This window comes from Arthrobacter globiformis, assembly GCF_003261175.1.
In the GTDB taxonomy this organism is placed as follows: Bacteria; Actinomycetota; Actinomycetes; order Actinomycetales; family Micrococcaceae; genus Arthrobacter; species Arthrobacter globiformis_A.
The window spans coordinates 1-57,671 of the sequence record NZ_QLNP01000089.1 but is presented as its reverse complement, the minus strand read 5'-3'; the positions used below and the strand labels follow the sequence as shown (position 1 = coordinate 57,671).

Genomic DNA, 57,671 nt, shown 5'->3' with positions numbered 1-57,671 from the left:
AGGCGCCGTAATCGCGACGATCGAAGACTAGAGCTCTCCAGCACATGAAAATGCCCGGTGTGATCCACACCGGGCATTTTCGTTGATGCATCGAAAGCTGGAAATCAGGCCACGTTGTTCTCGTAGTCCGTGTTCTTGGTTTCGCGGGTGATCCACAGCGCGATGAAGGTCAACACCGCAGAGGCCGCCATGTAGACACCGACGAGCCAGGTGCTGCCGCCGGTCGCCTGCCACAGGGCAATCGCAATGAACGATGCCGGGGCGGCGCCGATGACGCTCGAGAGGTTGTACGCCACGGCCGAGCCGGTGTACCGCACGTTCGCCGGGAACAGCTCGGGCAGGATGGCGGCCATCGGGCCGAAGGTGAGGCCCATCAGCGTGAAGCCGACGATGAGCCCGACGATTGCCGCTCCCGGGCCGGGGCCGAACATCGTGAACCAGAGTGCGCCGAACACAAAGATGCCTGCCGTGACGCCCATGAGGAACTTGCGGCGGCCCCACTTCTCGGCCAGCGGGCCGGACACGAGGGTGAAGATGCCGAAGAAGACGACGCCGAGGATCAGCATCCAGAGGAATTCACCGCGGGGAACACCCAGACCGGGAACGAAGCTGGCGATTTCGGCAGCGGACATCGGCTTGCCGGCCTTCTCCGCGGCGGCCTGCGCGGCCTCAACGGAGGCGGGCTTGGTGCCGTAGGTCAGGGTGAAGGAGGTCATGATGTAGAACAGCACGTAGGTGGCCAGCATGATGAAGGTACCGGCCAGCACCGGGCGCCAGTGGTGCTTGAAGGTTGCTGCGAACGGAACCTTTGCCACCTTGTCTTCTTTCAGGACCTTCTGGAACGAGACACTTTCCACGAGCTTGAGGCGCACATACAGGCCCACGATCACCAGGACGGCGCTGAGCAGGAACGGAACCCGCCAGCCCCAGGCCATAAATTCCTCGGGGCTGAGGGCGGCGTTGAACCAGATGAAGAGCAGGTTGGCCAGGATGAAGCCGATGGGGGCACCGAGCTGCGGGAACGTGCCGTAGATGGCACGCTTGCCTTCGGGGGCGTTCTCCGTGGCCAGCAGTGCTGCGCCGGACCACTCTCCGCCGAGCGCAAGCCCCTGGGCAAAGCGCAGCAGCACCAGCATCAGCGGCGCGAGGACGGTCCAGCCGGCCACGGATGCGGTCGGCAGCAGCCCGATGAAGAACGTGGCCAGTCCCATGGTGAGGAGGGAGGCCACCAGGGTGCCCTTACGGCCGAACTTGTCGCCGAAGTGCCCGAACAGGACCGAGCCGATGGGCCGCGCGACGAACGCGACGCCGAAAATTGCGAAAGAGCTCAGGAGGGCGTTGATCTCCGTGGCCTGGGGGAAGAACAGCTTGGGGAAGACCAGCACCGACGCGGTTGCGTAGATGTAGAAGTCATAGAACTCGATCGTCGTTCCGATGAGGCTGGCAAAGATCACTTTGCCCTTGGAGTTCACCGGTTTGGCGGTGCCATGTTCCGTTGACGTTGCAGGCGATGACATGTGGGGACGCTTTCATGAGAACTGGACGGACCTCACTCGGAAGCCCCTCCAAACATAGGGATAAAACAGAGTTCAATCTTAGTTCCCGCTGTCCACGCGACGGACAAGCGGTCCAATATACGGACTTCCTGAGTTGTCTCAACATGAGGTCGTCCTGCAAGCCTAACGCCGCCCGAAGCGGCCTGATAGGCAAATGTCACAGCACGTTAACAAACGGCGACCGTCTGCGAAACGCGCCTTCCCTAACTTGGAAGGACAACATTCCCCAAGGAGGTATACCGTGACTGCTGACCGCACCGCAGACGCCGGAACCCACAATTCCCTCGATCTTGCTGCCGCCACCACCACCGAGGCACCCGCCCTTGAAGTGCGTCCCGGACGCTGGATCGCCAACTGGGACGCCGAGAACAAGCAGCAGTGGGAATCCCAGGGCCGCTCGATCGCGCGCCGCAACCTTAATTGGTCCATCTTCGCCGAGTTCCTTGGCTTCGTCGTCTGGCAGCTGTGGTCCATCGTGGTGGTCCAGCTCCCCACCGCAGGATTCACGTTCAGCACGTCCGAAATCTTCTGGCTGATCTCCATGCCGAGCCTCGTAGGCGCCACGCTCCGGATCCCCTACACGTTCATGGTTCCGCGCTTCGGCGGCCGGAACTGGACCATCGTCTCCGCCCTGCTGCTGCTGATCCCCTCCACCGGGCTTGCACTGTGCGTTTCCAATCCGGAAACACCGTTCGGCGTCATGCTGTTCGTGGCGGCCCTTGCAGGCTTCGGCGGCGGCAACTTCGCCAGCTCGATGGCCAACATCACCTTCTTCTACCCGGCCCGCGAAAAGGGCTGGGCCCTGGGCCTGAACGCCGCCGGCGGCAACCTCGGCGCAGCTGTGGCACAGCTTGCTGTACCGATCGCCATCACCCTGCTGGCCGCCGGCACCGTCAACCTCCCCGTAGCGGGCCTCATGTGGATTCCGCTGATCCTCCTGGCAGCCTTCGGCGCTTACAAGTACATGAACAACCTCACGAGCGCCAAGGGCGACGTGGCCGGATCCCTGGCAGCGATCAAGGAACCCCACCTGTGGGTCATGGCACTGCTCTACATCGGAACGTTCGGCTCCTTCATCGGCTTCGCCGGCGTCTTCCCCAAGCTCATCAAGGACTACTTCCCGGCCTTCTCCTCCATCTCGGTCGGCGCCGTGGCCCTTTCCCTGGCCTTCCTCGGCCCGCTGGTCGGCTCGCTGGCCCGCCCCTACGGCGGCCGTATGGCTGACCGCATGGGCGGGGCCCGGATGACAGTGACTGCCTTCGCCGCCATGGCCGTCATCACGCTGACCATGATCTGGACGCTGCCGCTGAAGAACTTCTGGCTCTTCCTGGTCCTGTTCCTGATGCTGTTCACCGCCAGCGGCTTTGGAAACGGCGCGACCTACCGCATGATCCCGGTGATCTTCGCAACGTCCAGCCGGGCGGCCCGCTCCGGAGCCAGCTCGGTGCAGACCCAGCGCCTGGCGTCCTCCGCACTCGGCCTGATCTCCGCCATCGGCGCCTACGGCGGGTTCGTCATCCCGCAGGTGCTGAACGCCTCCAACACGGCCAGTGGCTCCTACACCCCGGCCTTCTACGGCTTCGTCGGAGCATACGTCCTGATGCTGGCCGTCTGCTGGTTCTGCTACATCCGCAACGCCAACCGAAACGCGATGGGACACGTCTAACATGACCAAAAGCGCCGACACGCACTGCCCTTACTGCGCCTTGCAGTGCGCCATGACGCTCAAGTCCCCGGCGGCTCCGGCCGCTACGGGCCTGACCCCGGCTGTGCAGCCGGGGTCAGGCCCCGTGCCGGCCGCGCCGGCCCTTGAAGTGAGCGGACGTGACTTCCCCACCAACCGCGGCGGCCTTTGCCGCAAGGGGTGGACGTCCGCATCGCTCCTGCAGCACCCCGGACGCGTCACCGAGCCCATGTTCAAGGGGCCCGACGGCGTCTTCCGCCCCATCTCCTGGGACGAGGCCCTGGGCCGCGTCACCGCCGCCGTCAAGGACGCCCGTGCCAGGCACGGCGCGGACTCCGTCGGTGTGTTCGGCGGCGGCGGCCTCACCAACGAGAAGGCGTACCAGCTGGGCAAGTTCGCCCGTCTCGCGCTGGGCACCTCGCGGATCGACTACAACGGCCGGTTCTGCATGTCGTCGGCGGCTGCCGCGGGCATGCGGGCCTTCGGCCTGGACCGCGGGCTGCCCTTCCCGCTGGAGGCACTGGACACCGCCAGCACCATCCTGATGCTCGGCTCCAACGTCGCCGAGACCATGCCACCGTTCGTCCAGCACCTGCAGGGCGTCCGCGACGCCGGCGGCCTCATCGTGGTGGACCCTCGGCGCTCCGCCACAGCCAAGTTCACCTCCGACGGCGGCGGGCTGCACCTGCAGCCCCTGCCGGGCACCGACCTCACCCTGCTGCTGGGCCTCTCCCACGTGGTGATCCACGAAGGCCTCCTCGACGCCGACTACGTCCAGGCGCGCACCACCGGCTTCGACGCCGTGGTCCGGTCCGTCAACGCCTACTGGCCGGAGCGGGTCCAGTCCGTCACCGGCGTACCCGCCGACCTCATCCGCGAGACGGCCCGGCGGCTGGCCGCCGGTGCGCGCCGGGGCGGCAGCTACATCCTGACCGGACGCGGCGTGGAGCAGCACGTGGACGGCACCGACACCGCCACGGCGGCCATCAACCTCAGCCTCCTGCTGGGCCTGCCCGGCAGCGCCCGCAGCGGCTACGGCACCCTCACCGGCCAGGGCAACGGCCAGGGCGGCCGCGAGCACGGCCAGAAGGCCGACCAGCTGCCCGGCTACCGCAAGATCACCGACCCCGCCGCCCGGGCTCACATGGCCTCGGTCTGGGGCGTGGACGAGTCCCTCATCCCCGGCCCCGGCCTGCCGGCGGTGCAGCTGCTCAAGTCACTGGGACAGCCCGACGGCGTCCGCTGCCTTTTCGTCCACGCCTCCAACATCGCGGTCGCCTCGCCGGACGCCAACGCCGTCATCCGCGGGCTCCGCAGCCTGGACTTCCTGGTCGTCTGCGACTTCTTCATGTCCGAGACCGCAGCCGAGGCCGACCTGGTCCTGCCAGTGCTGCAGTGGGCCGAGGAGGAAGGGACCCTGACCAACCTCGAAGGCCGCGTCCTCCGCCGCCGCCAGGCGATCCAGCCACCCGCCGGTGCCCGCAGCGAGCTCTGGATCATGGCCCGGCTGGCCGAGGCACTCGACGCACCGTCCACCTACAGCGACGATCCGGAGACAGTCTTCGAGGAACTGCGCCTGGCCTCTGCCGGCGGCGCAGCCGACTACTCGGGCATCGACTACGCCATGCTGGACAGCGGCGCGGCCGCGTACTGGCCCTACCCCGCCGGCAGCACCGGAACTCCTCGGATGTTTGTGGACGGCTTTGCCCACCCGGACGGCAAGGCAGTCATGACCCCGGTGGCACCCCGCCGCCGTCGTACTTCCATGGCGCATCCGGACCCGGCCGCCAAGCCCATGACCCTCATCACCGGCCGGCTGCTGGAGCACTACCAGTCCGGCGCCCAGACACGGCGGGTGGCCGAGCTCCTGGCCGCCCAGCCCGAAGCCAGAATCCAGATCCATCCGGCCGCCGCGGCGGCCATGGGCATCACGGACGGAGCAGAGGTCTCGGTGGCTAACGAGCGCGGCGAGGTGGTCTGCCGGGCCGAGCTCAGCACCGCCATCCGCCCCGAAACCGTCTTCCTGCCGTTCCACTTTCCCGAACTGGAGAGCGCGAACCGGCTGACGGAAGCGGCCACGGATCCTATCTCGGGGATGCCCGAATTCAAGTTCAACAAAGTGTGGGTCCGGCTGGCAGTTGCCACCCCGATCACCAGTCTTCTTCAGACAGCGGAGGCCTCATGAGCGAGCAGATTGTAATTGTCGGATTCGGTCCGGTGGCCGCACGGCTGGTCGACGAACTGCTGCCTGCACTGCGCGCCGGGCAGGTGGGGCTGACGGTCATCGGCCAGGAAGCCGAGGCCGCGTACAACCGGGTGCTGGTGGCCGACCTCGGCGTTGGCCGCACCACCCCCGAGGCGCTGGCCCTGGCCGATGCCGCAGCGCTGGTGGCCGACGGCGTGGACGTCCGGCTGGGCGTGAAGGTCCGGCGCGTGGACCGCGCGCGGCAGTCCGTAATCCTCTCCGACGGCACTCCGGCCCACTACGACCGGCTGGTCTTCGCCACCGGCTCCCGTCCCGTGATCCCCAACCTCACGGGGCTGAACCCGGACCCTGCCGCTCCCGTGCTTCCGCCGGGAGTCACCGCGCTCCGCGACCTCCGCGACGCCGAGGTGCTGCGCCAGGCGGTGGCTGGCCGCAAGCGCGTTGTGGTGCTGGGCGGCGGCGTGCTGGGGCTTGAGACGGCCCTCGCGGCTGCAGAGGAAGGCGCCACGGTCACGGTGGTGCACAACGGCCCCCATCCGCTGGGCCGGAACATCGACCGCGGCGGCGGCACCGTGCTGTCCGCCAGCCTGCGCAACTGCGGCGTCCGGATGGCCGGCAATGCCCGGTCCACGGGCGTTGAGCACAACGCGCCCGACGGCGGGTTCTCGGCACTGCTGCTCGACGACGGATCGGCGATCGACGGCGACCTGCTGGTCCTGTCCTGCGGCGTCCGCCCGCGCATTGAGCTCGCCGAGGGTTGCGGCCTCTCCACCGGGACAGGCATCCTGGTGGACCACCGGCTGCGCGCCCACCACGAGCCGCACATCTTCGCCATCGGCGACTGCGCCGAGGTCCGCTGCCCGGATCCTGCCTGCATCGAGTGCCGTACGGCGCGCGGACCGTCCGGCCTGGTAGGTCCCGGCTGGCGGCAGGCCGAATGGCTGGCCGAATACCTCCTGCTCCTGTCCGAAGGTGCGGCGGAGGACGTCGATTCGCTGCCCCAGCTCCCCCAGGAAAAGCCCGGTGTGGTCGTGCTGAAGGCCCGCGGCATGAACATGGCCGTGGCCGGTGACAACTCCGCGGATCCCTGGGATGAGGAAGTCCTGACCGCCGGCGCCGTCAACGGCAGGCCGCGGCTGCAGATCGCCCAGTGGGCCGACCCCGAGCACGGGCGCTACGTCAAGATGACCACCCGCGGCGGTGTGCTGGAGGGCCTGGTCAGCGTGGGCATGCCGCGCACCGCGGGAGAGCTGGTGCAGCTCTTCGAACGCGGCGCCGAACTGCCCACGGACAGGTCCCTGCTCCTGCGCCTCGACGGACCCGACCAGCTGGCGTCCGCGGGTGCCTCCAACAACCCCGAGAGCACGGTATGCCGCTGCGCCGGCGTCAGCGGCGGCAAGATCGCCGAAGCCGTGACCGGCGGCTGCTCCACGGTGGCCGAGGTCTCCGCTTCCACCCGTGCCGGCACTGGCTGCGGCGGCTGCCACGAGGACATCAAGGGACTGATCGAAAAGCACTTTCAGGGGGCGGCCGCGTGAAAGCTGACTGCCGGGTGACCGGGCCTGGCCTTCTTTGAGCTGCCGCGTCACACAAATCGGGGGTGCTGTTGCTGGCCGGTAGCATCGGGAGCATGAATGCCGACGAAGACGACGACATCACCGAAGAACTGCTGGCCGACTCCGAGAAGCTCACCGGCCTGAGCCTCGAGCTCCTGGGGCTGGACCCGCATCCCGACGACATGACCGCCGAACAGCGGCTCCAGTTCGACCCCGAGGACCTGGCGGAGATGGCCTCCGCCGGCGCCGACGACCGGGAGCGGTCCGGGCGCCAGACGCGGCTGCTGGCGGGCCTGCTGTGGAATTCGTCCAGCATCCTGATCGACCAGTTGTTCCGCGATCTGGGCACCCTGAACGAGCTGGAGGCGGTCACGCCTGAGGCCATCGCCGGAACGTCCGTGCTGTCGTCGCTGCCCCCGCAGTTCGCTTCCAACTATGATGCGGCGTTCACGCAGCGGTTCATTGTGGTGGCAGCGGACATCACCGCGTCCCTTGCCCGCGGCTGGGCCGCTCCCGGCTGTCTCGCTGGCGAGCTCGCTGTCCATTGCCTGCTCGACCAGGCCAGGATCACCGAGGACATTTACGAACTGGACCTGCCCGAGGAGTGGCGGGCCATCGTTGAGGAGGTTCTGCTGGAGGACGCAGACTCAGCAATCCTGTACACGGACGGCACCAGCGAACAGGGTGCTGGCAAGCTGGATATTCGGCACTGGTTCGAGCCATTCACGCCAGGCGACGCCGTTCCTCCCTACGCCTGTTCCTGAGTCGCCGCCAGTTACCTGAGTCCGTGCCCGGCCTGGGTTGCCGTGATGTTGAAGGAACCGTCCAGCTTCACTGTGGCCCGCGAGCCGTCAGCCTTCGTGATGTGTGCTTCGTAGACTGCGCCCTCGGCGTCGGTCTCAACCCGGTGGACCGTCGCGCCGGGGTTGGCCGCCAGCAACGCGTTCTTCACCCGGGTGGCGGTGGTCCCCGTCAGCAGCTGCTCGGTAATCCCGTTGGCCTGGTGGCCACCTTTGGCGGAGTCCGTGCTGGACTGGCTTCCGGCGCTGCTGGTGGCCGAAGAAAGAATGGGATAGCCCATGGCGAGGTAGGCGCCGCCGCCCACGAGGGCCGCGACGAGGGCGGTGTTGATTGCGGCTTTCTGAACAGTGATCATGGCATGCTCCTGGCTTCCGCGGTCCGACCGTCCGGAAGTACTCTCCGCTTGGCTGACCGCTCGTGATCGGTCTGTCGTGGCCCGGTGCCGCCAACCCCGGGATCGACAGTCTGAATTTTACTCAGCTCTGCCGGTGGCGACTAGGAGCTGGCCGCCATTCACAGGATGTGCCTCCGGGGCCGGGACAGCCCGGCCAGCGGGACAGGCCCGACCAGCCGGCGCCGCTTAGATGTGCACGTGCAGCCGGCGTGCAGCCTCGGAGATGGAGCCGCTCAGCGACGGGTACACCGTGAAGGTGCTGGCGACGTCGTCGACGTGCAGTTTCTGCTTCACCGCGATGGAGATGGCGAAGATCAGCTCGGACGCGTTGGCGCCCACCACCACGCCGCCGATCACTGTCCCGGATCCCTTGCGGGCGAAGATCTTGACGAAGCCGTCCTTGACGTTGCGCATCTTGGCGCGGGCGTTGCTCTTTAGGGACAGCTTGATAATGTCGCCCTGGTACTTGCCGGACTCGATCTCCGCCTCGGACACGCCCACCGACGCGATCTCGGGCGAGGTGAAGATGTTGGACGCCACCTGGTGCAGCTTGATGGGGGTCACCTGATCGCCCAGGAAGTGCGCAATCGCGATCCGGCCCTGCATGGCCGCGACGGAGGCGAGGGCCAGGACGCCGGTGCAGTCGCCGGCGGCGTAGATGTTCGGGGCGGTGGTGCGGGATACGCCGTCGACCTTGATGTGGCCGCTTTCGGTCAGTGCGACGCCGGCCTCCTCCAGGCCGATGCCGGCCGTGTTGGGAATGGAGCCCACGCAGACCAGGCAGTGGCTGCCCGTGACCTTGGAGCCGTCACCGAGGGTGACCACCACGCCGTCGTCCGTCCGTTCCACCGTCTCGGCCCGCGAACGGGACAGCACCTTCACGCCGCGGCGTTCGAAAACCTCTTCCAGCACCTCGGCGGCGTCCGTGTCGGAACCCGGAAGCACGCGGTCGCGGCTGGAGATCAGGGTGACCTTCGAGCCCAGGCCGTTGTAGGCGGAGGCGAACTCGGCGCCGGTCACGCCGGAACCCACCACGATCAGTTCCTCCGGCAGTTCGTCCAGGTTGTAGATCTGCGCCCAGTTCAGGATCCGTTCGCCGTCCGGCCGCGCCGTGGGCAGTTCCCGCGGGTGCGCCCCGACGGTCAGCAGGATGGCGTCCGCCTCAACGGTTTCGGTTCCGTCAGCCGTCAGGACCTCGATGGTGTGGTTGTCCACCAGTTTGCCGGAGCCGTTCAGGATCCGGACGTTCTGGTGCTCCAGGCCGGTCTGGATGTCGGCGGACTGCTGGCGGGCGAGGCCGAGCAGGCGGTCGTTGATGTGCTTGAGGTCCGCCCGCATGACCGGCACGAAGTCCCCGCCGTCGACGTCGAACTTGACCCCCAGCTCGCCGGCACCGCCGACGCGGGTCATCAGGTCCGCCGTCGCGATCAGCGTCTTGGACGGCACGACGTCGGTCAGCACCGCAGAGCCGCCGAGGCCTGCCCGCTCGATGATGGTGACTTGAGCTCCCAGCGAGGCGGCCACCATGGCGGCTTCGTAGCCGCCCGGACCTCCGCCGAGAATTGCGATTCGGGGGGCGCTGAAATCAGGATGCATAGTCACAAGATGCCATTCTCCTGCATCCGGCGCCGGACCACCAATCTTCCGGGGCTGGCCGGGCAGCCTGCAAGGGCGCGTTTCTGCTGCCCGCACCAGCTCCGGCACGGTAGCTTGGACCGGGTGAGTACAACAGAATTCCCGGACACGGATCCCTTCAAGGCAGCGCGGACGGCGGCGGACTACATCGCGTCGGAGACCGGCGTCGCAACGCATGACATCGCCCTGGTCCTGGGCTCGGGCTGGGCCGAGGCCGCCGACCTCATCGGCGAAACCACCGCGACGCTGGCGGCTTCGGAGGTCCCGGGCTTTTCGGCTCCCGCCGTGGCCGGACACGTGGGCACCATCCGGTCCGTGCTGACCCGTGAAGGCAAGCGCGCACTCGTCTTGGGCGCCCGCACCCATTACTACGAGGGCAAGGGCGTCCGGGCCGTGGCCCACGGCGTGCGCACCGCGGCCGCTGCCGGCTGCGGCACCCTGGTGATCACCAACGGCTGCGGCGGGCTGAACGAAGACTGGGCACCCGGCACCCCCGTACTCATCAAAGATCACATCAACCTCACCGCGGCGTCCCCGCTCGAGGGCGCCACCTTCGTGGATCTGACCGATCTGTACTCCTCGCGGATCCGGGATTTGGCCCGCGAGGTGGACCCGACCCTGGGCGAAGGTGTCTACGCCCAGTTCACCGGCCCGCACTACGAGACGCCGGCCGAGGTGCAGTACGCCAAGCGCATCGGCGCCGACCTGGTGGGCATGTCGACGGCGCTGGAGGCCATCGCTGCGCGGCACGCCGGCATGGAGGTCTTCGGCATCTCGCTGGTCACCAACCTCGCGGCCGGCATCAGCCCGACGCCGCTGAGCCATGAGGAAGTGCTCGAAGCCGGACACGCTGCGGGGCCTCGCATCTCCAAGCTCCTCGCGGAGATTATCGGCCGGCTCTAAACCAGCCCTTCTAGTCCCGCGCGCCGTTTGCGGCAAGGAGTTGGGCGAGCGAGCTGGCCCGAGCCTCGGGGAACCGCCGCGCCAGGGACTGCGCAATGCCTGCAACAGTCTGCCGCGCGAGTTCGGTCCGCCAGGCCAGCTCCGCCTGGCGCATGGACTGGGAAATGGTGCAGCTGCGGAAGTAGTCATCGTCCGCATCACCGCCGGGACAGTTCGCCAGGATGCCGTCGCAGCGGAAGGCCAGGTCCCGCCCTTCGATGGCCAGCACCACGTCCAGCACCGAGATCCGGTCAGGCCGCCGCGCCAACTGGAACCCGCCCCTGGGGCCGGACACGGACTGCAGGACGCCTGCCCGCACCAGGCACTGAAGCTGCTTGTTCAGGTATGCCGGCGGCAGCTTATACAGCTCGGCAAGCCGGCCGCTGCTGATAGGTTCGCCGGCTGGCGCCCAAGCCATGTCTACGCAGCAGTGGAGGGCCCACTCCACCCCCTGGTTCAACTTCACAACCAAGACAGTACGTGTCCAGAATCTCCTGTCAAGAAGCGCTCCAGCCGCCACGGACCTGTGAGGTTGTGACCGGTCACTAGCCCCGTCCGGCACCGCTCCGCCGCACTTTGACGATAGTTTGGATGCCATGACGTCTTCCGAAGCCGATCTGCAGCTGCTCAACGACGCCCGTGCCTGGGCCGCCCAGGATCCGGATCCCCGTACCGCGGCAACGCTGACCGAGCTCGTGAAGCTCACCGAGGCCGGCACGCCCGCCGCCCGGCAGGACCTTGAAGACAGCTTCCGGGGAACGCTGCAGTTCGGAACGGCGGGCCTGCGTGCCGCCCTGGGCCCGGGGCCGAACCGGATGAACCGCGTCGTGGTCCGCCGCGCAGCGGCGGGCTTCGCCAATTTTCTGGTCCGGGCGGTGGCGGAGGCTGTGCCCGGAACACGGCCACGCGCCGTCGTCGGCTACGACGCCCGCTACAACTCTGACATTTTCGCGACCGAGACGGCGGCCGTGTTCACTGCGGCGGGCATCGAGACATTCCTGATGCCGGCTCCCCTGCCGACGCCGCTGCTCGCGTATGCGGTCCGGGCGCTGGAGTGCGACGGCGGCGTGATGGTCACAGCCAGCCACAACCCCCCGCAGGATAACGGCTACAAGGTGTACCTCGGCCGGCATGCGGTGGAGGAAAGCGGCCGGGGCGCGCAGATCGTGGCGCCGTACGACGCCCTGATCGCCACCGAAATCAGCAAGGCGGGCGACCTTGCCTCCATCCCCTTGGCCCAGGACGGCTGGACGGTGCTCGACGACGGGATCGTCCAGGACTACGGGGCCGCCACGGCAGGGCTGGCCGACCGCGTGCTCTTCCCGGCTCGGGACCTGAAGATTGTCCTGACACCGTTGCACGGCGTCGGCGGAGCGACGGCTGTCTCCGTTCTGGAGGCAGCCGGATTCACCGACGTGACGCTGGTCAGCGAACAGGCGGAGCCGGACCCGGACTTCCCCACCGTCAGTTTTCCCAACCCTGAGGAAACGGGCGCCCTGGATCTGGCCCTGGGTGAGGCGATGCAGGCGGACGCAGACATCGTTCTGGCCAACGACCCGGACGCAGACCGTGCCGCGGTGGCCGCGAAGGACCCGGACACGGGTGCGTGGCGGATGCTGCGGGGCGATGAGGTGGGCGCCCTTCTGGGAGCGCACGTCGTGGCGCGCCTGGCCGCCTCTAAGGCGGACGCAACCGGAGCGGACCCCACTGGAGCGGACGCTGCCGGAGTGGAGGCGGCCGGCGGTGTGTTCGCCAATTCGATTGTTTCGTCGCGGCTGCTTTCACGCATCGCCGCCGCAGCAGGGTACGCGCATGAGGAAACGCTGACCGGGTTCAAGTGGATTTCCCGGGTGCCGGGCCTCGTCTACGGCTATGAGGAGGCGCTGGGTTACTGCGTTGCTCCGGACCTGGTCCGTGACAAGGACGGACTGTCCGCCGCGGTGCTGATCGCGGAATTGGCGGCCGCAGCCAAGGCCGAGGGCAGGACGATCTTCGACACCCTGGACGAGCTGTACCTGGTGCACGGGCTCCACGCGAGTGACCAGCTGAGCATCCGCGTGGCTGACCTCGGCCTGCTGGATGCCATGATGAACCGGCTGCGCGTGAACCCGCCCGAATCGTTTGGCGGGTCGGCCGTGGAGTCATTCGTGGATCTGGCCGAAGGCAGCGAACAGCTGCCTCCGACCGACGGGCTGCTCTATGTAACCCGCGACCTCAGCCGCGTGATCATCCGGCCGAGCGGCACGGAGCCGAAACTGAAGTGCTACCTGGAGGTCATCCAGAGCGTCGGCTCGGCCGCTGAACTGCCCGAAGCCCGGCTGGCAGCGAGGGCCGCGCTGGACCAGGTGCTGACTGACGTGCGCGAGGCCCTGGGCCTGTAGGCGGCCCCGACCCTTCAAAGGGCTGCGGCTCATTACGGGCGGGCCGCCGGGAGCTTGAGTCTTAGAGCTCAACCTCGATGAAGCCGTCCACGATGCGCGTGCTGAAGGCGGGCAGGCGCAGCTCCCCGTTTCCAAAGCATTCACCCGTCTCGAGGTCGTAGACCTCCTTGTGCAGCGGCGAGGCGATGGTGGGGCGCATGCCGCGTGATCCGAGGATGCCGCGCGCCATAACGAAGGCGCCGGTGGCCGGGTCCTCCTGCGCCACGGCGAAAACCTCACCGGGGCCTGTGCGGAACAGGGCCACCTGCCGGCCGGCCACGAGTGCCGCTTCCCCCCAGGCCAGTTCCAGGTCCTCCACCGCGCAGACGCGGTGCCAGCCTGCCGCATATCCGGTGGCGAGATCCTCAAGTTCCAGTGTTGCCGTCATGTCCGGCTCCTCTCCCTTTGCGTGCTTTCCGGCGGCGGGCCGGTCCTGCGAGGCGCGTGTTTGCGCCTAGTGCTGCCGCCGCTGCGGCCGTATTCCAAAGCTAGGGTGACGGTGTTTCGACGGGGTGCGGTCAATGTGTCAAGAACGTAAAAGACACCTCACATGGCCCGAAACAAGCCCGTGATGCAGAAGTTAAGTTCACGAAACAATTGGGAAACTGAAGCGAAACTGCGGCTCCCTAGGCTGGACGCACAAGCTGCAGAGCACCGTCTGCGGCCCAGCGAAAGGCCCACAGTGACCGAACAGACTTCAACCTCATCGACTCCGCGCCGCATTGTGGTCGCCGGCGGCGGCCCTGCAGCCCACCGTTTTGCCGATGCCATGCATGCCCGTGGCCTCGAAGGCTGGCATGTCACTGTCCTCACTGAAGAAGCCCACCTCCCCTATGACCGGGTGGCGCTCTCCAAGGCCCTCACCGACATGGACTACGACCTCACCCTGGGCGAGGCTGCCATGTGGGACCACCCCTCCGTGGACCTGAAGACCGGCGAGCGCGTGGTCAAGATCAATGCCGAGGCCAAGACGGTGGAAACCGCTGCCGGCAACACCTTCGAATACGACGAACTGGTGGTGGCCACCGGTTCGAATGCCGCCCGCCTGCCGATCCCGGGCGCCGAGCTCACCCACGTGTACCGCACGCTTGAAGACGTCTGGGCCATCAACAAGGCCATCGCCGAACTGACGGAAAAGCTCGGCCGCAAGGTTAAAGCGGTCACCATCGGCGGCGGCCTCCTAGGGCTCGAATCGGCCGCCGGCACGGAGCAGCTGGGCGCCACGCCGATCGTCATCGACGGTTCGCAGTGGCTGATGGCCACGCAGCTCGACGAAGGAGCGGGCCAGGCAATGGGCCGGCTCATCAAGGCCAAGGGCTTTGAAGTCCACGGCGGTGTCTTCCCGTCGGAGGTCCTATCCGACGACGAGGGCCAGGTCACGGGTGTCCTCATGGCCGACGGCCGCACCATCGATGCCGACATGGTGATCGTTGCCATCGGCGTCCGGCCCCGCGACGAACTCTTCCGCGCAGCCGAGGGCGAGGAACAGGTGTTCAGCCTGGGCCAGCGCGGCGGCGTGGTCATCAACGATTACTGCGCCACCGAGGTGCCGGGTATCTGGGCCATTGGTGAAGTAGCCAACTTCGGCGGCATGTGCCTGGGCCTCGTTGCCCCCGCCAACACCATGGCCGAGATCGTGGCGGACCGCCTGCACGGCGGGGATGCGACCTTCCCCGGCTTCGACACCGCCACCAAGCTGAAGCTGTCCGGCGTGGATGTCGCCAGCTTCGGCGACGCCTTCGCCAAGACCGAGCACGCCCTCGAGATCGTCTACGCCGACCCCGCCCGCGGCGTCTACCAAAAGATCGTCACCACGGATGACGCCAAGACCCTGTTGGGCGGCATCTTCGTGGGTGACGCCTCACCGTACATGAGCCTGCGTCCGCTCCTGGGCCGCGAACTTCCCGCCGAGCCCGGAGCGTTCCTCAGCGCGGCGGGCGGCGGCGACGCCCCCGAAACCGAGCTGCCGGACGACGCCACCCTGTGCTCCTGCAACAACGTGACCGCCGGAACCATCCGCGACGCGATCAACGGCTGCGGCGCCTGCGACGGCAACGCCCCGGTCCAGGAACTCGGTGAGCTGAAGGGCTGCACCCGCGCCGGCACCCAGTGCGGTTCCTGCGTGCCCATGCTCAAGAAGCTGCTGGAAACCGAACTGACCAAGTCCGGCGTCGAGGTCTCCAAGGCCCTCTGCGAGCACATCGAACTGTCCCGCCAGGAACTGTTCGACGCCATCCGCGTCCTGGAACTGACCTCCTTCGAGGAGATCATGGCCAAGTACGGCACCGGCGCGGGCTGCGACATCTGCAAGCCGACCATCGGCAACATCCTCGCCAGCCAGAACAGCGCCTACGTGCTGGACGCCGGCCGCGGCACCCTGCAGGACACCAACGACCGCGCCCTGGCAAACATGCAGAAGGACGGCACCTACTCGGTGGTCCCCCGCATCGCCGGCGGCGAGATCACCCCGAAGAAGCTCGGCGTCATCGCCGCCGTCGCCGAAAAGTACAACCTGTACACCAAGATCACCGGCGGCCAGCGCATCGACATGTTCGGTGCCCGGCTGGAGGAGCTCCCGGAAATCTGGAAGGAACTTGTGGACGCCGGCTTCGAATCCGGCCAGGCCTACGGCAAGAGCCTGCGCACGGTAAAGTCCTGCGTCGGTTCCACCTGGTGCCGCTTCGGCGTCCAGGACTCGGTGGCCATGGCCATCCAGCTCGAGCTCCGCTACCGCGGCCTCCGCAGCCCGCACAAGCTCAAAATGGGCGTCTCCGGATGTGCCCGCGAATGCGCCGAGGCCCGCGGCAAGGACGTCGGCGTGATCGCCACCGCGGACGGCTGGAACCTGTACGTCGGCGGCAACGGCGGTGCCACCCCGGCCCACGCCCAGCTGCTGGCGAAGGACCTCGATGACGAAACCCTGATCAAGTACATCGACCGCTACTTCATGTACTACATCCGCACTGCCGACCGCCTGCAGCGCACCGCACGCTGGCAGGAAGAGCTCGACGGCGGCATCAAGCACGTCGAGGACGTGGTGGTCAAGGACACCCTGGGCATCGCCGAGGACCTCGAGGCAGCCATGGCCAAGCACGTCGACACCTACATCGACGAGTGGGCAGACACCCTGAAGGACCCCGAGCGCCTCCGCCGGTTCCGCTCCTTCGTCAATGCCCCTGACCAGAAGGACGATTCGATCACCTTCGTCCCGGACGAGCGCGGCCAGATGCGCCCGGCAACAGCCGAGGAGAAGGCGCTGGCCGTTCAGCAGCCAGTCCTGATCGGCGCTTCCATTCCCCTGCGGCCCCGCGATGAGAATGAGGTATAGGCATGCAGCTCAGCATTGATCTCACCGGCCGCGACATCCTGGTCACCGGCTCGGATTTCGCCGCCCGCCAGGCCGTCCGCCGCTACGAGGCAGCCGGCGCGGTCGTCTCCCGCCTCAGCACCCCGCAGGGTGCCGGGCACGACGGCCCCCTCCCCGAGCGTCCGTTCCTCGTCGCGGCGGTCGACGACGGCCAGACCGGCTGGGAGCCGCTGCTGGACCGTTGCCGCGCCGCCGGCATTCCGGTGGCGGCCGAGCCGGCCGCCGGCCGGTCCGGCCACGTCACGCTCGTTGGCGGCGGCCCGGGCACCGTCGAGTTGCTGACCGTGGCGGCCGTCAAGGCCCTGCGCGATGCCGACGTCGTGTTCTACGACCGGCTGGCCCCGTACCAGGAGCTGGCGTCCCTCACCTCCGCCGAGCTCGTCGACGTCGGAAAGCGCCCGGGACACCACAAGGTGAGCCAGGGCGACATCGAAAAGCTCATGGTCGCTTCCGCGTTGGAAGGCAACAACGTGGTGCGCCTCAAGGGCGGCGACCCCTACGTCTTCGGCCGCGGCGGGGAGGAAGTTGCCTCCTGCGTCGCCGCCGGCGTTCCCGTCCGGGTGATTTCGGGCGTGACCAGCGCCATCTCCGTGCCCGCTGCCGCCGGCATCCCCGTGACGCACCGTGAAGTCAGCCACATGTTCACCGTCGTGTCCGGCCACGCGCCGCTCACCGAGAAGGAACTGACGCACCTGGCCGGCTTGGGCGGAACCATCGTGGTGCTGATGGGCATCGGCACGCTGCACCACCTCGCCGCCGGCCTTCGCCGCGCCGGGATGCGCGCCGACATGCCCATGGCCGTGGTGGAGCGCGGCTACCGGCCGGGCCAGAAGACCACCATCGCGGAACTGGGCAATATCGCAACTGCCGCCGCCGGCTGCAGCAACCCCGCCGTCCTGGTGATCGGCGAGGTGGTGCGGGTGGCTGAGGCCAACCGCGGGCATGCCGAGGCCGAGGCGGAACTCGACCGTCTGGCGGCCTCGCTGCTGGGTTCGTGATAGGCATGAACGCAATGAATGTACTAGCCCCCACTGAAACATCACCCGCCGAGACCCCGCCCGCCGGGCCCGCGCTCACCGAAACCGCTCCGGAGGCGGCGGCCGAGGCCCCGTTGGAGGGTTTCCGGATCGGCGTGACGTCCCACCGCCGTTCGCGGGACCTCATCGAGGCCCTGGAACGCCGCGGCGCCGAGGTCCTGCACGCCCCGGCACTGAAGATCGCCCCCGTGAACGAGGACATCAGCCTCATCGAGGACACCAAGACGATCATCGCGGCCAAGCCCGACCTCTGCATCGCAACCACCGCCTACGGCATGCGCCGCTGGTGCGAGGCGGCGGACGCTTCGGGGATCGGTGAGGAGCTGCTGGAAACCCTGGCCGCCTGCCGGATGTTCGTCCGTGGGCCCAAGGCCCGCGGCGCCGTGCGCGCGGCCGGCCTGGCCGACGTCGGGATCAGCAGCGACGAAACCACCGCAACACTGGTGGACATGCTGCTGGCCGAGGGCGTGCGCGGCAAGACCGTGGCCGTGCAGCTGCACGGCTACACGGATGTCCGCCAGCTGGAACGGCTGCGGATGTCCGGTGCCACCGTCCTGACCGTGACCCCGTACCGCTGGGTCAAGCCCGACGGCGCCGACCGGCTCCCCCGCCTGATCGAGGCAGCGTGCAGCGGCAACCTGGACGTCCTCACCTTCACGAGTGCCCCCGCCGTGGACGCCATGTGGAGCACGGCCCACGAGATGGGGCTGTACAAGCAGCTCGTGGAGAGCCTGAAGACCACGGTGACAACCGCCGTCGTTGGTCCGGTGACGGCGCAGCCGCTGCTGGACGCTGGCATCACCCCGCTGGTGCCGGAACGGTTCCGGATGGGCGCGCTGATCAGGCTGGTGTGCGAGCACCTCGCGCTGAACCATGTGCGACGCCTCGACACGCGGTCCGGAAATGTGGAACTGCGCGGCCGGTCGCTGCGCATTGACGGCGAGCCTGTGGAGATTGCCCCGGCACCGCTGCTGCTGCTCCGCGCGCTCCTGGGCGCCGGCGGTGCGGTCCTTTCCCGGGAGTCCCTGTCCGAGCTGCTGGAACTGCGCGGCTCGGTGCACGCGCTGGACATGACGGTCAGCCGGCTGCGGTCTTCCCTGCCCGACGGCAAGCTCGTGGAAACAGTAGTGAAGCGCGGCTACCGCATCCGCGTCTAGCCCTATTACAGCAACGGGGGCCCACGCCCGCAGGGTTCCCTGGCCGAGCTTGCGAGGCTAGGGTGCGGGCGGGGAGGGTCACTTAGCGCCCAATAAGGCCCTCCGATTGGGCTGTAAGTGACCCCGCGTTGCCTTGTCACCGTGGAGTCACCGCGGTGTGACCCACGCCATTACCGGTCCGTAAATACTGGCGAACGGGCCGAGAAGAACAGGCAACACCAGGGAAACACCCGCGAAAAACGTTCCCCCTAGGCTGGGTCCCATCAGCACAACAGGGCCCAGATCGGCCCGCCTGGTGCAGCTTTCGAAAGGGCCAGCACATGTCCGCTCCGGCACAGTTTCCGTCCACCGCCACCCCTGCCGCCAAGATCGTTATCGCCGGGGCAGGCCCGGCAGCCCAGGCCCTCGTGGCCCAGCTGGCCGCCGCACAGTTCCCCGGAACCGTCACGGTGCTGAGCAGCCGCGACGACGCCCCCGAGGACCTGCTGGAACTGGCCGCCCTGCCGTTCGTCACAGTGCGCTTCGGCCAGCCCGCCAGCCACATCGACGCCGCCGCCAGGGTGGTCACCACCGCCGACGGCCTGGAGTTCGGCTACGACCAGCTGGTCATCGCCACCGGCTCGGCCCCGGTGGACTCCCCTGTCGACGGCGCCGGCCGCTGCCTCAGCTACTCCACCATCGATGACGCCGCGAAGATCGGCCACGCCGTCAAGGAAGTCACCCGGGTGCTCGGCCGCAGGCCGCTGGGCATTCTGGTGGGCACGGGTCCCGCCGCCGGGCAGGCCGAAGCGGTACTCCGCGCCCGCGGCGTCCGGCCGGTCCGCACCACTGCCCGGCCCGTCGCCGTCGTGCCGACGCTTGCTGGCTCTGTGCTGCCGGCTGCCGGTGTCGTGTTCGAGGACGGCAGCAGCATGAGCGGCGACCTGGTGGTCCTCGCCGAGGACCGCACACCCCAGGACGGTCTGGCTGCCGCCGCGGGCGTGATGACGGCGGCGTCCGGAGGGATCGTCGTCGGCCGCGACTTCCGCACGTCCGTGCCGGGCATCTGGGCCGTCGGGGACGCGGCAGCGTTCGACGGCGTGCGGCTGGGTCTGCTGGTGGCGTCCGGGTCAGCTGCCGGCGTCTGCGCGGCCGAGCTCATGGCGGCACTTACCGTCGGGCAACTGGCCACCGCTGCCTAGCTTTCCTGCTGTGGCAGGATGGTTCGCAAGGGCGCCGCGACACCCGGGGCGCCTCCGGCCAAAGGCCCATGGAAAGGACCAGCATGAGCAACGAAGCCAGCACGGGCACCGCGACCAGCCCCACAGGATCTGCCGGGGAAGGCCGCGGGGCGCAGGGCATCGCTTCCTTCATCGACCACACGCTGCTGAAGCCGGAGGCCAGCGAGGCGGACATCCTCAAGGTGTGCGCCGAGGCCGCCGAGTACAGGTTCAAGTCGGTGTGCGTGAACCCGGTGTGGGTCAAGACGGTGAAGACGGCGCTCAAGGGTACCGGCGTGCTCACGTGTTCCGTGGTGGGTTTCCCGCTGGGCGCCACGCCCGGCGACGTCAAGGCGTTCGAGGCCCGCGGGGCCGTGCTGGACGGCGCCGACGAAGTGGACATGGTCATCGACATCGCTGCGGCCAGGGCCTCGGACAAGGGCGCCCTGGTGGACGACATCAAGGCTGTCGCCGAAGCCGTCCACCAGGGCGAGGCCATCCTCAAGGTCATCATCGAGACTGCCCTGCTCAGCGATGACCAGAAGGTCCTGGCCTGCGAAGCGGCCGTGGAGGCCGGCGCCGACTTCGTCAAGACCTCAACGGGCTTCAACGGCGGCGGCGCCACGGTCGAGGATGTGGCCCTCATGCGGCGAACCGTGGGCCCGGACCTGGGCGTCAAGGCCTCCGGCGGCGTGCGCTCGCTCGAGGACGCACAGGCTATGATTGCTGCAGGTGCAACACGTATTGGCGCCAGCTCCGGTATTGCAATCGTCAACGGCGAACAGGGTTCGTCTGCGTACTGACCGGCGGCAGCCACAGTTTGAGCCCCGCGGGGCCGAGGAGGAATGAATGTCCAGCAAGATTGACCAGCAGGTAAAGACGCCCCAGAACGAGAACACCCTGGTTGGCAGCATCGTTCTTTTTGTGGTCTTCATGGCCCTGTTCCTGGGTTCCATCTACTCGCTGTCCTTCCTGTCCCTGGAGAACCCGTGGCCGATGGCCGTGTGCCTTGGCCTGTTCGCCCTTGCGTTCTGGATCCCGCAGACCATCACCGGCCGCTCGGATTCCGCCGGCGAATACTAAACGCCACGCAGACTTTGAAGCTGAAGCCCCGGAATGTTCCGGGGCTTCAGCTTTTTAACCTGTGAATCACGGCAGTCCTGTGTGTCAGGGCGGCCGGCCTCGGGGCAGCCCGCGGTCAGGTTAGTCCGAGCAGGCTGCTGGCCAGCCGGCTGGCCAGGGCCAGCGCCGCAGGGAAATGGGTGCCGGCCAGCGACCAGGCCGCCAAGCACATTCCCACCATCGCGTAGCCGCTCACCGGGATCAGCACCAGCCACTCCCGCCGTGACCCGGCCCGGCCCAGCAGCGGGATGGAGAAGGCGCCGTTGGGCCGCCAGAAGTTCCGCAACACCCACAAACGGCGCAGGAACCGTGGCGGCTTGACCACCAGCGGCCAGAGCAGCGGAACACCGCCGGTGGTCACCATGTCCCCCACAATGTGGACCACGACGCCGATCAGCATGGACATGGGCAGCCACGTCCACTGGTGCGGTGCAAACCACGTCACCAGGCCGGCCATGACCAGGGCGAAGATCCAGTTGCTGATCCACCCGGACTTCGGAAACAGCTTCAGCGCCTTGGCCGCGATGTTGATCATGAACATGCACAGCAGCCCGGCGCCGACGGACAGCACGCCCCACGGAGTGTCAAGCTGGATCTGCGCCGCCACCGCGGCGAGCAGCACGAACATGGCCGCCCCCAGCACCGAATGCGTGCCCTGCCGGTGGCCGCCGCTGGCATTCTCGATGCCCACGGCGATCATGTTGGACAGCGGCGGCAGCGAGTGCGCCACGGTGCTGGAGCGGTGGTCCCAGTCGCACACGAGGGCGGTGCCCGCCGTCGCCATGCCGCCGATCAGCACGCCGGTGGCGTCCAGCGGATACCAGCCCAGGGTGTACGGCCCCGTCGAGGCAATAGCCACCCACGCCGCGGCCCCTGACGCGGCGTGGTGTCCTCCCATCACGGCTAGCCCTTCGTGGCTTCGAGCGGGACCGGAGCGTCGGAGAAAATGTTGCGGATGACGCCGTCGGCCCATGCGAGGATTTCGGCGTCCTGCAGGTCGCGGCCGCCGATCCTTGCGGTTTTCGGCTTGGGGATGAGGACGGCGTCGAGGGCGGGCTTGGACTGCGCGCCCGGGTACATGCGGTTGAGCCGCATGGTCTTCGATTCGGGAAGCTGCGCCGGGGAGAACTTGATGAAGTTTCCCTGCAGGGCGACGTCGGAGAGCCCGGCTTCGCGGGCGCCCACCCGGAAGCGCGCGACGGCGACGAGGTTCTGGGCGGGCAGCGGCGGCTCGCCGTAGCGGTCCACGAGCTCGGCGAGGACCTCGTCGATGGCCTCGTTGGTGATGGCCGACGCCAGCTTCCGGTAGGCCTCCAGCCGCAGCCGCTCCCCCGGCACGTAGTCGTGCGGCAGGTGCGCGTTGACGGGCAGCTCGATCTTCATCTCGGCCGCCTTCTCCTCGGCTTCACCGCGGTACTCGGCCACGGCCTCGCCCACCAGCCTGATGTAGAGGTCGAAGCCGACGCCCTGGATGTGGCCGGACTGTTCACCGCCCAGCAGGTTGCCGGCGCCGCGGATTTCCAGGTCCTTCATGGCCAGCTGCATGCCCGCGCCGAGCTCGTTGTGGGTGGCCACGGCCTTCAGCCGTTCCAGGGCCACCTCGCCCAAAGGCTTTTCGGAGGGGTAGAGGAAGTAGGCGTAGGCGCGTTCGCGTCCGCGGCCGACGCGTCCGCGCAGCTGGTGGAGCTGCGACAGGCCGTACTTGTCCGCGCCGTCCACAATCAGGGTATTGGCGTTGGAGATGTCCAGGCCGGTTTCGATGATGGTGGTGCACACGAGGACGTCGAAACGCTTCTCCCAGAAGTCCACGATCATCTGTTCCAGGCGGCTCTCGGACATCTTGCCGTGCGCCACCTCCACCCTGGCCTCGGGGACGAGTTCGCGGATTTTGGCCGCGGTCTTTTCAATCGTGGACACGCGGTTGTGGACGAGGAACACCTGGCCCTCGCGCATCAGTTCGCGGCGGATGGCCGCGGACGTCTGCTTGTCCGTGTAAGGCCCCACGTAGGTGAGCACGGGGTGGCGCTCCTCCGGCGGGGTGGCCAGCGTGGAGGTTTCTCGGATGCCGGTCAGGGACATCTCCAAGGTGCGCGGAATCGGGGTGGCGCTCATGGCCAGGACATCGACGTTGGTGCGCATCTTCTTCAGCGCTTCCTTGTGCTCGACGCCGAAACGCTGCTCCTCGTCCACGATCACCAGGCCGAGGTCCTTGAACTCGAAGTCCTTGGACAGCAGCCGGTGCGTGCCGATCACCACGTCCACGGAGCCGTTCTTCACGCCCTCGGCGGTTTCCTTGGCTTCCTTGGACGCCTGGAACCGGGACAGCGGCTTGACGCGCAGCGGGAAGCCGGAGAACCGCTCGGTGAACGTCTCATAGTGCTGCTGCGCGAGCAGGGTGGTTGGCACCAGCACGGCCACCTGCTTGCCGTCCTGCACCGCCTTGAAGGCTGCGCGGACGGCGATCTCGGTCTTGCCGTAGCCGACGTCGCCGGACACCAGCCGGTCCATGGGGATCTCCCGCTCCATGTCGGCCTTGACCTCGTTGATGGTGGTGAGCTGGTCCGGGGTTTCCACATACGGGAAGGCCTCCTCCAGCTCGCGCTGCCACGGCGTGTCCGGCGCGAAAGCATGGCCGCGAGAGGCCATCCGGGCTGAGTAGAGCCGGATGAGCTCGCCGGCGATTTCCTTGACCGCCCGGCGCGCCTTGGACTTGGTGCTGGCCCAGTCCGCGCCGCCCATCTTGCTGAGCACGGGGGTGTCGCCGCCGACGTAGCGGGTCACCTGGTCCAGCTGGTCGGTGGGTACGAACAGCCTGTCCCCCGGCGCCCCGCGCTTGGACGGCGCGTACTCCAGCACCAGGTACTCGCGGACGCCGTCGCCGCCACCCGCCACCTTCCGCTGGATCAGCTCCACGAACCGGCCGATGCCGTGCTGTTCATGGACCACGAAGTCGCCAGCCACCAGCTGCAGCGGATCCACGGCGTTCCGCCGCTTGGACGGCATGCGGCGCATGTCTTTCGTGGAGCCTGCGGAGGTACGGCCCAGCAAATCAGCCTCGGTCAGGAGACCGAGTTTCAGTCCGTCCAGGACAAACCCGCGTCCGACGGCGGCAGTGGTCACCTCGATGATCCCCGCCTGGGGTTCGTGGTCCAGTGTGTCCACCCGCGCGCAGGGGATGTCCGCGTCGTGGAACAGTTCGGCCAGGCGCTGCGCGGGGCCCGGGCCTTCGGTGGCCACCACGATCCGCCACTGGTCCCGCACGTGCGAGCCGATAAAGTCCATCATTTCCGCCACGTCGCCCTGGTAGCCGCGCGGTTCCCGGGCGTGCAGGTTGAGCACGTCAATGTCCGGCGTCAGTTCCTCGTCCGTGGCCAGCGACGTGATGGACCACCAGGACACCTCGTTGCCAAGGGCCGCGGAGCGGGTCTCGGCCAGGGAACGGAAGCTGGCGGAGTGCAGGGCTGCCGAGGCCTGCGAGCTAAGATCCAGCGGCGCGGTCCCGCCGTCGGAGGCCGTGGACCAGGCCGCTTCCAGGAACTCCTCGTTGGTGGCCGCGAGGTCGTGGGCGCGGGTGCGGACTTTCTCCGGTTCGATGATCACCGAGATGGAACCCGCGGGCAGCTGTTCCATGAACGGGACCATGGCGTCCACGAGGACGGGCGCCAGGGATTCCATGCCTTCCACGGCAATGCCGCCGGCGATCTTCTCCAGCATGTCGGCAGCAGCGGGCAGCTGGGACTTCAGGGTGGCAGCCCGGGACATGACCGACGGCGTGATGAGGATTTCCCGGCACGGCGGGGCGTGGAGTTCGGTGGGGTGGTGCACGCCGGGGGCTGACAGCGAGCGCTGGTCGGCGACGGCGAACCAGCGCATCTGGTCCACCTCGTCGCCGAAGAACTCCACCCGGATGGGGTGGTCCTCGGTGGGCGGGAACACGTCGAGGATGCCGCCGCGGACGGCGAATTCGCCACGGTGCGTGACCATGTCCACGCGGGAGTAGGCGGCGGCCGCAAGGTTCCGGATCACGTCATTGAACGGGACCTCCTGGCCGACCTTCAGCGTCACCGGAACCAGTTCCCCCAGGCCGGCCACGATCGGCTGGACCACGGCCCGGACCGGGGCCACCACCACACGGAGCGGGCCTGCCGCGTTTTCCGGGTGGGCTGCGCCATCAGGGTGCATTGCGCTGTCACGGTGGGCTGCGTCTTCAGGATGCGCCAGGCGCCGCAGGACCGACAGGCGGCGGCCCACCGTGTCCGAACGCGGGGAGAGCCGCTCATGCGGGAGGGTTTCCCAGCTGGGGAACTCGGCCACGGCGTTGGCCGGCAGGTAGGCGCGGAGCGCGGCGGCAAGATCCTCGGCCTCGCGTCCCGTGGCGGTGACGGCCATGACCACCCCCGGCGCGGTGTGATCCGCGGCGGCGCCGTCGTTTTCTGCTGTCTTCAGCAGGCCGTCCGCCATCTCCGCCAGGAGCACGGGCCGCAAACCTGCGGGGGCGCTGATCTGGTAGTCCTCGCTGCGGCCGCTGAAGCTCCGTGCCGCCTCGGCCTGCACCCGGGCGAACGTCCTGTCCGTCTGAAGGGCGCGACGCAGGCCCTCGAGGGGCAGGCCGTTGGAGGACTGGCCGGTGGGGCGCCGGCCTTGGCGGCTCTGGCCTTTGGAGCTCATGGGCAGGATCTCCTGGAATCTCATTCGAACGCAGGCAACACGAAAAGCCGAGATTCTTGCGAATGCCGGGGCTTCCAGCCTACCCCTGCGGGCACGCGCGCGGCATCCGGGCCGCGGGCGCCGCATTGGTAAGCTTGCTGAGCAGGTGAAATTCAGCACATCCTGAAGTCCAGCACAGCCATGCCGCCGCCCCAAGGAGACTCGCGTGAGCGACCAAACCGGAAATGACAGCAGCGGAATTGACAGCGGCACTGGGGGAACGGCAAACGCCGGCGACGGCCCCGAAGTGCGGACAGCGGACGCCCGGGCAGAAGAGGCCCGGACAGTGCTTGTCACCGGCGCCACTGGGTACATCGGCGGGCGGCTGGTCCCCCGACTGCTGGACGCCGGCCACCGCGTCAAGGTGCTGGTCCGGTCCCCGGAGAAAATCGCCGGCGTTCCGTGGTTCGATGACGTCGAGGTGGTCCGCAGCAGCCTCGACGACTCCGCGGCGCTGGAGGAAGCCCTGCAGGGCGTGGACGTGCTGTATTACCTGGTCCACTCCATGGCGGCGGGCTCCGGTTTCGAGGCCAAGGAAAAAGCCATGGCAGAGCTTGTGGCGGGTGCCGCAGCAACTGCCTCCGTCCGGCGGATCGTTTATCTGGGCGGCCTGCACCCGCGTAACACGGCACTGTCAACGCACATGCGCTCCCGGGAGGCGGTGGGTGAGGTATTTCTCTCCGGCCCGGTGGACGCCATCGTGTTCCAGGCCGGGGTGGTGATCGGCTCCGGCTCGGCGTCGTTCGAGATGATCCGCCACCTCGCCGAAACCCTGCCCCTCATGCCGGCGCCCAGCTGGGTCCGCAACCGGATCGAGGCCATCGCCGTCCGGGACGTGCTCTACTACCTGGTCGGAGCCGCCGCACTGGCGGAACCACTCAACCGCACCTTCGACATCGGCTGCCGGGACGTCCTGACGTACGCCGGGATGATGAAGGAGTACGCGGCCGAGGCAGGCCTGCCGGCTCGGCCGGTCCTGGCACTTCCAGTGCCGGCGCCCAGGCTGGCCGGACTGTGGGTTGCCCTCGTGACTCCGATTCCGCTGTCCATGTCCGTGCCGCTGGTCCAGTCGCTCCAGCACGATGCCGTCTCGGCCGAACATGACATCGACACCTACATCAAGCAGCCCGACGGCGGTCTCACCGGCTACCGCGGGGCCGTGGCCCTGGCGCTCGGCAAGGAACGCGACGGCCAGGTGGAAACCACCTGGGCCAACGCCGGAGCGGACGCCGACCCGCTGCCGAGCGACCCGGGCTGGGCCGGGCACCGGGTGTATGTCGACGAGCGGACCTTTGCCAGCGATGTGGACGTGGCACATGTGTGGACGGTCATCGAGGGGATCGGCGGCCGCAACGGCTGGTACTCGCTCCCACTGGCGTGGAGCGTACGCGGCTGGCTGGACAAGCTCTCGGGCGGAGCGGGCCTGCTCCGGGGCCGGCGGCATCCGCACCATCTGGTGGCCGGCGAGGTGGTGGACTGGTGGCGCGTTGAGCGGATCGAGCGCGGCCGCCTGCTCCGCCTGCGGGCAGAAATGCGCGCGCCGGGACGCGCCTGGCTGGAGCTCTGCGTGGAGCCCGACGGCACGGGAAGCCTTTACCGCCAGCGGGCGATCTTCTTCCCCAAAGGACTCAGCGGGCGGCTCTACTGGCTGGCTGTTCTGCCGTTCCACAGCATCATCTTCCCGGCCATGTCCCGCAACATCACCGCGGCGGCCCGGAGGCTGTCCGCCGAGGAGAAAACGCGTGGCGCAGAGCCCGATGCCCGACGTACCGGTGCCGGGGAAGCGCAGCCAACCCCGTAGGATGTGGTGAGCAAAAAGCGTTCTGACCCCACAACGACGGAGGATCAATGGCACTGAGTGCTTCCACCACCCTTCCCCACGGCGTCGACAGCGTCACCGCAGTCTTCGCGAACGAGGACTTCCAGCGCCACACCAGCGAATACGTCGGCGGCACCCTCGAGTCCTTCACCGTCGCAGGCGACATCGCCGGGGAATTCAGCACCACGTCGGTGCGCACCCTGCCCACCACGCGCCTGCCGGAAATCGCCCGCAAGTTCGTCGGCGAAAGCCTGAAGGTGACCCAGGTGGAAAACTGGGACGCCCCCGCAGCCGACGGCTCGCGCCAGAGCACCATCTCCCTGAAGATCGCCGGCGCGCCGATCGACGTGGCCGCGGTGCAGCGTCTCGTGGCGGACGGCAGCAGCACGCGGATTGAACTTGAAGGCAACGTCACGTCCTCCGTGCCGTTCCTGGGCGGCAAGATTGCCGACGCCGCCGAGCCTATGGTGGGCAAGGCACTGAACATCCAGTCGCAGCAGGCCCAGGCCTGGCTCGAAAGCCACTAGGCCCGTGGACGTCGCTGCCTTCCTTGCCCTGGTCCTGATCGTTTCGGGCGTGTGGTCCCTGGTGGTGTGGCCGCAGTTCCTGCGCCGCGTCATGAAGGACCCGCGGGCACGGGACGCCGCCGGCAAGGCCACGAAGTTCCTCACCGTCCACGTGGTCCTGGTGACGGTGTCCATGGTGCTGGGTGCCGCGACGGCCGCCATCGGAATCGCGGCGCTCGTCAGCTGACGGCGCGCTGGTTGAGCTTGTCGTAACCTGGTTTGGACAAGCTCAACCAGCGGTCAGATAAGCTGGGTACACATGGTGCGCCGGGAAGTCTGGTCGGCAAGTAATTAGCCGAGCCCGCGAGGAGCTGCAATGCCCAAGCCGTCCTTCCAATCCCGCAGATTCCCCTCCCGGAAATTACCGGTATTCAGCCGCTCCACGTATCCGGAGTATCTCCGCATTGCCGCCATTCTCCGGACGGAGACAGTCGGCGGCGCACTCCTGCTTGCCGCGACGACTGCAGCGCTGATCTGGGCTAACTCCCCCGCCGCGGACGCCTACTTTGGATTGCGTGACTTCAAGCTGGGCTACGAGCCCTGGCACCTGCAGCTGAGCCTGGGGCACTGGGCGTCAGACGGACTGCTGGCACTGTTCTTCTTCATTGCAGGCCTGGAACTCAAGCGCGAGTTTGTTTCCGGTGACCTGCGCCGACCGTCCCGGGCCGTTGTCCCCGTGGCCGCGGCAGCCGGTGGCGTTGCCGCCCCCGCCATCATTTACGCCGCCATTGTCTGGAACGCGGGTGCCGAGGCGCTGCGCGGGTGGGCCATCCCCACCGCTACCGACATTGCGTTCGCCCTGGCAGTGCTGGCTGTCATCAACACCCACCTGCCATCGGCGCTGCGAACGTTCCTGCTCACCCTCGCCGTGGTGGACGACCTGATCGCCATCGGCATCATCGCGTTCTTCTACTCCTCCGGGCTCCAGCCGGCCCTGCTGCTCGCTGCGCTTGTCCCGCTGGCCCTCTTCGCCTGGCTGGTGCAGAAACGGGTCAGCCGCTGGTACCTGCTGGTGCCGCTGGCCGTTGCCACATGGGGCCTGGTGCACGCATCCGGCATCCACGCCACAGTTGCGGGCGTCCTGCTCGGCTTCACCGTGCCGGTGGCCGCCTCGCGGCGGGAAACCCAGCAGGGCAGCACGACTGCGGGCAGCACCACCGACGTTGGCGGCACGGGCATGGCTGCACGCCTGGAACACTTGCTCCGTCCACTGTCAGCGGGCTTCGCGGTCCCTGTCTTCGCATTCTTCTCGGCGGGAGTTGCGCTCGGCGGCACCACGGGACTGACGTCAGCCCTTTCCGACCCTGTGGCCGTGGGCATCGTGACAGCACTGATCGCGGGCAAGGCGCTAGGCGTCTTCGGGGCAACATTCCTGGTCACGAAAACCACCCGCGCGCAGCTCGACGACGGGCTGAAGTGGGTCGACGTCGCCGGGCTGTCCCTCTTGGCAGGGGTGGGCTTCACGGTCTCGCTGCTGATCGCCGAACTTAGTTTCGGCTCCGGCTCAGCCCGGGACGACCACGCCAAGGTGGCCATCCTCGCCGGTTCGCTGACCGCCGCGGCGTTGGCCGCCGTCGTTCTTAGGGCCCGCAACAGGCACTACCGCCGCCTTGAGGCGGAGGAGACCCGGGACGACGACGGCGACGGCGTGCCGGATGTCTTCGAACGGTCCGAACAGGACGGCTAAGAGGTTCGGTCAGGCTGCCTGGTTCAGGGCGTCCTCGGCCGCAACCCAGGAGATCATGGCGCATTTCACCCTCGCGGCGTAGCGGGCCACGCCTTCAAAGGCAGCTGCGTCGCCAAGGATTTCCGGGTCGGCCGGAATCTTTCCGCGGGACCGCAGGACGTCGCGGAAGTTCCCGATCACCGAGCGGAGTTCGTCCACGGTCATGCCCTCGGCCATCTCGCTCAGCACGGAGGCTGATGCCATGGAGATCGAGCAGCCGGCCCCGTCCCACGCCAGCTGGGTCACCGTGCCGTGGTCCACGGCCACGCGCAAGGTGACCTCGTCGCCGCAGACGGGATTGAGCTGGTGTGATTGGCCGGTGGACGCGCCGTCCGGGGCAGCGGTGGCGGCCAATCCGCTGCCATGCCGGGCCTTGGAGTGGTCCAGGATGATCTGCTGGTAAAGCTGGTCGAGGCTCATGCTCAGGTACCTGTCGTCGGGGATCGGGACTAGTCTTTTGGGGCTAGGCCCGGAAGTAAGCGCGGACTCCGGACACTGCTTCCAGGAATTCGTCCACGTCGTCGGTGGTGTTGTACAAGTAGGCGCTGGCCCGTGTGGTGGCTGTCAGGCCCAGGCGCCGGTGCAGCGGCTGCGCGCAATGGTGGCCCACACGGACCGCGATGCCCCGCGCGTCAAGGAACTGGCCGACGTCGTGCGCGTGGACACCGGCAACGTCAAAGGCCGCCAGGCCGATGCGGTCCTGGCCGGCGGCCGGACCCAGCACGCGGACGCCGTCGATCGCTTCCAGGCCCGCCACCATCCGCTGGCCGAGCTCGGACTCCCAGCGGTGTACCCGGTCGATGCCGGTTTCGGTCAGGTAGTTGACCGCGGCGGCAAGGGCCACCGCCTGCGAAATTTTCTGGGTGCCGGCTTCGAACCGCTGCGGCGCGGGGAGGTACTCGGCACGTTCCATGGTCACGGTGGTGATCATGGAACCACCGGTCAGGACCGGCGGGAGCACGTCCAGGAGCTCCTGCTTGCCGTAAAGCACCCCGACGCCGGTTGGCCCCAGCATCTTGTGGCCGGAAAAAACGGCGAAATCGACATCCAGCTGCTTGACGTCCAGGGCAAGGTGCGGTGCGGACTGGCACGCATCCAGCACCACCAGGGCGCCTGCCCGCCGGGCAAGGGCCACAAGGTCGCTGACGGGGTTGATGGTGCCCAGCACGTTCGAGGCGTGGGTGAACGCCAGCAGTTTGGTTCGCTCGCCCACGATTTCGGCGGCCTCATCCATCCGCAGCACCCCGGCGTCGTCCAGCGGGATGTGACGCAGCGTCGCACCTGTCCGGTAAGCCAGTTCCTGCCAGGGAATCAGGTTCGCGTGGTGCTCCATTTCGGTGACCACGATTTCATCGCCGGGTCCCAGGGCCAGGTCCCGTAGCCGGGAGTCACCGCGTCCCTGGGCCGCCCACAGCGAGGCGTTCGACAGCGCATAGCTGATGACGTTCAGGCCCTCGGTGGCGTTGGAGGTCCAGACGATCTCCTCATAGGCCGCACCGACAAAGTCGGCCACGGTCTGCCGGGCGTCCTCGAACACCTCGGTGGCCTCCACGGCAAGGTGGTGGGCACCGCGGTGCACGGCCGCGTTCCGCTGCTCATAGAATTCCTGCTCGGCCTCGATCACGCTCTGCGGATTCTGCGAGGTGGCGCCGGAATCCAGGTAGATGAGGGGGCGGCCGTTGACCGTCTGGTTCAGCACGGGAAAGTCGTTGCGGATCCGCAGGACCTCGGCATTGTCCATCGCAGAAAGGGCACGCGTCAGCGTGGTCGGCGTTGATACTACGGCCAATGGGACTCCTTGGGTGCCTTGAGGTACCTCTCAATTGTCCCACAGCACGTTTGGCCTCAGCATTCGCAGCAGCATGGGCCCCAGCATGCGAAGCATGGCAGGAGCGGAGCCTGCCTGACCGGGGCACAGGCTAAGGGCGGCCCCCGTCGCTGCGGGCCGCCCTTTTCATGCCGTCGGATAATGCTTGTTCTGGACTTACTACTTGAAAGGACCGGCGACGGCTGGGGGGAGAGCCTCGGTCTCAGAAGGCTCTGACGTCGCCGGCCCCGCCTCACCCGGACCCTGGGGCCGGAAATATGGTGCGAGACCTGGAAATTCTGGTGGCAGCTTCGGAGGGGAGATCAGCCCGGCTTCCGCTGCCACTATTAGTTAATCGCGTACTGGCGCCCGCGGCACCAGTATCAGGTACTCGTTTTTCTGAGTACTCAACTACTGGTTCCCGCAGGTAGCGATGTCCGGCGCGCAAGTGCGCGGAATTTGCCCTCAGGGGGCCGGAAAAATCAGCGAGGGGCAGCGCTACTTCTTCGGAAGGGCGAGCGCGAGCTCGTCGCGCCGGCGGACGCCGAGCTTGACGTAGCTGCGGTACAGGTGCCCCTCGACGGTCCGCACGGACACCATCAGGTGCTGGGCGATCTCGCGGTCCGAGAGGCCCTGCACCGCCAGCTCCACGATGTCCCGCTCGCGGCGGGTCAGGTGGACGCTGGGGACGGAGGCGACAAATGGGCTCTCCCGGAACCGCTCGCCGAGCTCCTGGTCGCATTTTTCCCGGTGCGCGATTGCCTGGCGGGCGCGGCGCCGCTCCCCCGCGGCATCCAGCAGCGCGCCGGCCCGGGCGTATGCCTCGCGGGCCAGGTTCAGCAGGCCCGCTTCCTCCATGGCGGCGGCGGTGTCCGTGAGGACGTCGGCGTCCTCCGAGGCCCAGGCCTGGGCCAGCTGCCGCCAGCCGGCGGCCCACCTGCCCTCGACGGTGGCGGCGACCGCGGCGAGCTCCTCCGTCAGCGACCGCTCGCCAAGATCGGAGCAAAGGATGAGGCACTCCATCCTGGTTCCGGGATGGTCCGTAACGGACTCGGACGCCGCGAGCTCACGGAGCCGGTCAAGGCCGCTGCCCTTCCGGTCGAGGTGTTCAGCCGCGGCGGCGGCGTAGGCCTCCGCGACGGCGTCGCAGCCGGGTCCGCTGGCATGCCTGGCCGAAATGAAGTCCTGTTCGAGCCGCTTCGCCTGGGCGGCATCGCCCAGGCGTGCTGCGGCGTAGAAGGCAAGCGACGAACCGAACCTGAACTCCTGCAGCGGGTCGTTGACCCGGAGCGCCTCAACGGCAGGAAGGAGGACCTGGTAGGCGCGCTCCAGCTGCCCCTGCCGCAGCAGCCCCAGGCCGCGCAGTGCCTGGATACCGCCGCCGAAGGTCGAAGCACCCTCCGTCCGCTCCGCCGGATAACCGGACAGCTCATGTTCGGCCGACTCCCAGTTGCCGGCAGCGAGAGTGCTGATCGCCAGCCGGGTCAGAACAAACTCGTTGAAGAAATACAAGCCGCCGCTGAGCGCGGGCAGGAAAGGGCCGGCGGCCGCCGCGGCGGCGTGGGCCTGGTGTGACTTGCCGGCGGCGACCAGCGTCTGCGCAAGAAGGGCCTGCGCCACGGCGTGCTGTGTCGCCTCGACGCCCGACGCCGTGTCGGGATCTGTGGTCCCCAGAGCCGTGATGACAGCGGTAATGCCTTCGTGATCCCCGGCGGCCGCCATCTCCAGCAGCCGGTGGATCCTGTCCTGCCAGGCATCGTCCGGGGCGATCCCGGCCGCCTCCAGCTGCTGGCGCGACTCAGCCCTGAGCGACGGCACGGACTTGCCCAGCGCCATGTGGGATGACGCCCTGAGCATGAGGACCTGCGGAGCTTCCGGATCCTCCGCCAGATCGAGCCAGCAGCCGTCAAGGAGTTCGGCAGCCTCGCGGTATTTGCCTTCATTGAAGTGGGCCCGCGCGGTGATTGAGAGCGCATGGGCCTGCAGCTCCGGTGCCCGCACGTGACCCGCCATGAGCCGGGCGCCGGCGTTGTTGAACGTTGTCGCGGCCAGCAGCCCCGCGTCCAGCAGGTCCCGGTCGGGCACCTCCAGGCCGCATTCCAGCGACCATTCGACGAGCCGCAGCCTGCCTTCCGCACTTGCGGCCGCGGGATCCAGATAGGCATCGAGCTTCTGCCGCAGCTGCAGGCTCCGCGAGACGGACACCTGGCGCCGCGTTGATTCGCCCAGGATGGCATGGGTGAGCCGCAGCTCGGTATGCATCGCTGCGGATTCGCTCACCACCTGGTTGTCCAGCAGGGAACGCACGACGCCGGCGCCGCAGACGTCCTCGATCAGGCCCCTGGGCACCGGCTCGGCCAAGGCGATCAGCTTGAGCGCATCCTGCTCCTCCGGCGTTCTGCGGAGGAGATCCTTCACGACGAGATCCGACAGCCTGGGTCCGTTGGCCGGCAACGGTCCGAGCAACACCCAGATTCCGTTCCGCTGGACCAGGGTTCCGGCGGCTGTTGCATCACCCAGCAGGCAGTCGAGGAGCAGCGGGTTGCCGCCCGAAGCAGACCACAGCGACTGGACGGTGCTGACGGGAACCGTGCCCTGGAGGGTGTGTTCCACGACCTCCCTGACCTGCTCGCCATTGAGCGGCCGGAGATCGATGCGTTCGGCGAGGCCGTCATACCAGAGCTGGTTCAGGGCCTGGGGCAGCCCCGGCCGCGGCCGCCCGGCTGCCAGCACGGTCGCCCAGCCGGCCGAGGTCATGTCCACCACCATGCTGGCCGTGGCGTCATCAAGGTGGTGGGCGTCGTCCACTACCAGGAGCACGGGGGCGTCGGCGCCGCCGTTGAGGGCGCTGATTCCCTTCAGCTCCTGGAAGTGGGCCCAGACGGCCCGTAGCACCGCTACCGGGGAGTCGGCTTCCTCGGGGGCGAGGCCGGAGGTGTAGGGTGCCAGCACACCGTAGGGGACCTTCGCCAGTGAGGAGCTGCCGTGGATGCGGAGCACGGTCATCTCCGCCGCCAATTTCTCCCGCACCGCGTCAGTCACGGATGTCTTTCCGACGCCGGGGCCGGCCATCAGGTAGACCGCCTGGCTGGCCCGGCTGCGGATCACGGTGCAGACATGCTCTATTGCCTCACGGCGGCCGGTCAGCTGCCGAAGTTCGGTTTCCGGTTTGGCGGCGCGGCCATTGGACGCGACGCCGTGGGACGAAGAGTTGGACGAAGCGCTGTGTGCTGAGGAGCTGTTAAACGAGGCCAGGCAGATCACCCCTGGATGTCACGCCGAGCTTGGTGAAGACCTGATAGAGGTGGCCCTCCACCGTTCGGACTGATACGCCCATCTCCAGGGCGATGTCCCGGTTGGAGACACCCCTTCCGGCCAGCCGGGAGATCTGGCGTTCCCGCGCGGTAAGGAGCGGGCTTCCGCTGCTGGGAACGATCGGGAGGCTGGGCACCGTGGCGGTGAGGGTGTCCAGACGGGCCTGGGCAACACGGGCGGAAGCGGAATCACCGGAGTGGCGGGCAAAGTCGACGGCCAGCGCAACGCACCGGGCCTCGACGGCGTCGAGTTCCAGTTCCGCGCACAAGTGGGCGCCTTCCAAAAGAACCTTGGCGTCCTTGGTGCGGGTGCCCACGGCGATGAGGCGTGAAATCTCGGCGAGGGTCCCCTGGCGGTGGCCCGCCACCTCCTCCATCAGGCGGAAGTCCTCATCGGTCCCGTTCACGGTCGCTCCGAGCAGGCTGATGCCCGCCAGCGTGTACCGGCCGGCATCGATATCGCGGTGTGCTGCCTCGAGCAGGCGCTTCACGGCTTCGGTGTCCCCCAGCCAACGTCCGGCCATGTCTGCGCAGAACTCGGTGACGAACACTGTGCCGAAGTTGCAGTGCCCGCGTACCCCGCGGAGCTTGTCGAGGTACTTGTGCGCCTGCCCGGCGTTGCCGATCTGGGCGTAGGCGAAGGCCGTGGCGGCGTAAGCTGCCTGCAGCATGTTCAACACGGGGCGGAGCTCAAGCTGGGCGACGGCGGACAGCAGCGAATCGAGGGCCACTGCGCCACGGCCGGAGAATACGTAAGCGATGCCGGCGGCCAGTTCGGTGGCAGACGTCCGGTAGGCCAGCCGGCGCTCCTCCTGCCCCTTGGGCGGGCCAACGAGTTCCAGGCACCGCTTCCACTGGCCGGCCTGCAGCAGCACGTTGAACGCCGTCATCGCGAACCGCTCCCGCAGTCCGGTCAGCGGCTCTGCGTCCGAGAGCTGCCCTCCCACGCGCCGCATCAGTTGGAGGGCGTCCATTTCCCGGCCCACCGCCGACAAGGCTTGCATCAGGATCAGCGCCGCTTGGATCCTCAGTCCCGCATCCTTGTTGATCGCTGCGTCGGTGGCCTCCTCCAGCTCCCCAATCATGGAGGCGTAGTCCCCGGTGAACGATTTGTATTCGAATTCGGCGAGGGTGATGACGTTGGCTGCCGTGCCAAGCGGATCGGGCCAGCTCGACGCCACACCACTGGCAACGTTCAGCCGCTTGCGGGCAGCTGCCAGCTCGTCCGGCACCTTGTCGCACAGCTCCGGCAGCCAGACCATGACCCGGATCTTGGCTGCCACCACGCGGGCAAAGGCCTGCTCGTCGAGCGCGTCCAGCTGTACCCGGGAAATATCCTCCAAAGCGGCCATGGCCTGCAGCGGCAGGTCAAGCAGCAAGTAGGCGGTTGCCTTGTACAGCTGAGCTTCCACCCAGACGGAGTCGGTCTTCTTGATGCCTTCAACGCAGGAGATCGCGAACCGCGGGTCAAAGAGCTGCACCGCCGCCTCCGCCGCCGCCACCGCCATGGCAGGGCTGAGTTCGGCCTGGCATTCCCTGGTCCAGGCGGCGAACTCTATCCGCTCCTCCATGCTCAGCGCGGACAACTCGGGCTCGTGGCTGCCCAGCAACAGGGTCCGGAGCTCACGACGACGGGAGATGCTCAGCCAGGAGCGCACCACGTCGCCAAGGTACTGCTCGCGCAGGGAGACCCAGCGGTCCCCCGTGGCGCCGACCGTGAGCAGCCCGGCGTCCTCCATGTCGGCCACGGTGGCGGTGCCGTAAACTTCGGTCAGCCTTGCCAGAGGGACACGCCGCGCACAGGCAAGCATCTCGATGACCTCGCGGGTTTCCGGTTCTTCCCGGGACCAGCGGGACCGGACGATGTCATCCAGCCCGGTGGCGCCGTCGAGCACCACCCTGTCGCGCAGGGTCCAGACGGAATCCGACAGGACGAGGTTTCCCGACTGCCGCTGCTCGGTGACGAGCGCCTTGAGCAGGAGCGGATTGCCGCCCACGATGGCGTGGTACGTGCTCACGAGCGAGGCCGAGACCCGGTGGCCCAGCAGCGTCAGCAGCACCTGCCGGGTCTGCAGTTCGTTGAGGTTCTCCAGCCGGACTTCGGTCAGGCGCCGGTCGGTGAGCAGCCAGTGGAAGTCCGCCGGAAGGTCGCTGGTGCTGGGGGCGATGGCAATGACGCGCGCGGTGTGCGTCAGCATGATGTTCAGGATGACGCCGGCACTCATGTCATCGATCTGGCCCGTTGTGTCCAGGGTGATGACGCAGTCCCGGCCGGCGGCGTCGGACCGGATCAGGGAGGTGATGCCCTGGAGGATGGCGGTCGGGGAAGCCAGCGCCGACTGCGGAAGCCTGGCCAGGAGGAAGGCGAGGCAGCCGTACGAGGTTTGTGAGCCGGTCAGGGGGCTGCGCAGCTGAAGCGCCCAGGCGTCGGGACCCAGCTCGGCCACGGCGGTGCGCGCGAGCGAGGACTTCCCCACACCGCGGGCACCGGTGATAACAACGCCCAGGGACTCGGGATCTGTCAGGGCAGTGCGGATGGCTTCAAGGTCTGCGCTGCGCGCCGGGACCGACCATCGTTGGAGGTCCGTCCCGCCCGCGACGCCCGCCGGTCCGGCAAGCACGCCCGCCGTAGACCCACGTCCCCAGCTCAGTGGCTCAATTGACATGAACTTTTCCTTACATCCCGCCCGGCAGGATAAAGGCTCCATCGCCTCCCCCGCTTAGAAAGTAGACTACCCCGTTACTTTGCGGGGATACAGGGCACTGCGTTCACATTTCGCAGACCTTGATGCGACCTTGAGGGTTCGTGCGGTGCAGAGGAAAAACCGAGGGAGAGGGCGCTAGACCTTGGCGGAGTGGAACTGCTGCTGCGCGGCCATCAGGCCCTCCCTGACCAGGAGCTCGACGGCGTCAGCGGCATCATCGAGCAGGAAGGGCAGTTCCTTCTTCTCCGCGGTGCCGAAATCCCGAAGTACATAGTCGGCAGTGTCCATCCGGCCCGGCGGCCGGCCGACTCCCACCCGGACGCGGAGGTAGTCCTTGGTGGCGAGTGCCCTGGAGATGTCCCGGAGACCGTTGTGCCCTCCCTCGCCGCCGCCGATCTTCAGCTTTACAGTATTAAAGGGGATGTCGATCTCGTCATGGACGGCCACCACCCGGGACGGCTCGACGTCGTAAAACCTGGCAAGCGCGGACACCGGGCCGCCGGAAACGTTCATGTACGTGCCAGGCTTCGCCAGCACCACCTGGGGACCGCCGATACCCAGCCGGCCTTCCAGGACGAGGGCCCTGGCCTTGTGCGCCTTGAACTTTCCGCCGATGCGACCGGCCAGCCCGTCAAGCACCATCTGGCCGACGTTGTGCCGGTTGCCGCTGTATTCGGGTCCGGGGTTGCCGAGGCCTACGATCAGCCAGGTGTCAGTCATGAATCAATCCTAAGGCGGGGGTTTTGCCTGCGCGCGGGGCAGGCAGGGACGGCAGTGGCCGGGCCCGAAAGGACCCGGCCACCGGTGCGCGCCCTGTGTGGCGCGGGAAGGTTGTGCCCGAATTACTCGGCAGCAGCTGCTTCGGCCGGTGCCGCTTCTGCGGCGGCTTCCTCGGCTTCGCCCTCTTCGGCCGTTGCTGCGGCCTCGGAGATGTTGACGACCAGCGCCTCGGGGTCGGTCAGCAGGACGGAGCCCGTGGGCAGCACGAGGTCGGAGGCGTGGATGTGCTCGCCGGCGGCGCGGCCCTCGATGTTCACCTCGACGGACTCGGGCAGGTGCGTTGCTTCTGCCTCGAGGGAGATGACGGTGAGTTCCAGGTTGTGAGCGGTACCCGGAGCGGTTTCGCCAACTACGTGCACGGCTACGTCCACGGTGACCTTCTCGCCCTGGCGGACGGTCAGGAGGTCGATGTGCTCGATGATCTGCTTGATCGGGTCGCGCTGGATGTCCTTGACCAGGGCCAGGTGGCCTTCGCCGTTGAGGTCGAGGGACAGCAGGGCATTCGCAGTGCGCACGGCGAGGGTGGTGGCCTTGGCGGGGAGGGTGATGTGGATGGGCTCTGCGCCGTGGCCGTAGATCACGGCGGGGATCTGACCGGCCATGCGGGCGCGGCGGGCGAAGCCCTTGCCGAATTCGGTGCGGGCTTCTGCTGCGAGCTTCTGCTCAGACATGTGAATCTCCTGGTAGCAATTAGTGTTTCAGCAAGGGCGGAGGTCTGGAGTGACCTTCAACGCCGGGCGGCCCGAAGGCGGCCCCACCAGAAGGGTGATTCAGACCCAGTCGATAACGGAGACCAGCAACCTGTGTTCCGTGCATACGGATTTCCGGTGCTCTCCCTCGCCAAGGTATCGGGGAAAAGCTTACCAGCGCCCGGCCCGTTTACTGAAAACGAGCCGAGCGCCGCTGGTTCCCCACCAGCTCCCTGAGCTCGCAAGCTCACTCAGGGAACCCTGCTGGCGGGGGCCCAACGCCGTTAGGCGTTGCCGTCGAACAGGCTGGTGACCGAACCGTCGTCGAACACTTCCCGGATGGCCCGGGCGATGAGCGGCGCGATGGACAGGACGGTGAGCTCGGGGAAACGCTTGTCGGCGGGGATGGGCAGTGTGTTGGTGACCACCACTTCGCGGGCACCGGACTCAGAGAGGCGCCGGGCGGCGGGCTCGGAGAACACCGCGTGGGTGGCCGCGATGATGACGTCCTTGGCGCCGGCGTTCTTGAGCACCTGCACGGCGCCGGAGATGGTTCCGCCGGTGTCGATCATGTCGTCGATCAGCACGCAGGTGCGGCCCTCGATCTGGCCCACCACTGTCTTGGACACGGCCTGGTTGGGCACGGTCAGGTCGCGGCTCTTGTGGACGAACGCCAGCGGAGCGCCGCCGAGGCGCTCGGCCCACTGCTCGGCCACGCGCACACGGCCGGTGTCCGGCGAGACCACGGTGATGTTGTCGGCGCTGACCCGGGTGCGGATGTAGTCCGCCAGCAGCGGGATGGCCATGAGGTGGTCCACCGGGCCGTCGAAGAAGCCCTGGATCTGCGAAGTGTGCAGGTCCACGCTCATGATGCGGTCAGCGCCGGCCGTCTTGTACATGTCGGCCACGAGGCGGGCGGAGATCGGCTCGCGCCCGCGGCCCTTCTTGTCCTGGCGTGAGTACGGGTAGAACGGCGAAACAACGGTGATCCGCTTGGCCGAGGCACGCTTCAGCGAATCAATCATGATCAGCTGTTCCATGAGCCAGTTGTTCAGCGGCGCGGGGTGCGCCTGGATGACGAAGGCATCGGTTCCGCGGACGCTCTCCCCGGCGCGGACGTAGATCTCGCCGTTGGCGAAGTCGTAGGCGTCCACAGGCAGCAGTTCCGTGCCCAGCTCCTTGGCGATCTCCCGGGCAAGCTCCGGGTGTGCACGCCCTGCGGCGAGCACCAGTTTCTTCTCGCCGTGAGCCGTAATTTCGGTCATGGTTGCTAGCCCTCTTCTGTAGATGCGGGGGAATTTGAGGTCTCAGTGCGGCCTTCGCGGGCCGCGGCGGCTTCTGCCAGTTCCGCGGAGAGCGAGCCGGGGCGGTTGGCCGCGACCCAGCCCTCGGCGTTGCGCTGTGCTGCCATGGACAGCGCCAGGGCGCCGGCGGGCACGTCCTTGCGGATCACGGCTCCGGCGCCGCTGTAGGCACCGTCCCCCACCGTGACCGGAGCGACGAATACTGTGTTGGAGCCGGTGCGCACGCCCGAGCCGATCACCGTGCGGTGCTTCTTCTCGCCGTCGTAGTTCGCGGTGATGTTGCCGCAGCCGATGTTGGTGTCCTCGCCGATCTCGGCGTCCCCGGCGTAGCCCAGGTGGGACAGCTTGGAGCCGCGGCCGATCCTGACGTTCTTGGTTTCGTAGAAGGCGCCGATCTTGCCTGTCTCGCCCAGGACCGTTCCGGGACGCAGGTAGGTGAAGGGGCCAACGCTGGCCCCGGCACCGATCTCCGCGCCGGAACCGTGGGTCCGGGTCACCTTGGCACCCTCGCCGATGCTGACATCCGTCAGTGTGGAGTCGGGGCCGACGACGGCGTCCCGCGCCACCGTGGTGGCGCCGTGCAGCTGGGTGTTGGGCAGGATCCGGACGTCCTCCGCCAGGGTAACCGTGGAGTCGATCCAGGTGGTGGCGGGATCGACGACGGTAACACCGGCGCGCATCCAGGCTTCCACGATCCGGCGGTTGTGCTCGGCGCCGAGGGCGGCCAGCTGGACGCGGTCGTTGGCGCCTTCGACCTGCCAGCGGTCGGCGGTGACGACGGCGGCCACGCGGCCGCCTGCCTCGCGGGCAAGCCCGAGAACATCGGTCAGGTACTTTTCGCCCTGTGAGTTATCGGTGGTGACGTGGCCGAGGGCGTCGCGGAGGACAGCGGCGTTAAAGGCGTAGATGCCGGAGTTGATCTCGCGGATCGCACGTTCGGCGTCGGTTGCGTCCTTGTGCTCGCGGATGCCGGTTACGGTGCCGTCTTCGCCGCGGAGAATGCGGCCGTAGCCGGTGGCGTCGTCCAGGATCGCGGTGAGCACGGTGACCGCGTTGCCGTCGCGCTGGTGAGTGGAGACGAGTTCGGCAAGCATTTCACCGGTGAGCAGCGGGACATCGCCGTAGGTGACTACGACGGTTCCGGCTAAAGGCTCCTTGGCGTCCAAGGCTTCGAGGGCAACTTCGACGGCGCGTCCGGTGCCGGGAACCTCGTCCTGGTCCACGATTAGGGCGTCAGGATCGAGTTCGGTGAGGTGGGCAGCGACGCGGTCGCGCTCGTGCCGGACCACCAGGGCCAGGCGTTCTGGGCTGATGCTGCGGGCGGCGAGCAGGGCGTGGCCCACCATGGAACGGCCGCCGATTTCGTGGAGGATCTTGGGGGTACGGGATTTCATCCGGGTACCGGCGCCTGCAGCTAGGACGATAACGGCGGCTGGGCCGGACTTGTCGGGGCTCACGTACGGGCTCTCCTTGCTCGGTTGCGCTTACTGCATCCGCGGCTGCCTGCGCGGCGGTGTCCGGGCCTGTGCCCGGAACCGGCAACAGGGTTCATCCTACTGGACACCTCTGATGCAGCTGTTCCGCCCATAGGATTCGAACCTATACTCCACGGCTCCAAAGGCCGGGGTGCTGCCATTACACCAGAGCGGACCGCGCCCCGGCGCTTAGCCCGGGCACGAGAACCAATTCTGCCACGAACGTTGACGCTCGTGCGACCTCGGCGCTGCGGGTGCCCCGGCGCCGGTCGGGCCAGCGCGCCGGGACCCGCCGCCACCCCTGCCCGCCGCTTGACGTAGGGCATGATTGGACGGTGAGCAACAGCACAGGGACAACTGACGGTCCGGGGAACCTGCCAGCAAGGCCCGACGCCGCCGCGGGGCGCATCCCCCGGTCGCGGATGACAGGACCGCAGCGGCGGTCCCAGCTCATCGAAGTGGGACGGGCCCTTTTCGCGGTGCGGGGGCTGGACGGCACCACCATCGAGGAGATTGCGGCCGCGGCCGGCGTTTCCAAGCCCGTGATCTACGAGCACTTCGGCTCGAAGGAAGGCCTGTACACGCAGGTCGTCGAGTACGAGTTCCGGATCCTGCTCGCGGCCATCAACGACGCGCTCACCCAGGAAGCCAAGCCGAGGGTCCTCGTGGAGCGCGCCGCCCTGGCCCTCCTCACCTACATCGAGGAACGCACCGACGGCTTCCGCATCCTCATGCGGGACGCTCCCCCGTCCCAGCCCGAAGGCGCCTTCTCCACGCTGCTCTCCCACGTGACCGCCCGTGTTGAACACATCCTGTCCGACGAATTCGCCCGCCGCGGGTTCAGCGCAGCCGACGGCGCCATGTACGCGCAGATGCTCGTGGGCATGGTGGCGATGACGGGCCAGTGGTGGCAGGACGCCCGCCAGCCGGACAAGCGGGACGTCGCCGCGCACCTCGTCAACCTGGCCTGGAACGGCCTGACCGGCCTCAAAAAGGACCCGGAACTCCGCAGCGAGGCTTAGTCCTGCCCACCTCCGGATGGAGTTTTGTCCAGATAATGGGACTTCGAAGGCCTTTAGCTGCCCATTATCTGCACGGAAACTCGGAACCGGTTACTCGCCGAGGACTTCCAGGGCCTCGAGCCACTCGAGTTCCAGGGCTTCGCGTTCTTCGGCCAGGGTCTTCAGCTTCTTGTTCTGCTCGGCCATGGCGTCGAAGTCGTTGTCGGCCGTGCTCTTGACCATCTGGGCGTGGATCTTCTCTTCCTGCTGCGTCAGCTTGCCCAGCTGGCGGTCGATCCGGTTTTTGGCCTTGCGGGCGTCGCGCTTCTCGGCTTCCGAAGGGCCAGCCGGGCCCGCGGCGGCCGGTGCCGAACTGCCGCTGGCACCGGTGACGGGGTTGCCGCCGCCGGTGATGGTGGAGCCGGCCAGTGCGCCTTCGCGCAGTTCGAGGTATTGGTCCACGCCGCGGGGCAGGGCACGGATTTTGCCGTCGCCCAGCAAAGCCATCTGGTGGTCCGTGACGCGCTCCAGCAGGTAGCGGTCGTGGCTGACCACAACGAGCGTGCCCGGCCAGCCGTCGAGGACGTCTTCGACTGCGGCCAGGGTGTCCGTGTCGAGGTCGTTGGTGGGTTCGTCGAGCATGAGCACGTTGGGCTCGCCCACCAGGAGGCGCAGCAGCTGGAGCCGGCGGCGTTCGCCACCTGAGAGGTCCCTGACCGGGGTCCACTGCTTCTCGTTGGTGAAGCCAAGCTGTTCCACGAGCTGACCGGCGCTGAATTCCTTGCCGCCAACGTTGAAGGACCGCTTTTCGCGTTCGATCACTTCGATGACGCGCAGGTCCTTGACGTCGTCGAGCTCCTTGACCTCCTGGGTCAGTACGGCGGTGACCACCGTCTTGCCGCGCTTGACCTTGCCTGAGGTGGGCTGGATTTCGCCGTTGAGGAGCTTCAGGAGCGTGGTCTTGCCGGCGCCGTTGACGCCGACCAGCCCCAGCCGCTCCCCCGGTGCGAGGCGAAGGGTGATGTTGTCGAAGAGCTTCTGTGCTGGGTCCTGACTATCGGCACTACCCAGGAGGTCCAGGGAAACGTGCTCCAGGTCGAGCACATCCTTGCCTTGGCGGGCCGTTGCCATCTTACTGAGCGCCATCGAGTCGCGCGGCGCCGGAACGTCGGCGATCAGGGCGTTGGCTGCCTCGATGCGGAACTTGGGCTTTGCAGTGCGGGCGGGGGCGCCGCGGCGCAGCCAGGCTAGTTCCTTCTTGACGAGCTGCTGCCGTTTGCCTTCCATCACCGCGGCGGCGCGGTCACGTTCGGCCCGGGCCAGGACGTAGGCTGCGTAGCCGCCTTCGAAGGGGTCCATGATTCCGTCGTGGATTTCCCAGGTCTTGTTGCAGACTTCGTCGAGGAACCAGCGGTCGTGGGTAACCACCAGGAACGCTCCCTGATTGGCCCGCCAGCGGGTCTTCAGGTGGCGGGCCAGCCATGCGACGCCTTCGACGTCGAGGTGGTTGGTGGGCTCGTCGAGCATGATCACGTCGTGGTCTTCGATCAGCAGCTTTGCCAGGGCCACGCGCCGTTTCTGGCCGCCGGAGAGTGCGTGCACATTGGCGTGCCAGTCGACGTCGGACACCAGTCCGCCCATGATCTCGCGGATCTGCGGATTGCGGGCCCATTCGTAGTCCGCCTGGTCGCCGACGATCGCGGCGCCCACCGTCAGGTCGGCGTCGAGGACGTCGCTTTGGTCCAGGTAGCCGATGTTGACGTCCCCGCGCTTGGTGACCCGCCCGGAATCGGGGGTGGACCGCAGCGCCAGCAGCCGCATCAGCGTTGACTTGCCGTCGCCGTTCCTGCCGACCATCCCGATCCGGTCACCCTCTTCGAGTCCAAGGGTCATGCCGTCAAGAACGGTGCGGGTTGCGTACGAGACTGTGAGGTTCTCGCCGCCGAGCAGGTGTGCCACGGGGAACTGCTTTCTGGTGTGTTGGTTGTAAGGTATTAAAGGAGCGTATCGGAGATGATGCGCGCGCCGGGCACGGGGCCGTGGACGGCCAGTGCATTGAGCCCCTTGTGCTGCAGCTCCCCGGCGAGATTCTCCGCCGCTTCGGGATTGTGCGCCAGCAGGGCCACCGTGGGCCCGGAGCCTGAAACGATCCCGGCAATGGCTCCGCAGGACTCGCCCAGTCCCAGTGTGTCCCGGAGCCCGGGGGCGAGTTCGATGGACGCGCGCTGGAGGTCGTTGACCAGCACCCTGCTCAGGGCATCGGCGTCGCCGCTGCGCAGGGCCTGCAGGATCTTGGGGTCCACAGCCGTGGGCTCGTCGCCGTCGACGCCCTCGGCATCGCGGAGCCGGTCCAGCGTCCGGAATACTTCCGGAGTGGACAGCCCGAACTCTGCGGTGACAAGGACCCAGTCCATCTGCGCCTTGGCGAGCGCGGGAGACAGTTCATCGCCCACGCCCAGCCCTACGGCCGTGCCGCCCAGCAGGGCGAAGGGAACATCCGCCCCGAGCTCGGCGGCGAGGTGGGCGAGTTCGTCCCGGGACAGGCCGCTGTTCCACAGCGCGTCGCAGGCCAGGAGCGTGGCGGCAGCATCCGCGGAACCGCCGCCCATGCCGCCTGCCACGGGCACCCGCTTGGTGATCTCAAGATGTACCCCGGTGGAGTGTTCCGACACGTCGGCCATGATGGCGGCTGCCTTGTAGGCGAGGTTCCGCTCGTCGAGCGGGATGTCCACCCCGTCGAGGTCCAGCGTGCTGTCCGGGCTGATGCTGACCGTGATGCCGTCGGATGGTGTGCTGGTGGCCGCGACTTCCTCGTACAGGGACACTGCCAGGTAGACACTGGCCACGGAGTGGTAGCCATCCGGCCGCAGCGGCCCGACATCCAGCGAGACGTTTACTTTGCCCGGAGCCTTGACCCGGACCGTCCTTGCCGCAAAGCGCCCCCGCACGCCCTGGACCACCATCAGGCGTCCGCAGCCGCGCGGGCTTCGGCGATCCGCGCGAACGCGGCGATGTCGATCACTTCGCCCCGCGCGGTGGGGTCGACCCCGGCCGCAACCAGGCAGCGTTCCGCTTCGGCGGCGCTGCCGGCCCACCCGGCCAGGGCTGCACGGAGTGTCTTGCGACGCTGGGCGAACGCAGCATCGATGACGGCGAAGACCTCGCGGCGGCTGGCGGTGGTGGCCGGGGGCTCGCGCCGGGTGAAGGCCACCAGCCCGGACTGGATCTTAGGCGCGGGCCAGAACACGTTCATGCCGATGATGCCGGCCTTGCGCATGCTGCTGTACCAGGCCGCCTTGACCGAGGGCACGCCATAAATCTTGGATCCCGGTTCTGCGGCGAGCCGGTCGGCGACCTCGTCCTGGACCATGACGAGGCCGTGGCGGATCGACGGGAAGTTCTGCAGCAGGTGGAGCACCACGGGCACCGCGACGTTGTACGGAAGGTTGGCGACGAGCGCTGCGGGCTCGGCCGGCAGCTCGGTCACCTTCATGGCGTCGGCGAGGACCAGGTGGAAGTCACCGGTTGAGTCGGGCCGCCACTGCCGGATGGTCTCCGGCAGCTTCGCAGCCAGGACGGGGTCAATTTCGACGGCGACCACCGCCTTGGCGGCGTCGAGGAGTCCCAGCGTCAGCGACCCCAGCCCGGGTCCGATTTCGAGGACCGTCTCGTCCGGTCCGATGCCGGCGGCGGCCACGATCCTGCGGATGGTGTTGCCGTCGATGACGAAGTTCTGGCCAAGTGTTTTGGTGGGGCGGACGCCGATCTCCCCGGCCAGCCTGCGGATATCGGAGGCACCGAACAGAGGAGCGGGCGCAGTGCCGGAGGCGGAGGGGGTCGGGTCAGTCACCTAGGTATCCTATCCCGCGGTTCAGTATTGGGCGGGGCCCGCTGTTGGGCGGGGACGTCATTGTCAGTAGGGGACGGCGAAGGCCGGGCCCGGAGGTTCCGGACCCGGCCTTGGCTGCCGCCGCGGCTGTGGTCAGCTGCCGCGGCGGCGAGGGTTTACCTGCGCCAGTGGCTGTTGCTGCCGGCAGCTAGCTGCTGGCTGCCCAGCCGCAGCCCCACGGCTGAAGGCCGCGCTCGGCATAGACATGGTTAGCGATGTCAATCTGCTGTGCCTTCGTCGCCTGGCTGGCGTTCGGGGCGTAGGCGCCGCCTCCGGAGCCGATCCAGGTCTGGACGTCGAACTGCAGGCCGCCGTAATAGCCGTTGCCGCTGTTGATGGACCAGTTGCCGCCGGATTCACACTGCGCGATCTTGTCCCACATGGCCACGTTCATCATTGCCGGGGCCGCTGCCCCGGTGTTCCCGCTTTCGGCCTCGGCGGCGGCGGGGGCGGGCTTGGGCTGTTCCTTGGTGCCGACCGTGATCTTTTCGGTCACCGGCTCGCGGGTGGTGGTCTTGGAAACCAGCGTCCGGGAGGCCTCCCGGCCGTCGACCAGGACGAGTTTATAGGTGAGGGTGGTCTCACCGGGCACGCCGGCCTGGGTGACCTTTTCCTCACCTTTGGGGAGGGTGTCGCTGTCCGCGGTGAGCGTCTGGAACGCGACCTTTTCGGTGACGGTAGCGGTCTTGCCGGCAACGCGGGACACCTTGACCACCATGTTGTTGACCACCGGGGCGTGTGCCGGCTGCGACGTCCGGTCTGCGGCGGCGAGGCGGATTCCGGCGTCCTTGAGGACCTCACCGACGTTGGCGGCTGTGGTGGTGGTTTTCTTGGCCTTGCCGTCGGCGATGATGTTGACGGTCTTCGGCGTCGAAATGGCCACGAACGAACCGTCCACGGCCAGCTGCGCGTCCTTCGGCACGGAGAGCTCAGAGGCGCTGGCAACGCCGAGCTGGGTCACAAGCCCGGCCACGTCCTGCGCCGTGGTGCTCACGGTCTTCTCTGCACCGTCCAGGCTGACCTTCACGGCCTTCGCCATGTTCACGTTAATGACGGAGCCGTTCGCAACACTGGAGTCCAACGCCGGAGACACGCGGTCGGCCGGGTGCAGCTCCAAGTTCGCGCTCTTCACCACCTGCTCGACGGTGCCGCCAAAGGTCTGGACGGAGCTTACTTTCCCGTCCACGTTCAGGGTGACTGTCTTGTTGCTGCCCACAAAGGCAACGAGCCCCAGCACGAGGGCCGAGAGCACCACCAGTTGCGTGCCGACCTTGATGAAACTGAACTTGCCGTCTGACGTGAAGAAGTTGACCACGATTGCCCGTAACTTTTGAGCCATCCGGGCACGGGGAAAAACGCACAGGTGGGACCCGCGGCGGTCACCGGAATGGTGGGCTCCGGACAGGCCGGAGCACGCCGCAGGCATGTGCGTCGCCACACTCACATGGCAGGGCATCCGGAGGCGCCCTGCCTGTCACGAAAGTGAGTTACATCATCCGGAGGCCTTCCCCGACCCCGGCTAATAGTTTTTCACTGTAACCGAAGCGTTATAAACCCTCCAAAATACATGCCTACCAGGTATGTAGTTTACCGATGGGCGGCAGTCATGAGTCAGTCCCAGGATCCGTATGCCCGCACAGTATTTGCGCTCACTTGGCCGCACAGTTCGGCCAGGTCCGTTTCTGTCAATTCGGCCATCGCCCGCACCGTGTACGGCACCATGTAACTCGCGTTGGGACGGCCGCGGTGCGGGTGCGGGGTGAGGAACGGCGAGTCGGTTTCAACCAACACCAGCTCCGGGTCCGCTACGGCGAGCGCCTCCCGGAGGTTGGTGGCGTTCTTGAAGGTCAGTGTCCCCGCGAAGGACATGAACCACCCTTCGTCGTTGCAGATCCGGGCGAGCTCCCCGTCCCCGGAAAAACAGTGGAAAACCACCCGCTCCGGGGTGCCCTCCTCACGCAGGACCTGGACGACGTCCTGGTGCGCCTCGCGGTCATGGATCTGCAGGGTCCGGTCCAGCCGCTTCGCGATGTCGATGTGCCGGCGGAAGGAGTAACGCTGATGCGCCAGCCCCTCCCCTTCCGTGCGGAAGAAGTCCAGGCCGGTTTCGCCAATGGCACGTACCCGGGGGTGGCCCGCGAGCTCCTCGATCTCCGCCAGGGCGTCCTCAAGCTCACCGCGGACCGCATACCCCGGCGCGTCATTCGGGTGGAGTGCCACGGCCCCCAAAAGGCGCGGATCCAGGTCGACCGCGCGCACGGTAAACCTCGAGGATTCGAGGTCACAGCCCACCTGCACGGCGCCACAGACACCCACTTCTTCGGCTGCATCTAGGGCAGCCGCGATGTCCACCCGGACATCATCTGTCGGGAAGTCCAGGTGCGTGTGGTTGTCCATCACGGGAACGGGCAACGGTTCGGGTGCCGGTGGGAACCCGCGCTTGCCGGAACCGTCGCTGCCGGCCGCCCGGTAGGGCCGGGGTGTCAGGGAATGCCGCATTCCTCCAGCCTATCGGCCGCCGCGGCTGAGCATTTCCACCGCCCGCCCTGCCTTCTCCCGCGTGGTGCCACCCGGAGACTACGCTTGGGATTCCCGGGAGATTTACGGGGAACTCTCTGTTAGCCACGGCAGTTGTGTTAGTACGCTGGTATGGACGGATGTGAGCGCCCAACGCGGGCAACGGCAGGCCTCCCCCGCTTCGTTCCGCTTCGCACTGGGCTGAAAGGTTGCCGATGGAACCGCACCGACGCATCACAATCGACGAAGCACTTCCGGGCGGACAGGGCTTCACGGGAAGTACTGCGCGCGGCGTCAATTCCTTCAACGGCCACAAGTCTGCCCCCCTGGAAGCTCCGGCTTTCCGCGCCGCGAGCGAACGCATCCTCTCGGCCATCAATACAGTCATCGACGGCAAGGCCGAAGCCGCAAAGCTGGCGCTGACGGTCCTGCTCGCCCAGGGCCACCTGCTGCTGGAGGATGTCCCCGGGGTGGGTAAGACGCTGCTGGCCAAGACCCTGGCCCGCACCATCGACTGTTCCGTCAGCCGGATCCAGTTCACACCCGACCTTCTCCCCTCGGATGTCACCGGCGTCTCCATCTACAACCAGTCCTCGCGACAGTTCGAGTTCCGTCCCGGCGCCGTGTTCGCGAACATCGTCATTGGCGACGAGATCAACCGGGCCTCCGCCAAGACGCAGTCTGCCCTGCTCGAATGCATGGAGGAGCACCAGGTCACGGTGGACGGACACTCCTACAAGCTCGGCGAGCCGTTCATGGTGGTGGCCACCCAAAACCCCATCGAGATGGAGGGGACGTATCCGCTCCCCGAGGCCCAGCGGGACCGCTTCATGGCCCGGATCTCCATGGGATACCCGGACAAGGACTCCGAGATCGAAATGCTTGAGACCCACCAGGCCACGTCGCCGCTTGCCCGGGTCAAGGCGGTCGTCACGGCAGCGGATGTGGCTGCCATGATCGCCACCGTCCAACAGGTGTTCGTCTCCGAAGCCGTCAAGGAGTACACCGTGGCCGTCGGCCGGGCCACAAGGGACAGCGCCATGCTGCGCCTAGGCGCGAGCCCGCGCTCCCTGCTGCAGCTGCTCCGGGCCGCGAAGGCGACGGCGGCGCTGGACGGCCGGGATTTCGTCCTGCCGGATGACGTCGTCGCCGTTGCCGAGGCGGTGCTGGCCCACCGGATCATCCTGGACCGCAAGGCCGCAAGCTCGGGCGAGACCCCCCAGGCCCTCATCCGCGGCGTCCTTGCCCGGATCCCCGTGAGCCGGGAGATGACGGAGAAGGCAAACTCCGGGCGGACCGCACCCGAACTCCGCCCCAGCCGCTAGTCAGGAACATCACCATGGCATTGCTGGACAGCCTTCCCCGACATCTCTTCAGCTCCCGGGGCTGGGGACTCCTGGCGGCCGGCGTCGTCTCGCTGCTCTGCGCCCAGGTCATGGGCCGCCGCGACCTTCTGGCCCTCGGCGTCCTGCTGGTGGTCCTGCCGCTCGTTTCACTGGCCGGCATCAGGGTGGTCAAACCGCGGTTTCGCGTGTACCGGGAGTTCAGCCCTTCCACCGTGGAGACCGACTCCGTCACCACGGTCCGGCTTGCCGTCGCCCGGACCGGGCTGGGCACGGGCCGGGTCACGATGGAGGAGCGGCTGCCGCCACGGTTCGGTGAATCCCCGGCGTTCCGCTTCCCCGCCAGGTCCGCCTCGGGCGGCACCAGCCGCTACGAGTACCACCTGCGGTCCGGAAAGCGGGGACAGTTCACCATCGGCCCCGTCACTGCCGAATTCACGGATCCGTTCGGGCTCTCACTGCACAGGCATTCGATCGACGACGGCGACACCCTCACCGTGGCGCCGGCCGCCGTCGAACTCCCTTCCACCGGCCTTGCCGGCGCGCGCGGCAACGACGGCATCACGGCCACCCGGACCAGGGCCAATCCCAGCGACGACGACGTCATGACACGCGAGTACCGGCACGGCGATCCGATGCGGCGGGTGCACTGGCCGGCCACCGCCCGGCACGGCGCCCTGATGGTCCGGCAGGAGGAATCGGTCACCACCCCCGAGGCCACGGTGATCCTGGACCACCGGTTCGTGGCCCATTCCTCGGGTTACGGCTCGGTGTTCGGCAGCCCGGCCGACGACGGAAGCGACCTCGTCACCAGCGACACCTTTGAGTGGGCCGTTACGGCGGCTGTGTCCGTGGGCGCCCACCTCGCCGAACTCAATTACTCCCTGCGGTTCCTGGACGCGGCGGGTGAACCTGCCTTCATGCGTTCGTCCTCGGCCCCGGAGCCTGACAACGACCTGTACAGCGGCGCGGCCGGCATCCAGTCCGTCGCCGAAAGCCTCGCCGCGATCCAGCTGACCGGCCCGCACCACGCGCGCAGGGAACACGACACAGGGCGCCGCGAGCATGCGGGCAGTGCCGATCCTGCCCAGTCCGTCTTTGACGACCGGCTCATGGACAAGCTCGCGGCCCACCGGATGCGCGGCCCGGCCCTGGCGCTCCTCGGGAAGATTTCGCTCACGGAGGCCCGGGCCCTCGCACCCGCGGCCGGCTATGCCGCCAACGCGTTTGCGGTGCTGATCACGGACAAACCCGCGGAGTGCCACGATCTGCTCGAGGCCCTGCGTTTGGGCGGCTGGCGCGCTGTTGCGGTCGAGGCATCCACGTCGCTGCCGGCCGCCTGGACCTATTTCGACGAGGGCGACGCCGCCTTGTGGACGGCTGCGGCGGACGTCCGCCGCGGGGCGGAGGTGGGGCGATGACACTGACAACACAACCGCAGGCGGGAACCGGAGTTCAGCCGCAGCCCGTCCCGGGTTCCCCCGGCAGCGGAAGGTTCGGGGCCGGTGCTTTTCCTTGGGTCATGGCCGGCGCAGTGGCGGTGTCCGTATGCGGCGCGTCGCTGTCCCTCAACGGGGTCCTGAGGGGCTGGGCGTGGTTCCTGCCTGTCCTGACCACGGTGGTGGTGGTCTCGCTGACCATGGCCCTGCTCCGCACGTTCCGGGCCCAGCCCTTGCTGGTGGCCGCGGGAGGCCTTGCATCCCTGGCCCTCATCCTGACGTTCACCTTCTTCCGGCGCGACAGCATTGCGGGTTTCCTCCCGTCGCAGGCAACCTTCGACGCGCTGGGCAGGCACCTTCGCCGGGCGAGTGAAACGGTGCTGGCCGAGAGCTCGCCGGTAGCACCCAATGCCGGCATCGTCCTGGTGACATGCGCCGCGCTCGGCCTCGTCGTCATCCTCGTGGATGCGCTGGCCCTCCCTTTGGGCATGCCGGCCACGAGCGGACTTGGCCTGCTGGCGGTGCTGGTTGTTCCGGCCATGATCAAACCGCAGAGCGTCGGATGGCTGGGATTCGCGACGACGGCGGCCGGCTACCTGGTGATCCTCGCGTGCAGCCAGTGGTTTGCCCCCGATGCCCGGACGCAGGCGGACACGGCCCGCAACCCGGGCCAGGTCAGGCGCGCCGCGCTGACCGGAGGCGTGGCGCTGGTGGTGACGCTGCTGCTGCAGCTTGTGGTTCCGGGCTTCGACCAGGGCACGTTCCCCCAAGGCTCCCGGCTGAACCCCTGGGGTACCGCCACGGGGCTGAACCCCATGATCAGCCTCGGCAACAGCCTGCGCACCCCGACGGGCGAGGGCAGGATCACCTACGCCACCAACTCCGCCACGCCGCTTTACTTGCGTTCCGTCACCGTGGACCGTTTCGACGGCGAGTCCTGGTCCCCGGACGACCGCAACGCGAACCGCCGGGCAGGCACCGGACGGATGGACGCGGGACACGAGATCCTGGCACCCGAACAGACCCGGCAGGTGACGGTGGTCAACACCGGCGATTTCACCAGCCCTTACCTTCCCGTTCCGTACGCCCCCGAATCCGTGAACGGGCTGACCGGGCGATGGAGCTGGGATCCTGCCACCCTGAGCATCAAAGGCACCGACACCAATTCCCGGGACCAGCAGTATCTGGTGCAGTCCTCGGTGCCGAAGCTGACTACGGAGCTGCTGGATGCGTCCTCCGCTCCCGTCCAGGGCGTGCCGGAGGAGTTCATCCGGCCGCCGTCGAATGTTCCGGACATTGTCCGGACCACCGCCGAGTCCGTGACCGCGGACAGCCGCACCGCCTATGCCAAGGCGATGGCGATCCAGAGGTTCCTGCGCGGCCCGGGCTTCACCTATTCCCTGGAGTCGCCCGTCCAGAACGGTTACGACGGAAACGGGCTGTCGGTCCTGGCGGATTTCCTGACCCAGAAGAGCGGCTACTGCATCCACTTCGCCTCCGCCATGGCGGTGATGGCCCGGCTTGAAGGCATCCCGAGCAGGATCGCAGTCGGCTACGCGCCGGGCAGGCAGACCGGCGCCACGGTGTCCGTCGCCGGTCAGGGGGCACTCCCGGAGTACGAAGTCGACGCCCGCGACGCCCATGCCTGGCCCGAGCTGTACTTCCAGGGCCTCGGCTGGGTTCCGTTTGAGCCCACTCCCTCACGGGGCGTGGTGCCGGCCTATGCGCAGGACTCCTCGGCGTCCGGCGGAACCAGCACCAACGAACAAAACAATGACGGCCTGGTGCCGAGCAACGGTGCCGCAGCACCGTCCTCGGCGCCGGCACCTGCCCCCCTTCCCCTTCCGGGGAGCGGAACAGCCGACGCCGGGAATCAGCTGGCGCCCGCCCTCTACACCGCCGCCGGGGTTCTGCTGTTGGTCCTCCTGGCCGCCTCACCCCGGCTGGTGCGCCGAGGCATCCGGGCACGGCGCCTGAGGGGAACGGGTACCGGCAGGGACCGGCTGGCCGAGCAGCCGCTCGTCTGGTCGGAACTCCAGGACCTGGCCACTGACTACGGCGTGCGTCCTGTGCCCAGCGAGACTCCGCGGACATTCTCGGCCCGGCTGCGCGGCTCCCCGGCCTTGCGCCTGCGGTCCGAACCAGACCCCGGCGGCGCGAAAGACACGGGCAGCGGAGCGGACACCGGCAACGGACCCGGGCACGGCGCCGGGACTTTCAATGCCCAGACTGTCCATGCAGTGACGGCGCTGACGGAGGCCTACGAACGGCATCAGTACGGCCGGCCCGCGGGCCAGGACGCCACGCGCCACGGCCTTCCGGAGGAAGCCGCCGTCGAACACATCGGTCAAGTGCGGCAGGCGCTGCGCCGGAATGCCGGCACCGTCGGCCGGCTCCGCGCCGACTGGCTGCCGCCGTCGGTCCTGTCCCGCTGGGGATCCGTGGCCCGATGGCCTTTCGGTGTCTTGGGCCGGGCGGCGACCCGGGTGGGACGCGCCGCCTCGGCGCTGTGGCGCAGGACCCGCCGTGGCCTCCGCCGCCTCCGCGCAGGCTAGCCGCCCGCGGAAAGGCCCAGCGCCTGCGGGAGCGCCCGTGGCGGACGACCATCTGCCCGCCGGCAGCCCGACGTTTGACATGTGACCGGGGCCACCTTATCGTTGAGAAACGGGAAAGCGCATTCCAAGCCGTTTCCAAGGTGTGGGACCACCCACGCAAAATGCCGGCGGACCGCAGCGGCCTTGGCGAGGCGAGCGCAACCTTTTTGCCTGGTCCGGCACCCAGCGACGGGTTTATTCGGCGGAGCACGCGATTGTCCAAAGGAGGACGACATGAAGAGCGACACACACAAGCTGCGGACTTCGGCTGAACCGCAACAGTCCAGCTTGCTGCGGTCGAGCAGCACCAGGAAGGCGGCCGCCAGCGGCTGGGTGGGCAGCGCCCTCGAGTACTACGACTGGTTCATCTACGCCCAGGCCGCCGCCCTGGTCTTCCCTACCGTCTTCTTCCCCGCCGGAAACCCGACCGTCGCGCTGATCGCCTCGCTCGGCACGTACGCGGTGGGATACGTCGCCCGCCCGATCGGAGCATTCGTCCTCGGCCAGTGGGGCGACAAGCACGGCCGCAAGAACGTGCTGGTCCTGGCCATGCTGCTGATGGGCGCCTCTACCTTCGCGGTCGCCCTGCTGCCCACCTACGACCAGGTTGGCATCCTGGCCCCGGCCCTGCTGCTGGTCCTCCGCCTCATCCAGGGGTTCGCCGTGGCCGGGGAGCTGAGCGGGGCCAGCGCCATGATCGTGGAACACGCACCGTTCGGCCGCCGCGGCTTCTATGCAAGCTTCGCCCTCCAGGGCACGCAGGCCGGACAGATCATCGCCGCCGCCGTCTTCCTGCCGCTCTCGGCTGTGCTGTCCGCTGACGACTTCCACGCCTGGGGCTGGCGCATCCCGTTCGTCCTCAGCGCCCTGGTGGTGTTCGCCGGCTACATCATCCGGCGCCGGGTCGAGGAGACACCCGTCTTTATGGAGGAGAAGGCGCACCGCGACGTACCCAAGATGCCGGTGGTCCAGGTACTGCGGGAAAGCGGGCTGAACGTCGTGCGGGCGGTCTGCATGACGCTGGTCAACGTTGTGGGCGTCACCGTGGCGGTCTTCGGTGCGGCCTACGCCACGCAGCCGGGGTACGGCATCGGCATGAGCACCACGGTCTACCTCTGGATCCCGGTGCTGGCCAACGTCGTCGCGCTGGCCCTCATCCCCTGGTTCGGGGACCTCTCCGACCGCTTCGGACGGCGGCCCCTGATGATCGTCGGCTCTCTCGGCTCAGGCGCGCTGGCCTACGGGTACCTGTACGCGGTCAGCCAGAACAACGTGCCGCTTACCATCGTCCTCGCGATCCTGATGTGGGGCACGCTATATCAAGTGTGGAACGCCACCTTCGCCAGCTTCTTCCAGGAGCTCTTCCCCTCCCGGACGCGGGTTACCGGGTTCGCCATCTCGCAGAACATCGGACTCCTCATCACGTCCTTCCTGCCGAGCCTCTTCGCGGTGGTCGCTCCCCCTGGTTCGGCAAACGTTCCGCTCACCGTCGGGTCCATCTGCTTCGGCATCACGGTTATCGGGGCCATAGCAGCCTGGTCCGCCAGGGAGACGCACCGGATTCCGCTCAGCGAGCTGGGATCGCCGGATGCCGCCCCGGTCTCCCGCGAGGAGTACGCAATCGTCCGGGCCGCAGCCCGCTAAGCCGTTCGACAACTACCCGTCGCGAAAAAACGCACTGGCCCGCAGGATTCCTGCGGGCCAGTGCGTTGTGTCGTTGCGCCCGGTGAGTCCGGCGCTTGGCTTGTTAGCCGGCGTAGGGGTCGGCGATGCCGATGTACTGGGTGTAGAGGTATTCCTCGATGCCTTCGAGTCCGCCTTCACGGCCCAGGCCGGACTGCTTGACGCCGCCGAAGGGTGCCGCGGCGTTGGAGACGACGCCGGCGTTCAGGCCCAGCATGCCGGTCTCGAGCCGCTCGCCCATCCGGATGCCGCGGTTGAGGTCCTTCGTGAAGACGTAGGCCACCAGCCCGTATTCGGTGTTGTTGGCCAGGCGCACGGCCTCGTCCTCGGAGGAGAACGTGATGATCGGGGCGACCGGGCCGAAGATCTCCTCGGACAGGATCCGGGTTCCCTCGGTGACGCCCTTAAGGATGGTGGGCTGGTAGAAGTAGCCCGGCCCGTCCACGGGCGCGCCGCCCACCACGGTGGTGGCACCCGCGGAGACGGCATCGGTGACCAGTTCGTGGACCTTGTCCCGGCTCTTCGCGTCGATCAGCGGGCCCACCTTGGACTCGGGCTCGGTGCCGCGGGCGGTGGTCATGTCCTTCATCTTCGCGGCGAACTTCTCGGCGAATTCGTCGGCGACGGACTCGTGCACGATGAAGCGGTTCGCGGCGGTGCAGGCCTCGCCCATGTTCCGCAGCTTGGCCAGCATGGCGCCGGCGACGGCGGCATCGACGTCGGCGTCTTCAAACACCACGAACGGGGCGTTGCCGCCCAGTTCCATCGAGGTCCGCAGGACCGTCTCGGAGGCGTCGGACAGCAGCCGGCGGCCCACCTCGGTGGAACCGGTGAAGGAGAGCTTCCGCAGCCGGGAGTCCTTGATCAGCGGCCCGGTGGTGGCCCCTGCGCTGGAGGACGGAATCACGTTGAGCACCCCGGCTGGGAGGCCGGCCTCCTGCATCACGGCGGCGAACAGCATCGACGTCAAAGGGGTGAGCTTCGCGGGTTTGAGGACCATGGTGCAGCCGGCGGCGACGGCGGGGGCAATCTTGCGGGTGGCCATGGCCAGCGGGAAGTTCCACGGCGTGATCAGCAGGCACGGGCCCACCGGCTTCTTGGTCACCAGCAGCCGGGACTTGCCATCCGGGGAGACGGAGTAGCGGCCGAAGGCGCGGACGGCTTCCTCGGAGAACCAGCGCAGAAACTCGGCGCCATAGGTGACTTCGCCGCGTGCTTCGGCCAGCGGCTTGCCCAT

At 67.8% G+C, this 57,671-nt stretch carries 43 protein-coding genes and 1 tRNA gene (1 of these 44 running past the window's edge); 22 read left to right on the top strand and 22 right to left on the bottom strand.

Translation table 11 applies throughout. The annotated features are described in order from the left end of the window. Nucleotides 1-31 carry the final stretch of an acetyl/propionyl/methylcrotonyl-CoA carboxylase subunit alpha gene (locus DBZ45_RS14205; protein WP_111904529.1) on the top strand. Its footprint begins 1,778 nt before the window's first position, so only the last 31 of its 1,809 coding nucleotides appear in the window; its start codon lies off the left edge, out of view; the stop codon is at nucleotides 29-31. A 73-nt stretch (nucleotides 32-104) separates the two neighbouring features. Here DBZ45_RS14205 and DBZ45_RS14200 read toward each other — a convergent pair whose 3' ends face one another. Further along, the gene (locus DBZ45_RS14200) at nucleotides 105-1,517 is read right to left on the bottom strand and encodes an MFS transporter (RefSeq protein ID WP_111904528.1); all 1,413 of its coding nucleotides are present in this window, start codon (nucleotides 1,515-1,517) and stop codon (nucleotides 105-107) included. A gap of 280 nt (nucleotides 1,518-1,797) precedes the next feature. On the opposite strand from DBZ45_RS14200, the gene DBZ45_RS14195 reads away from it, so the two are divergent. The 4 genes from DBZ45_RS14195 to DBZ45_RS14180 all read left to right on the top strand — a co-directional run bounded on the left by DBZ45_RS14195 (nucleotide 1,798) and on the right by DBZ45_RS14180 (nucleotide 7,766). Then, the gene (locus DBZ45_RS14195) at nucleotides 1,798-3,222 is read left to right on the top strand and encodes an MFS transporter (protein WP_111904527.1); all 1,425 of its coding nucleotides are present in this window, start codon (nucleotides 1,798-1,800) and stop codon (nucleotides 3,220-3,222) included. Nucleotide 3,223: 1 nt separating this feature from the next. Further along, nucleotides 3,224-5,425 carry a molybdopterin oxidoreductase family protein gene (locus DBZ45_RS14190; protein WP_111904526.1) on the top strand — a complete coding sequence of 734 codons (2,202 nt, stop codon included), beginning with the start codon at nucleotides 3,224-3,226 and terminating at the stop codon, nucleotides 5,423-5,425. Continuing rightward, entirely contained in the window at nucleotides 5,422-6,984 is a 1,563-nt protein-coding gene (locus DBZ45_RS14185) for an FAD-dependent oxidoreductase (RefSeq protein ID WP_111904525.1), read from the top strand. Before DBZ45_RS14190 ends, DBZ45_RS14185 begins: the two co-directional genes overlap by 4 nt. 92 nt (nucleotides 6,985-7,076) lie before the next feature. Then, on the top strand, nucleotides 7,077-7,766 hold the full coding sequence (locus tag DBZ45_RS14180) for a hypothetical protein (RefSeq protein ID WP_111904524.1): 690 nt from the start codon (nucleotides 7,077-7,079) through the stop codon (nucleotides 7,764-7,766). An 11-nt stretch (nucleotides 7,767-7,777) separates the two neighbouring features. Here DBZ45_RS14180 and DBZ45_RS14175 read toward each other — a convergent pair whose 3' ends face one another. Both DBZ45_RS14175 and DBZ45_RS14170 read right to left on the bottom strand, forming a co-directional pair. Next, nucleotides 7,778-8,158, bottom strand: coding sequence for a hypothetical protein (locus tag DBZ45_RS14175; protein WP_111904523.1), 381 nt, complete (start codon nucleotides 8,156-8,158; stop codon nucleotides 7,778-7,780). Nucleotides 8,159-8,383: 225 nt separating this feature from the next. Next, nucleotides 8,384-9,799, bottom strand: coding sequence for an NAD(P)H-quinone dehydrogenase (locus DBZ45_RS14170; RefSeq protein WP_111904522.1), 1,416 nt, complete (start codon nucleotides 9,797-9,799; stop codon nucleotides 8,384-8,386). Nucleotides 9,800-9,916: 117 nt separating this feature from the next. On the opposite strand from DBZ45_RS14170, the gene DBZ45_RS14165 reads away from it, so the two are divergent. Next, a complete protein-coding gene (locus DBZ45_RS14165) occupies nucleotides 9,917-10,735 on the top strand; it encodes a purine-nucleoside phosphorylase (RefSeq protein WP_111904587.1) in 819 nt (272 codons plus the stop codon). Between the two features lie 10 nt (nucleotides 10,736-10,745). On the opposite strand, the gene DBZ45_RS14160 is transcribed toward DBZ45_RS14165, so the two are convergent. Further along, the gene (locus DBZ45_RS14160; protein WP_111904586.1) at nucleotides 10,746-11,240 is read right to left on the bottom strand and encodes an RrF2 family transcriptional regulator; all 495 of its coding nucleotides are present in this window, start codon (nucleotides 11,238-11,240) and stop codon (nucleotides 10,746-10,748) included. Nucleotides 11,241-11,370: 130 nt separating this feature from the next. Between DBZ45_RS14160 and DBZ45_RS14155 the strand changes: the two genes are divergently transcribed. Further along, nucleotides 11,371-13,155, top strand: coding sequence for a phospho-sugar mutase (locus DBZ45_RS14155; protein ID WP_111904521.1), 1,785 nt, complete (start codon nucleotides 11,371-11,373; stop codon nucleotides 13,153-13,155). A 61-nt stretch (nucleotides 13,156-13,216) separates the two neighbouring features. On the opposite strand, the gene nirD is transcribed toward DBZ45_RS14155, so the two are convergent. Continuing rightward, entirely contained in the window at nucleotides 13,217-13,582 is a 366-nt protein-coding gene (nirD, locus tag DBZ45_RS14150; protein WP_111904520.1) for a nitrite reductase small subunit NirD, read from the bottom strand. A gap of 294 nt (nucleotides 13,583-13,876) precedes the next feature. On the opposite strand from nirD, the gene nirB reads away from it, so the two are divergent. The 6 genes from nirB (at nucleotide 13,877) to DBZ45_RS14120 (ending at nucleotide 21,037) form a co-directional block, all read left to right on the top strand. Next, on the top strand, nucleotides 13,877-16,522 hold the full coding sequence (gene nirB / locus DBZ45_RS14145) for a nitrite reductase large subunit NirB (RefSeq protein ID WP_111904519.1): 2,646 nt from the start codon (nucleotides 13,877-13,879) through the stop codon (nucleotides 16,520-16,522). Between the two features lie 2 nt (nucleotides 16,523-16,524). After that, nucleotides 16,525-17,559, top strand: a complete 1,035-nt coding sequence (gene cobA, locus DBZ45_RS14140) for a uroporphyrinogen-III C-methyltransferase (protein WP_111904518.1) — start codon at nucleotides 16,525-16,527, stop codon at nucleotides 17,557-17,559. Between the two features lie 14 nt (nucleotides 17,560-17,573). Continuing rightward, nucleotides 17,574-18,755, top strand: coding sequence for a uroporphyrinogen-III synthase (locus tag DBZ45_RS14135; RefSeq protein WP_111904517.1), 1,182 nt, complete (start codon nucleotides 17,574-17,576; stop codon nucleotides 18,753-18,755). A 320-nt stretch (nucleotides 18,756-19,075) separates the two neighbouring features. Beyond that, entirely contained in the window at nucleotides 19,076-19,936 is an 861-nt protein-coding gene (locus DBZ45_RS14130) for an FAD-dependent oxidoreductase (protein WP_111904516.1), read from the top strand. 83 nt (nucleotides 19,937-20,019) lie between these two features. Next, nucleotides 20,020-20,757, top strand: coding sequence for a deoxyribose-phosphate aldolase (deoC, locus tag DBZ45_RS14125; RefSeq protein WP_190243142.1), 738 nt, complete (start codon nucleotides 20,020-20,022; stop codon nucleotides 20,755-20,757). A 46-nt stretch (nucleotides 20,758-20,803) separates the two neighbouring features. Beyond that, nucleotides 20,804-21,037, top strand: a complete 234-nt coding sequence (locus DBZ45_RS14120) for a hypothetical protein (RefSeq protein ID WP_111904515.1) — start codon at nucleotides 20,804-20,806, stop codon at nucleotides 21,035-21,037. Nucleotides 21,038-21,152: 115 nt separating this feature from the next. On the opposite strand, the gene DBZ45_RS14115 is transcribed toward DBZ45_RS14120, so the two are convergent. Continuing rightward, nucleotides 21,153-21,974 carry a metal-dependent hydrolase gene (locus tag DBZ45_RS14115; protein WP_111904584.1) on the bottom strand — a complete coding sequence of 274 codons (822 nt, stop codon included), beginning with the start codon at nucleotides 21,972-21,974 and terminating at the stop codon, nucleotides 21,153-21,155. Nucleotides 21,975-21,979: 5 nt separating this feature from the next. Next, on the bottom strand, nucleotides 21,980-25,744 hold the full coding sequence (gene mfd / locus DBZ45_RS14110; protein WP_190243141.1) for a transcription-repair coupling factor: 3,765 nt from the start codon (nucleotides 25,742-25,744) through the stop codon (nucleotides 21,980-21,982). A gap of 286 nt (nucleotides 25,745-26,030) precedes the next feature. Here mfd and DBZ45_RS14105 point away from each other — a divergent pair, with 286 nt between their 5' ends. From DBZ45_RS14105 to nhaA, 4 genes are all read left to right on the top strand, one after another. Then, entirely contained in the window at nucleotides 26,031-27,584 is a 1,554-nt protein-coding gene (locus DBZ45_RS14105) for an SDR family oxidoreductase (RefSeq protein WP_111904582.1), read from the top strand. Between the two features lie 47 nt (nucleotides 27,585-27,631). Further along, the gene (locus tag DBZ45_RS14100) at nucleotides 27,632-28,129 is read left to right on the top strand and encodes a DUF2505 domain-containing protein (RefSeq protein WP_111904514.1); all 498 of its coding nucleotides are present in this window, start codon (nucleotides 27,632-27,634) and stop codon (nucleotides 28,127-28,129) included. A 4-nt stretch (nucleotides 28,130-28,133) separates the two neighbouring features. Further along, a complete protein-coding gene (locus tag DBZ45_RS14095; RefSeq protein WP_111904513.1) occupies nucleotides 28,134-28,355 on the top strand; it encodes an SCO4848 family membrane protein in 222 nt (73 codons plus the stop codon). Between the two features lie 129 nt (nucleotides 28,356-28,484). Further along, nucleotides 28,485-29,855 (top strand): Na+/H+ antiporter NhaA, encoded by a 1,371-nt coding sequence (gene nhaA / locus DBZ45_RS14090; RefSeq protein ID WP_111904512.1) that lies wholly within the window; start codon nucleotides 28,485-28,487, stop codon nucleotides 29,853-29,855. Nucleotides 29,856-29,864: 9 nt separating this feature from the next. Here the strand turns inward: nhaA and sufU are convergent, their stop codons facing one another. The 9 genes from sufU to DBZ45_RS14045 all read right to left on the bottom strand — a co-directional run bounded on the left by sufU (nucleotide 29,865) and on the right by DBZ45_RS14045 (nucleotide 42,143). After that, nucleotides 29,865-30,314, bottom strand: coding sequence for a Fe-S cluster assembly sulfur transfer protein SufU (gene sufU, locus DBZ45_RS14085; protein ID WP_111904511.1), 450 nt, complete (start codon nucleotides 30,312-30,314; stop codon nucleotides 29,865-29,867). 43 nt (nucleotides 30,315-30,357) lie between these two features. Continuing rightward, nucleotides 30,358-31,683 (bottom strand): cysteine desulfurase, encoded by a 1,326-nt coding sequence (locus DBZ45_RS14080; protein WP_111904510.1) that lies wholly within the window; start codon nucleotides 31,681-31,683, stop codon nucleotides 30,358-30,360. Nucleotides 31,684-32,199: 516 nt separating this feature from the next. Continuing rightward, nucleotides 32,200-34,965 carry a LuxR C-terminal-related transcriptional regulator gene (locus DBZ45_RS14075; protein ID WP_111904509.1) on the bottom strand — a complete coding sequence of 922 codons (2,766 nt, stop codon included), beginning with the start codon at nucleotides 34,963-34,965 and terminating at the stop codon, nucleotides 32,200-32,202. Beyond that, nucleotides 34,943-37,681, bottom strand: coding sequence for a helix-turn-helix transcriptional regulator (locus tag DBZ45_RS14070; protein WP_111904508.1), 2,739 nt, complete (start codon nucleotides 37,679-37,681; stop codon nucleotides 34,943-34,945). Before DBZ45_RS14070 ends, DBZ45_RS14075 begins: the two co-directional genes overlap by 23 nt. Before the next feature lie 174 nt (nucleotides 37,682-37,855). Further along, a complete protein-coding gene (gene pth / locus DBZ45_RS14065) occupies nucleotides 37,856-38,440 on the bottom strand; it encodes an aminoacyl-tRNA hydrolase (RefSeq protein ID WP_111904507.1) in 585 nt (194 codons plus the stop codon). Nucleotides 38,441-38,562: 122 nt separating this feature from the next. Next, nucleotides 38,563-39,171 carry a 50S ribosomal protein L25/general stress protein Ctc gene (locus tag DBZ45_RS14060; RefSeq protein ID WP_111904506.1) on the bottom strand — a complete coding sequence of 203 codons (609 nt, stop codon included), beginning with the start codon at nucleotides 39,169-39,171 and terminating at the stop codon, nucleotides 38,563-38,565. A 302-nt stretch (nucleotides 39,172-39,473) separates the two neighbouring features. Continuing rightward, the gene (locus DBZ45_RS14055) at nucleotides 39,474-40,454 is read right to left on the bottom strand and encodes a ribose-phosphate diphosphokinase (RefSeq protein ID WP_111904505.1); all 981 of its coding nucleotides are present in this window, start codon (nucleotides 40,452-40,454) and stop codon (nucleotides 39,474-39,476) included. Between the two features lie 5 nt (nucleotides 40,455-40,459). Then, complete coding sequence (gene glmU / locus DBZ45_RS14050; protein WP_111904504.1) at nucleotides 40,460-41,950, bottom strand: bifunctional UDP-N-acetylglucosamine diphosphorylase/glucosamine-1-phosphate N-acetyltransferase GlmU; 1,491 nt, start codon at nucleotides 41,948-41,950, stop codon at nucleotides 40,460-40,462. A gap of 121 nt (nucleotides 41,951-42,071) precedes the next feature. Further along, nucleotides 42,072-42,143, bottom strand: a tRNA-Gln gene (locus DBZ45_RS14045). A 247-nt stretch (nucleotides 42,144-42,390) separates the two neighbouring features. Between DBZ45_RS14045 and DBZ45_RS14040 the strand changes: the two genes are divergently transcribed. Beyond that, nucleotides 42,391-42,990, top strand: a complete 600-nt coding sequence (locus DBZ45_RS14040; RefSeq protein WP_111904503.1) for a TetR/AcrR family transcriptional regulator — start codon at nucleotides 42,391-42,393, stop codon at nucleotides 42,988-42,990. A 90-nt stretch (nucleotides 42,991-43,080) separates the two neighbouring features. Here DBZ45_RS14040 and DBZ45_RS14035 read toward each other — a convergent pair whose 3' ends face one another. From DBZ45_RS14035 to DBZ45_RS14015, 5 genes are all read right to left on the bottom strand, one after another. Further along, nucleotides 43,081-44,928, bottom strand: a complete 1,848-nt coding sequence (locus DBZ45_RS14035; protein WP_111904502.1) for an ABC-F family ATP-binding cassette domain-containing protein — start codon at nucleotides 44,926-44,928, stop codon at nucleotides 43,081-43,083. Nucleotides 44,929-44,963: 35 nt separating this feature from the next. After that, nucleotides 44,964-45,932, bottom strand: coding sequence for a 4-(cytidine 5'-diphospho)-2-C-methyl-D-erythritol kinase (locus DBZ45_RS14030; protein WP_111904501.1), 969 nt, complete (start codon nucleotides 45,930-45,932; stop codon nucleotides 44,964-44,966). After that, a complete protein-coding gene (gene rsmA, locus DBZ45_RS14025) occupies nucleotides 45,932-46,819 on the bottom strand; it encodes a 16S rRNA (adenine(1518)-N(6)/adenine(1519)-N(6))-dimethyltransferase RsmA (RefSeq protein ID WP_111904500.1) in 888 nt (295 codons plus the stop codon). The genes DBZ45_RS14030 and rsmA overlap by 1 nt, the downstream gene beginning before the upstream one ends. Before the next feature lie 187 nt (nucleotides 46,820-47,006). Next, a complete protein-coding gene (locus DBZ45_RS14020; protein WP_223257085.1) occupies nucleotides 47,007-48,197 on the bottom strand; it encodes a resuscitation-promoting factor in 1,191 nt (396 codons plus the stop codon). Nucleotides 48,198-48,469: 272 nt separating this feature from the next. Further along, the gene (locus DBZ45_RS14015) at nucleotides 48,470-49,357 is read right to left on the bottom strand and encodes a TatD family hydrolase (protein WP_111904498.1); all 888 of its coding nucleotides are present in this window, start codon (nucleotides 49,355-49,357) and stop codon (nucleotides 48,470-48,472) included. Nucleotides 49,358-49,590: 233 nt separating this feature from the next. Here DBZ45_RS14015 and DBZ45_RS14010 point away from each other — a divergent pair, with 233 nt between their 5' ends. The 4 genes from DBZ45_RS14010 (at nucleotide 49,591) to DBZ45_RS13995 (ending at nucleotide 56,395) form a co-directional block, all read left to right on the top strand. Further along, nucleotides 49,591-50,700, top strand: a complete 1,110-nt coding sequence (locus DBZ45_RS14010; protein ID WP_111904497.1) for an AAA family ATPase — start codon at nucleotides 49,591-49,593, stop codon at nucleotides 50,698-50,700. Between the two features lie 14 nt (nucleotides 50,701-50,714). Then, nucleotides 50,715-52,139, top strand: a complete 1,425-nt coding sequence (locus DBZ45_RS14005; RefSeq protein WP_111904496.1) for a DUF58 domain-containing protein — start codon at nucleotides 50,715-50,717, stop codon at nucleotides 52,137-52,139. After that, nucleotides 52,136-54,712, top strand: coding sequence for a transglutaminase family protein (locus DBZ45_RS14000; protein WP_111904495.1), 2,577 nt, complete (start codon nucleotides 52,136-52,138; stop codon nucleotides 54,710-54,712). Before DBZ45_RS14005 ends, DBZ45_RS14000 begins: the two co-directional genes overlap by 4 nt. 273 nt (nucleotides 54,713-54,985) lie before the next feature. Beyond that, complete coding sequence (locus DBZ45_RS13995) at nucleotides 54,986-56,395, top strand: MFS transporter (RefSeq protein ID WP_111904494.1); 1,410 nt, start codon at nucleotides 54,986-54,988, stop codon at nucleotides 56,393-56,395. 103 nt (nucleotides 56,396-56,498) lie between these two features. Here DBZ45_RS13995 and DBZ45_RS13990 read toward each other — a convergent pair. Then, on the bottom strand, nucleotides 56,499-57,671 hold a 1,173-nt coding region (locus tag DBZ45_RS13990), incomplete at its 5' end, for an NAD-dependent succinate-semialdehyde dehydrogenase (protein ID WP_111904493.1).

Excerpts from the sequence above, each read along its gene's own strand:
- DBZ45_RS14040 (WP_111904503.1), top strand. The coding sequence starts at position 42,391 with ATGACAGGACCGCAGCGGCGGTCCCAGCTCATCGAAGTGGGACGGGCC.
- DBZ45_RS14005 (WP_111904496.1), top strand. The coding sequence starts at position 50,715 with ATGGCATTGCTGGACAGCCTTCCCCGACATCTCTTCAGCTCCCGGGGC.
- DBZ45_RS14010 (WP_111904497.1), top strand. The coding sequence starts at position 49,591 with ATGGAACCGCACCGACGCATCACAATCGACGAAGCACTTCCGGGCGGA.
- DBZ45_RS14015 (WP_111904498.1), bottom strand. The coding sequence starts at position 49,357 with ATGCGGCATTCCCTGACACCCCGGCCCTACCGGGCGGCCGGCAGCGAC.
- cobA (WP_111904518.1), top strand. The coding sequence starts at position 16,525 with ATGCAGCTCAGCATTGATCTCACCGGCCGCGACATCCTGGTCACCGGC.
- DBZ45_RS14185 (WP_111904525.1), top strand. The coding sequence starts at position 5,422 with ATGAGCGAGCAGATTGTAATTGTCGGATTCGGTCCGGTGGCCGCACGG.
- DBZ45_RS14200 (WP_111904528.1), bottom strand. The coding sequence starts at position 1,517 with ATGTCATCGCCTGCAACGTCAACGGAACATGGCACCGCCAAACCGGTG.
- mfd (WP_190243141.1), bottom strand. The coding sequence starts at position 25,744 with ATGAGCTCCAAAGGCCAGAGCCGCCAAGGCCGGCGCCCCACCGGCCAG.
- DBZ45_RS14180 (WP_111904524.1), top strand. The coding sequence starts at position 7,077 with ATGAATGCCGACGAAGACGACGACATCACCGAAGAACTGCTGGCCGAC.
- DBZ45_RS14020 (WP_223257085.1), bottom strand. The coding sequence starts at position 48,197 with ATGGCTCAAAAGTTACGGGCAATCGTGGTCAACTTCTTCACGTCAGAC.
- DBZ45_RS14175 (WP_111904523.1), bottom strand. The coding sequence starts at position 8,158 with ATGATCACTGTTCAGAAAGCCGCAATCAACACCGCCCTCGTCGCGGCC.
- sufU (WP_111904511.1), bottom strand. The coding sequence starts at position 30,314 with ATGAGCCTCGACCAGCTTTACCAGCAGATCATCCTGGACCACTCCAAG.
- DBZ45_RS14030 (WP_111904501.1), bottom strand. The coding sequence starts at position 45,932 with ATGGTGGTCCAGGGCGTGCGGGGGCGCTTTGCGGCAAGGACGGTCCGG.
- DBZ45_RS14100 (WP_111904514.1), top strand. The coding sequence starts at position 27,632 with ATGGCACTGAGTGCTTCCACCACCCTTCCCCACGGCGTCGACAGCGTC.
- DBZ45_RS14055 (WP_111904505.1), bottom strand. The coding sequence starts at position 40,454 with ATGACCGAAATTACGGCTCACGGCGAGAAGAAACTGGTGCTCGCCGCA.
- DBZ45_RS14120 (WP_111904515.1), top strand. The coding sequence starts at position 20,804 with ATGTCCAGCAAGATTGACCAGCAGGTAAAGACGCCCCAGAACGAGAAC.
- DBZ45_RS14070 (WP_111904508.1), bottom strand. The coding sequence starts at position 37,681 with ATGTCAATTGAGCCACTGAGCTGGGGACGTGGGTCTACGGCGGGCGTG.
- deoC (WP_190243142.1), top strand. The coding sequence starts at position 20,020 with ATGAGCAACGAAGCCAGCACGGGCACCGCGACCAGCCCCACAGGATCT.
- DBZ45_RS13995 (WP_111904494.1), top strand. The coding sequence starts at position 54,986 with ATGAAGAGCGACACACACAAGCTGCGGACTTCGGCTGAACCGCAACAG.
- DBZ45_RS14060 (WP_111904506.1), bottom strand. The coding sequence starts at position 39,171 with ATGTCTGAGCAGAAGCTCGCAGCAGAAGCCCGCACCGAATTCGGCAAG.
- DBZ45_RS14130 (WP_111904516.1), top strand. The coding sequence starts at position 19,076 with ATGTCCGCTCCGGCACAGTTTCCGTCCACCGCCACCCCTGCCGCCAAG.
- DBZ45_RS14000 (WP_111904495.1), top strand. The coding sequence starts at position 52,136 with ATGACACTGACAACACAACCGCAGGCGGGAACCGGAGTTCAGCCGCAG.
- nirD (WP_111904520.1), bottom strand. The coding sequence starts at position 13,582 with ATGACGGCAACACTGGAACTTGAGGATCTCGCCACCGGATATGCGGCA.
- DBZ45_RS14115 (WP_111904584.1), bottom strand. The coding sequence starts at position 21,974 with ATGGGAGGACACCACGCCGCGTCAGGGGCCGCGGCGTGGGTGGCTATT.
- DBZ45_RS14190 (WP_111904526.1), top strand. The coding sequence starts at position 3,224 with ATGACCAAAAGCGCCGACACGCACTGCCCTTACTGCGCCTTGCAGTGC.
- DBZ45_RS14135 (WP_111904517.1), top strand. The coding sequence starts at position 17,574 with ATGAATGTACTAGCCCCCACTGAAACATCACCCGCCGAGACCCCGCCC.
- pth (WP_111904507.1), bottom strand. The coding sequence starts at position 38,440 with ATGACTGACACCTGGCTGATCGTAGGCCTCGGCAACCCCGGACCCGAA.
- DBZ45_RS14155 (WP_111904521.1), top strand. The coding sequence starts at position 11,371 with ATGACGTCTTCCGAAGCCGATCTGCAGCTGCTCAACGACGCCCGTGCC.
- nhaA (WP_111904512.1), top strand. The coding sequence starts at position 28,485 with ATGCCCAAGCCGTCCTTCCAATCCCGCAGATTCCCCTCCCGGAAATTA.